Origin of the sequence: Streptomyces flavofungini, from assembly GCF_014650815.1 — a bacterium.
Classification (GTDB): Bacteria; Actinomycetota; Actinomycetes; order Streptomycetales; family Streptomycetaceae; genus Streptomyces; species Streptomyces flavofungini.
Map to the genome: position 1 here is coordinate 360709 of NZ_BMVR01000007.1, position 57671 is coordinate 418379.

49 protein-coding genes (2 of these 49 only partly in view) are annotated in these 57671 nt (G+C 71.8%); 24 read left to right on the forward strand and 25 right to left on the reverse strand.

Translation table 11 applies throughout. The features are described 5' to 3' along the window. The 4 genes from IE274_RS20725 to IE274_RS20740 form a co-directional block, all read right to left on the reverse strand. Window positions 1–865 carry the 5' portion of a B12-binding domain-containing radical SAM protein gene (locus tag IE274_RS20725; RefSeq protein WP_229909688.1) on the reverse strand. The gene continues 893 nt to the left of window position 1, outside the view, so only the first 865 of its 1758 coding nucleotides appear in the window; it begins with the start codon at window positions 863–865; its stop codon lies off the left edge, out of view. A 249-nt stretch (window positions 866–1114) separates the two neighbouring features. Further along, window positions 1115–1618, reverse strand: a complete 504-nt coding sequence (locus tag IE274_RS20730; protein ID WP_190117321.1) for a dihydrofolate reductase — start codon at window positions 1616–1618, stop codon at window positions 1115–1117. Next, window positions 1615–2412 carry a thymidylate synthase gene (locus IE274_RS20735; RefSeq protein ID WP_190117322.1) on the reverse strand — a complete coding sequence of 266 codons (798 nt, stop codon included), beginning with the start codon at window positions 2410–2412 and terminating at the stop codon, window positions 1615–1617. Before IE274_RS20735 ends, IE274_RS20730 begins: the two co-directional genes overlap by 4 nt. A gap of 75 nt (window positions 2413–2487) precedes the next feature. After that, a complete protein-coding gene (locus tag IE274_RS20740; RefSeq protein WP_190117323.1) occupies window positions 2488–3108 on the reverse strand; it encodes an L-threonylcarbamoyladenylate synthase in 621 nt (206 codons plus the stop codon). 139 nt (window positions 3109–3247) lie between these two features. On the opposite strand from IE274_RS20740, the gene IE274_RS20745 reads away from it, so the two are divergent. The 4 genes from IE274_RS20745 (at window position 3248) to IE274_RS20760 (ending at window position 9186) form a co-directional block, all read left to right on the forward strand. Further along, complete coding sequence (locus tag IE274_RS20745) at window positions 3248–4852, forward strand: amidase (RefSeq protein WP_190117324.1); 1605 nt, start codon at window positions 3248–3250, stop codon at window positions 4850–4852. Between the two features lie 760 nt (window positions 4853–5612). Continuing rightward, a complete protein-coding gene (locus tag IE274_RS20750) occupies window positions 5613–7052 on the forward strand; it encodes a family 2B encapsulin nanocompartment shell protein (RefSeq protein WP_190117325.1) in 1440 nt (479 codons plus the stop codon). 131 nt (window positions 7053–7183) lie between these two features. Further along, complete coding sequence (locus tag IE274_RS20755; protein ID WP_190117326.1) at window positions 7184–8245, forward strand: family 2 encapsulin nanocompartment cargo protein terpene cyclase; 1062 nt, start codon at window positions 7184–7186, stop codon at window positions 8243–8245. Window positions 8246–8310: 65 nt separating this feature from the next. Further along, window positions 8311–9186 carry a geranyl diphosphate 2-C-methyltransferase gene (locus IE274_RS20760; protein ID WP_190117327.1) on the forward strand — a complete coding sequence of 292 codons (876 nt, stop codon included), beginning with the start codon at window positions 8311–8313 and terminating at the stop codon, window positions 9184–9186. A gap of 92 nt (window positions 9187–9278) precedes the next feature. Here the strand turns inward: IE274_RS20760 and IE274_RS20765 are convergent, their stop codons facing one another. Then, window positions 9279–9737 carry a hypothetical protein gene (locus IE274_RS20765; protein ID WP_190117328.1) on the reverse strand — a complete coding sequence of 153 codons (459 nt, stop codon included), beginning with the start codon at window positions 9735–9737 and terminating at the stop codon, window positions 9279–9281. 306 nt (window positions 9738–10043) lie between these two features. On the opposite strand from IE274_RS20765, the gene IE274_RS20770 reads away from it, so the two are divergent. Then, complete coding sequence (locus IE274_RS20770) at window positions 10044–10427, forward strand: peptidase inhibitor family I36 protein (RefSeq protein ID WP_190117329.1); 384 nt, start codon at window positions 10044–10046, stop codon at window positions 10425–10427. 102 nt (window positions 10428–10529) lie between these two features. Here the strand turns inward: IE274_RS20770 and katG are convergent, their stop codons facing one another. Next, the gene (gene katG / locus IE274_RS20775) at window positions 10530–12746 is read right to left on the reverse strand and encodes a catalase/peroxidase HPI (RefSeq protein ID WP_190117330.1); all 2217 of its coding nucleotides are present in this window, start codon (window positions 12744–12746) and stop codon (window positions 10530–10532) included. Between the two features lie 326 nt (window positions 12747–13072). Between katG and IE274_RS20780 the strand changes: the two genes are divergently transcribed. From IE274_RS20780 to IE274_RS20820, 9 genes are all read left to right on the forward strand, one after another. Next, window positions 13073–13483 carry a Fur family transcriptional regulator gene (locus IE274_RS20780; protein ID WP_190117331.1) on the forward strand — a complete coding sequence of 137 codons (411 nt, stop codon included), beginning with the start codon at window positions 13073–13075 and terminating at the stop codon, window positions 13481–13483. 166 nt (window positions 13484–13649) lie between these two features. Then, the gene (locus IE274_RS20785; protein WP_190117332.1) at window positions 13650–13850 is read left to right on the forward strand and encodes a DUF6229 family protein; all 201 of its coding nucleotides are present in this window, start codon (window positions 13650–13652) and stop codon (window positions 13848–13850) included. Window positions 13851–13963: 113 nt separating this feature from the next. Further along, window positions 13964–16933 (forward strand): type 2 lanthipeptide synthetase LanM family protein, encoded by a 2970-nt coding sequence (locus IE274_RS20790; protein ID WP_198897836.1) that lies wholly within the window; start codon window positions 13964–13966, stop codon window positions 16931–16933. Window positions 16934–17163: 230 nt separating this feature from the next. Then, complete coding sequence (locus IE274_RS20795) at window positions 17164–18318, forward strand: ATP-grasp domain-containing protein (RefSeq protein ID WP_190117333.1); 1155 nt, start codon at window positions 17164–17166, stop codon at window positions 18316–18318. Between the two features lie 64 nt (window positions 18319–18382). Continuing rightward, window positions 18383–19543 (forward strand): ATP-grasp domain-containing protein, encoded by a 1161-nt coding sequence (locus IE274_RS20800; RefSeq protein ID WP_190117334.1) that lies wholly within the window; start codon window positions 18383–18385, stop codon window positions 19541–19543. 320 nt (window positions 19544–19863) lie between these two features. Beyond that, window positions 19864–22641, forward strand: a complete 2778-nt coding sequence (locus IE274_RS20805; protein WP_190117335.1) for a non-ribosomal peptide synthetase — start codon at window positions 19864–19866, stop codon at window positions 22639–22641. A gap of 2 nt (window positions 22642–22643) precedes the next feature. Next, window positions 22644–23600, forward strand: a complete 957-nt coding sequence (locus IE274_RS20810; protein WP_190117336.1) for an NAD-dependent epimerase/dehydratase family protein — start codon at window positions 22644–22646, stop codon at window positions 23598–23600. A gap of 4 nt (window positions 23601–23604) precedes the next feature. Next, window positions 23605–25617 (forward strand): aminotransferase class I/II-fold pyridoxal phosphate-dependent enzyme, encoded by a 2013-nt coding sequence (locus IE274_RS20815; protein WP_190117337.1) that lies wholly within the window; start codon window positions 23605–23607, stop codon window positions 25615–25617. A gap of 73 nt (window positions 25618–25690) precedes the next feature. Then, the gene (locus IE274_RS20820; protein WP_190117338.1) at window positions 25691–26131 is read left to right on the forward strand and encodes a cupin domain-containing protein; all 441 of its coding nucleotides are present in this window, start codon (window positions 25691–25693) and stop codon (window positions 26129–26131) included. 18 nt (window positions 26132–26149) lie between these two features. On the opposite strand, the gene IE274_RS20825 is transcribed toward IE274_RS20820, so the two are convergent. The 4 genes from IE274_RS20825 to IE274_RS20840 form a co-directional block, all read right to left on the reverse strand. Next, window positions 26150–26578, reverse strand: coding sequence for an ATP-binding protein (locus IE274_RS20825; RefSeq protein WP_190117478.1), 429 nt, complete (start codon window positions 26576–26578; stop codon window positions 26150–26152). A gap of 157 nt (window positions 26579–26735) precedes the next feature. Further along, complete coding sequence (locus IE274_RS20830) at window positions 26736–27707, reverse strand: TolB-like translocation protein (RefSeq protein ID WP_190117339.1); 972 nt, start codon at window positions 27705–27707, stop codon at window positions 26736–26738. Then, complete coding sequence (locus IE274_RS20835) at window positions 27704–28975, reverse strand: MFS transporter (RefSeq protein ID WP_190117340.1); 1272 nt, start codon at window positions 28973–28975, stop codon at window positions 27704–27706. Before IE274_RS20835 ends, IE274_RS20830 begins: the two co-directional genes overlap by 4 nt. 151 nt (window positions 28976–29126) lie before the next feature. Further along, window positions 29127–30083: a metallophosphoesterase family protein gene (locus IE274_RS20840; protein WP_198897837.1), complete on the reverse strand. Its 957-nt coding sequence runs from the start codon at window positions 30081–30083 to the stop codon at window positions 29127–29129. 130 nt (window positions 30084–30213) lie between these two features. On the opposite strand from IE274_RS20840, the gene IE274_RS20845 reads away from it, so the two are divergent. Then, window positions 30214–31101: a hypothetical protein gene (locus IE274_RS20845; protein WP_198897838.1), complete on the forward strand. Its 888-nt coding sequence runs from the start codon at window positions 30214–30216 to the stop codon at window positions 31099–31101. 106 nt (window positions 31102–31207) lie between these two features. Here the strand turns inward: IE274_RS20845 and IE274_RS20850 are convergent, their stop codons facing one another. Continuing rightward, window positions 31208–32185, reverse strand: a complete 978-nt coding sequence (locus IE274_RS20850; RefSeq protein ID WP_190117343.1) for a LysR family transcriptional regulator — start codon at window positions 32183–32185, stop codon at window positions 31208–31210. A 69-nt stretch (window positions 32186–32254) separates the two neighbouring features. Here IE274_RS20850 and IE274_RS20855 point away from each other — a divergent pair, with 69 nt between their 5' ends. After that, a complete protein-coding gene (locus IE274_RS20855) occupies window positions 32255–32854 on the forward strand; it encodes a short chain dehydrogenase (protein ID WP_190117344.1) in 600 nt (199 codons plus the stop codon). A 46-nt stretch (window positions 32855–32900) separates the two neighbouring features. On the opposite strand, the gene IE274_RS20860 is transcribed toward IE274_RS20855, so the two are convergent. Further along, window positions 32901–33806, reverse strand: a complete 906-nt coding sequence (locus tag IE274_RS20860; RefSeq protein ID WP_190117345.1) for an aminoglycoside phosphotransferase — start codon at window positions 33804–33806, stop codon at window positions 32901–32903. 270 nt (window positions 33807–34076) lie between these two features. Between IE274_RS20860 and IE274_RS20865 the strand changes: the two genes are divergently transcribed. Next, a complete protein-coding gene (locus tag IE274_RS20865; protein ID WP_190117479.1) occupies window positions 34077–35291 on the forward strand; it encodes a cytochrome P450 family protein in 1215 nt (404 codons plus the stop codon). 60 nt (window positions 35292–35351) lie between these two features. Here IE274_RS20865 and IE274_RS20870 read toward each other — a convergent pair whose 3' ends face one another. Next, window positions 35352–36164: a sensor histidine kinase gene (locus tag IE274_RS20870; protein ID WP_229909689.1), complete on the reverse strand. Its 813-nt coding sequence runs from the start codon at window positions 36162–36164 to the stop codon at window positions 35352–35354. Between IE274_RS20870 and IE274_RS39550 the strand changes: the two genes are divergently transcribed. From IE274_RS39550 to IE274_RS20900, 7 genes are all read left to right on the forward strand, one after another. Further along, window positions 36154–36360, forward strand: coding sequence for a hypothetical protein (locus tag IE274_RS39550; protein WP_229909708.1), 207 nt, complete (start codon window positions 36154–36156; stop codon window positions 36358–36360). The two genes, IE274_RS20870 and IE274_RS39550, sit on opposite strands and share 11 nt — an antisense overlap. A 23-nt stretch (window positions 36361–36383) precedes the next feature. After that, window positions 36384–37151, forward strand: coding sequence for an ABC transporter ATP-binding protein (locus tag IE274_RS20875; protein WP_190117346.1), 768 nt, complete (start codon window positions 36384–36386; stop codon window positions 37149–37151). Then, complete coding sequence (locus IE274_RS20880; protein ID WP_190117347.1) at window positions 37148–38383, forward strand: ABC transporter permease; 1236 nt, start codon at window positions 37148–37150, stop codon at window positions 38381–38383. Before IE274_RS20875 ends, IE274_RS20880 begins: the two co-directional genes overlap by 4 nt. Before the next feature lie 235 nt (window positions 38384–38618). Beyond that, a complete protein-coding gene (locus IE274_RS20885; RefSeq protein ID WP_229909690.1) occupies window positions 38619–40253 on the forward strand; it encodes a glycerophosphodiester phosphodiesterase family protein in 1635 nt (544 codons plus the stop codon). 60 nt (window positions 40254–40313) lie between these two features. Next, a complete protein-coding gene (locus IE274_RS20890) occupies window positions 40314–40808 on the forward strand; it encodes a cytidine deaminase family protein (RefSeq protein ID WP_198897839.1) in 495 nt (164 codons plus the stop codon). Window positions 40809–40887: 79 nt separating this feature from the next. Continuing rightward, on the forward strand, window positions 40888–41973 hold the full coding sequence (locus IE274_RS20895) for a hypothetical protein (RefSeq protein WP_190117348.1): 1086 nt from the start codon (window positions 40888–40890) through the stop codon (window positions 41971–41973). 126 nt (window positions 41974–42099) lie between these two features. Then, window positions 42100–42381 carry a peptidylprolyl isomerase gene (locus IE274_RS20900; protein ID WP_190117349.1) on the forward strand — a complete coding sequence of 94 codons (282 nt, stop codon included), beginning with the start codon at window positions 42100–42102 and terminating at the stop codon, window positions 42379–42381. On the opposite strand, the gene IE274_RS20905 is transcribed toward IE274_RS20900, so the two are convergent. The 12 genes from IE274_RS20905 to lanKC (IE274_RS20960) form a co-directional block, all read right to left on the reverse strand. Then, complete coding sequence (locus IE274_RS20905) at window positions 42378–44171, reverse strand: carbamoyltransferase family protein (protein ID WP_190117350.1); 1794 nt, start codon at window positions 44169–44171, stop codon at window positions 42378–42380. The two genes, IE274_RS20900 and IE274_RS20905, sit on opposite strands and share 4 nt — an antisense overlap. A 237-nt stretch (window positions 44172–44408) precedes the next feature. Then, on the reverse strand, window positions 44409–44762 hold the full coding sequence (locus tag IE274_RS20910) for a hypothetical protein (RefSeq protein WP_190117351.1): 354 nt from the start codon (window positions 44760–44762) through the stop codon (window positions 44409–44411). A 40-nt stretch (window positions 44763–44802) separates the two neighbouring features. Next, the gene (locus IE274_RS20915) at window positions 44803–45963 is read right to left on the reverse strand and encodes a serine hydrolase domain-containing protein (RefSeq protein ID WP_229909691.1); all 1161 of its coding nucleotides are present in this window, start codon (window positions 45961–45963) and stop codon (window positions 44803–44805) included. A gap of 133 nt (window positions 45964–46096) precedes the next feature. Further along, on the reverse strand, window positions 46097–46564 hold the full coding sequence (locus IE274_RS20920; RefSeq protein WP_190117352.1) for a GNAT family N-acetyltransferase: 468 nt from the start codon (window positions 46562–46564) through the stop codon (window positions 46097–46099). Beyond that, window positions 46561–47079: a hypothetical protein gene (locus IE274_RS20925; RefSeq protein ID WP_190117353.1), complete on the reverse strand. Its 519-nt coding sequence runs from the start codon at window positions 47077–47079 to the stop codon at window positions 46561–46563. Before IE274_RS20925 ends, IE274_RS20920 begins: the two co-directional genes overlap by 4 nt. 64 nt (window positions 47080–47143) lie before the next feature. After that, window positions 47144–47761, reverse strand: a complete 618-nt coding sequence (locus IE274_RS20930) for a hypothetical protein (protein WP_372447111.1) — start codon at window positions 47759–47761, stop codon at window positions 47144–47146. Window positions 47762–47975: 214 nt separating this feature from the next. Continuing rightward, window positions 47976–48455, reverse strand: a complete 480-nt coding sequence (locus tag IE274_RS20935; RefSeq protein WP_190117354.1) for a carboxymuconolactone decarboxylase family protein — start codon at window positions 48453–48455, stop codon at window positions 47976–47978. Continuing rightward, window positions 48452–49531 carry an NAD(P)H-dependent amine dehydrogenase family protein gene (locus IE274_RS20940; RefSeq protein ID WP_190117355.1) on the reverse strand — a complete coding sequence of 360 codons (1080 nt, stop codon included), beginning with the start codon at window positions 49529–49531 and terminating at the stop codon, window positions 48452–48454. The genes IE274_RS20935 and IE274_RS20940 overlap by 4 nt, the downstream gene beginning before the upstream one ends. Window positions 49532–49641: 110 nt before the next feature. Next, window positions 49642–50622: a GDSL-type esterase/lipase family protein gene (locus IE274_RS20945; RefSeq protein ID WP_229909692.1), complete on the reverse strand. Its 981-nt coding sequence runs from the start codon at window positions 50620–50622 to the stop codon at window positions 49642–49644. Window positions 50623–50647: 25 nt separating this feature from the next. Continuing rightward, on the reverse strand, window positions 50648–52054 hold the full coding sequence (locus tag IE274_RS20950) for an MFS transporter (protein ID WP_190117356.1): 1407 nt from the start codon (window positions 52052–52054) through the stop codon (window positions 50648–50650). Next, window positions 52051–54612 (reverse strand): class III lanthionine synthetase LanKC, encoded by a 2562-nt coding sequence (lanKC, locus tag IE274_RS20955; protein ID WP_190117357.1) that lies wholly within the window; start codon window positions 54610–54612, stop codon window positions 52051–52053. Before lanKC (IE274_RS20955) ends, IE274_RS20950 begins: the two co-directional genes overlap by 4 nt. 505 nt (window positions 54613–55117) lie before the next feature. Beyond that, window positions 55118–57671, reverse strand: partial view of a class III lanthionine synthetase LanKC gene (gene lanKC, locus IE274_RS20960; protein WP_190117358.1) — the 3' portion only. Its footprint extends 47 nt past the window's final position; only the last 2554 of its 2601 coding nucleotides appear in the window; the start codon falls outside the window, past its right edge; it ends in the stop codon at window positions 55118–55120.

Consider the following 57671-nt stretch of genomic DNA (forward strand, 5'->3'; position numbering starts at 1 on the left):
AACACTGGAGCGCGTAGATCGAGGTGCGCTTCGCCGCCTCTTTCATGGTGCGGAGCTCTTCGACGACGAGGTCGTTGTCCTTCTGTACGAGCGTCCTGCGGACGCCCATGATGTTGCGGTACGCGAACCGTGATCCGCCGCACCAGCCGCAGTCGTGGGCGCAGCCCGTGTTGGGCAACGTCATGATGAGCTTGGCGGCCGACGGCCCGCCGTCGGCCGCCTCGCGGTAGTACGACCAGTCGTTGCGCACGTTGTTGTAGTTGCTGTCCGGCGTGTGCGAGAAGCCGGTGGTCTGCACCTCGCCGTCGACCTTGTACAGCAGGTTCGGAATGGCACGGAAGTCCCTGTCGCCGCGCCGGACCCTGGTGACGAGCTCGGTGACCGGGTCGAGGGTGTCGTAACCCTGGACGACGACATCGACGCTGGGGTACGCGATCAGTTCCTCGGCGTAGTAGGTCGCCGAGATGCCGCCGAAGACGGTGAGCGCCTCGGGATGCACTTTCTTCACGAGGGCCGCGAGTTCGATCGAGCCGTGGCAGTGCGCCATCCAGTGCAGGTCGAAGCCGAAGATCGGCGCCTCGAAGCGGGCGATCAGTCGTCTGACATCCAGTTCGGGATGCAGGAGCATCAACGAGGCGACATTGACGATCTTCGTATCGAACCCGGCGTCGGCTAATCGCTGCTTTATCGAGAACCAGCCGATGGGGTAAATCTCGTAGACCGAGGTGACATTGACGCTGTCGCTGTCACTCAGATAAGCGAACAGCATGTCGTCGCGCTCGCGAAATTCAAAGACGCTCGGCGCGTGCAAAAGGAAGAGATCGGCCTCAAGCCGCGATGTCGGCGGCTGATCCGTGATGTTCATTCACGGCCTCCCCTGGCTCACTCTTCGCCAGCAAGATTCACCATGGTTTCCGCTGGCCGAAAGGTTTGTCAAGGGTCGCACGACGTGCGTCGCAATAGATCTTGATGTGCTAGTTCAAGACCTTCATCCGAGGTCGCCTTTGAAAGCGATCAGGGGCTACTGGTAAACCGAAGGACGCAATCGGAATCTGACCAGTCCATTTCAGTATCAGGGCTGGTTCCATAGTCGATCAGGGGGGTGCGCCGACTGTCAGCGGGTGTAGCCCCGAATGCGGTAGCGCAGCCCGGATGTGGAGGTCTGCCAGCCTTTGTCCTCGGTGGCTTTCCACGTCGAATCCAGCGCCGGGGCATAGGTGTCGCCGTCCACCGGGGAGTCGACTTCCGTCACCGAGAGCGTCGTGGCGTATCCCAGGGCCGCCCGGTAGATTTCCCCACCGCCGATCACCCATGCCGCAGCAGGGGCAGTCGGCCCCAAGGGCTCGGCCGCGAGTTCCAGCGCCTTCGCGAGGGAACCGGCACGATGCGCGCCGTCCGCTGCCCATTGGGGATCGCGCGTCACCACGATATTGCGCCTGCCGGGCAGCGGACGGAATCGCGGCGGCAGCGAATCCCAGGTCTTGCGCCCCATCACCACGGGCTGACCGAGGGTCGTGGCCTTGAAATGTGCCATGTCCTCGGGCAGCCGCCACGGAATCGCATTGCCCGCGCCGATCACACCGTCCAGGGTCTGCGCCCAGATCAGCCCGACGTTCATACCGCGACCGAGGCCTTGATCGCCGGGTGGTGCTGGTAGTCGACCACTTCCACGTCGGAGTAGGCGTACTCGAACAGCGAGTCGGCCTGCCGCAGCCGCAGCCCGGGGAACTCGAACGGGGTGCGCGAAAGCTGCTTGGTCACCTGCTCGACGTGGTTGTCGTAGATGTGGCAGTCGCCGCCGGTCCAGATGAAGTCACCCGGCTCCAGGCCCACCTGCTGCGCCACCATGTGCGTGAGCAGGGCGTAGCTGGCGATGTTGAACGGGACGCCGAGGAAGAGGTCCGCGCTGCGCTGGTAGAGCTGGCAGGAGAGCTTGCCGTCGGCGACGTAGAACTGGAAGAAGGCGTGACACGGCGCGAGAGCCATCTCGGGCAGCGCGGCGACGTTCCAGGCGGAAACGATCATCCGACGGGAGTCCGGGTCCCGGCGCAGCGTGTCGAGGACCTCGGTGATCTGGTCGATGTGCCGGCCGTCCGGGGCGGGCCAGGAACGCCACTGCGCGCCGTAGACCGGCCCGAGCTCGCCCTTCTCGTCGGCCCACTCGTCCCAGATGGTGACGCCGTGCTCCTGCAGCCAGCCGACGTTCGAGTCGCCGCGCAGGAACCACAGCAGCTCGTACACGATCGATTTGAGGTGCACTTTCTTGGTGGTGACCAGGGGAAATCCCTGCGACAGGTCATAGCGCAGTTGGTGCCCGAAGACACTTCGGGTGCCGGTGCCCGTCCGGTCGGCCTTGGCCGTCCCGGAGGTGAGCACCAGCTTCAACAGGTCTTCGTACTGGGTGTCCGCCACGGGCGTCGAGTCTACTGGTCACCTGCGGGTTCGCCGGACACCGGCACTCTCGGCCACCTGGAGGCGGGCTGCCCGCTACTCGAAGCGCGTCGTGTCCCCGGCCCCGCGGCGCACGATCTCGATGTCGCCGCCGGAGAAGTCGATGACCGTCGTCGGCTCCGTGCCGCAGTCACCGGAGTCGAGCACGGCGTCCACGGAGTGGTCGAGGCGTTCCTTGATCTCCCAGCCCTGCGTCATCGGCGCTTCCTCGCCGGGCAGCAGCAGGGTGCTGGACAGGAGGGGCTCGCCCAGCTCGGAGAGGAGCGCCTGAGTGATCACGTGGTCAGGGATGCGGACGCCGACCGTCTTCTTCTTGGGGTGCAGGAGCTGGCGCGGCACCTCCTTCGTCGCGGGCAGGATGAAGGTGTAACTGCCGGGCGTCGCCGCCTTGATCGCGCGGAACACGTCGTTGTCGATGTGCACGAACTCGCCGAGCTGCGCGAAGGTCTGGCACACCAGGGTGAAGTGATGACGATCGTCGAGGTTGCGGATCGAGCGGATGCGGGCGATGCCGTCGCGATTGCCCAACTGGCACCCCAGCGCGTAGCAGGAGTCCGTCGGGTACGCGATGAGGGCGCCGGACCGGATGCTGTCCGCCACGGTGGTGATGGTGCGCCGCTGCGGGTTCTCGGGGTGCACGTCGAAGTACTTGGCCATCCGCCGAGTTTAGGCGCGGGCCGGTGGGCCGGAAGGGCAGGACGTGGCCGACGGGGCAATCCCTCGATGTCCTCAAGCGGCGGGGGGTACGGTGCCGCGCTCTTGCGCCGGACGTGGCCCGTGTAGTCCGCTAGGGCGCATGGGGAAGAGGAGCACTGTCTCGCTGATCGCCGCCCTCGCCGCGGGAACCCTGCTGACGGGCACGCTGAGCCCCGGGGCGGAGGCCGCCGCGCCAGGCGCCGACGGGTCGTCCCGGGCGGACGCGGCGGGTTCCTCCGGCGTGCCGGACCGCTACCTCGACACGGTGACGATCCCTCAGCTGCAGGCCCGCATGGCGGACGGTTCGCTGACCTCGTCCGCGCTCACCCGGGCGTACCTGCGGCGGATCAAGACCGTCGACCCCAAGATCCACGCGGTCCTGCGCACCAACCCGAAGGCGCTGCGACAGGCGGCCGCCAGTGACGCCAGGCACCGGCACGGCAAGCCCCTCGGCCCGCTCGACGGCATCCCCGTGCTGCTCAAGGACAACGTGAACACCCGTGACATGCCGACGACCGCCGGCTCCCTCGCCCTGGCCGGGAGCCCGCCGGGCACCGACGCCGCCCTCGTGACCAAGCTGAAGGACGCCGGGGCGGTCATCCTGGGCAAGGCCAACCTGTCCGAATGGGCCAACTTCCGGGCGGCGAAGCCCACATCGGGGTGGTCGGCGGTCGGCGGCCAGACCCACAACCCTTTCGTGCTCGACCGGAACCCCTGTGGCTCGTCCTCCGGGTCGGCGGCCGCGCTCGCCGCCTCGCTGTCCCAGGTGGCCATCGGCACCGAGACGGACGGCTCCATCGTGTGCCCGGCCGGGATGAACGGCGTGGTCGGCCACAAGCCGAGCCTCGGCCTGGTGAGCCAGAGCGGCGTCGTCCCGATCTCCGCCGAGCAGGACACCGCGGGGCCCATGGCGCGCAACGTGGTCGACACCGCGCTCACCCTGTCGGTGCTCACCGGCGACGACACGCCGCGGCTCGACGCCGCTGTCGGCGGACCGGGCGACGGCGGGACGCTCCACGGCAGCCTGCGCGGCAAGCGCATCGGGCTGTGGCGGCTGCCCTCGCTCGGCCCCGAGGTCGACGCCGTGATGACCCGCACCGCACGGAAGCTGCGCGCCGCCGGAGCGGAGGTCGTCGAGGTGACACCCCCGTACCAGGCGCGGCTCGCCGAGCTCGAGTTCCCGGCGCTCCTCAGCGAGTTCCACCGGGACATCGACGCCTACCTCGGCACCCGGAAGGGCCCCCGCGACCTCGCCGCGCTCATCGAGTTCAACCGCACCCACCCCGCGGAGCAGACCTGCTTCGCCGGGCAGGAGCTGTTCGAGCAGGCCCTCGCCGCGCCGCCCACCACCGACCCGAAGTACCGTGCGATGCGCGCCGAGTTGAAGGACCTGTCCGGCCGCTCCCTGGACGAGACCATGGCCGCCCACGACCTCGACGCCATCGCCGCGCCCACGAACCCGCCCGCCTGGACGACCGACTGCGCCCGCGGCGACAACGACGTCATCCCGTCCTCCACCCCCGCGGCCGTCGCCGGCTACCCGTCGCTGTCCGTCCCCGCGGGCCGTGTCGGCGAACTCCCGGTCGGCCTCCTCCTGATGGCGGGCGACCGTCAGGACGCCAAGCTGCTGTCGCTGGGCGCGGCGGTGGAGCGCCGCCTGAACGCGTGGCGAGCGCCGCGGTACCTGCCGACGCTGGGGCGCTGACCTCCACTTCCCGTGCGGCGACGGCGCCTTGGTGAGGGGCGCCGTCAAGCGCCGTTCGGTTTGAGGCAACGCTCGGCTTGAAGCGGCGCTCGACGATTCAGTGCCGCTGGGACATCCCGGTGCTGCCCGGCAACTCGGCACTCAGGTGCCGCCTGGCAGTCCGGATGCCGCCCGGCAGGCGCGGCGCGCCACCTACCCGGTTCGCGGCCCCCGTACGCCCGCCTCGCCCAGCGCACTGGGTCGGCCAACCGGCGCAGGACCACACACCCCTCCGCACACGCGCCCTTCCCGGCGATCCGTACCTCCCTCTGCGTCCGGCCGCCTCCCAGGCGGGGTTCCGCGCTGCCTGCCGGGACTGTTTGGCTAGCCCATGCAGTTCGTGCAGCCCGCACAACCCTGGCGCATGTCCCGTCGCGGCGTTGTCGTCATGCCAGCGCTCTCCCCGGAACCCGTGCCCGATCACAGCCGCCCGCTGAACGCGTCGGTGTCCCCGAACTCACCCTCGTACCGCATCCGATCACCGCGGCCGGTGCCTCCGCAGCCGCTCTGAAGTCGCGCTCAAGTCGCTCCCAAGGCCCCTGGAGGACCCTGACGTGGTCCTGTGGGCGGTCAGGTGTGGCCGTGCCCGCCCGCCCGCGCCCGCCGGCCGCGGGAACCCGCGCGCGCTCGCACGCGTCCGCGCACAACGGCCCACGTCCGCGCACACCCGTATGCGTCCACGCACATCCGCTCATGTCCGTTACACGTACAGGGAGGCAATGTGACCACGTCCGAAAGCGCTGCCGGACCCAGCACCGCAGAAGGCGACGAGTCCGCAGCCGAGGCACAGCGCACCAGCCTCAGTACCCTCGCGGCACGCCAGCTCTCCACGACCACCAAGTCCGAACCGCAGATGCAGGCCATCACCTCGCGATGGCTGCTGAAGATGCTTCCGTGGACGGACGTCAGGGGCGGCACCTACCGGGTCAACCGGCGGCTCCAGCTCAAGGTCGGCCGGGGGCGTGTGCAGTTCGAGCAGAACGGCGCCGACGACATCAAGGTCATCCCCGAGACGCTCACCGAACTGCCCGTCCTGCGCGGCTACTCCGACCCCACGGTCCTCAAGAAGATCGCCTCCCGCCTGCGGGTGCGGCAGGTGCGCGTCGGCGAGGTGCTCTTCGACGCCGGCCAGCCCGTCACCGAGGCCTACCTCGTCGTGCACGGCCGCTTCACCCGCTACGCCACCGGCAAGTACGGCGAGGACGAGGTCGTCGGCGTCGTCACCGACGGCGACCAGATGGGCGACGAGGCCGTCGGCAGGGCCGACCCGCTGTGGCTCACCTCGGTGCGGGCCGAGACCCCCGGCGTCGTCCTCGTGCTTGCCTGGGACTCCCTGCAGCAGATCGTCGAGGACGCCCCCTCGCTCGCGGCGCACCTGGACGCGTACGCGCAGCAGCAGAGCAAGCCCATGAACCGCAAGGGCGAAGCCGACGTCCCCATGCAGGCCGGACATCACGGGGAGCCCACCCTCTCCGGCGGCTACGTCGACTACGAACTCGCGCCGCGCGAATACGAACTGTCGCTCACCCAGACGGTGTTGCGCATCCACACCCGGGTCGCCGACCTCTACAACAACCCGATGGACCAGACCGAGCAGCAGCTCCGCCTGACCATCGAGGAGATCCGCGAACGCCAGGAGTGGGAGCTGGTCAACAACCGCGAGTTCGGGCTGCTGCACAGCATCGACTACGGCCAGCGCATCAGCACCTACACGGGCCCGCCCACACCCGACGACCTCGACGAACTGCTCGCCATGCGCCGCAAGACCAAGCTGTTCCTGGCCCACCCGAAGGCGATCGCGGCGTTCTTCCGCCAGTGCAACAAGCGCGGCCTCGTGCCCGGCACGGCCACCGTCGACGGCCACGAAGTACCCGCGTGGCGGGGCGTGCCGCTGTTCCCCTGCGGCAAGATCCCGATCAGTGACGAGCACACCACCAGCATCATCGCGCTGCGCACCGGGGAGGCCGACCAGGGCGTCGTCGGCCTGCACCAGACGGGCATCCCCGAGGAGTACCAACCGAGCCTGAACGTGCGGTTCATGGGCATCAGCGACGCCGCGATCATGCGTTATCTGGTCACCGCCTACTACTCGCTCGCGATCCTCGTCCCCGACGCCGCCGGGATCCTGGAGAACGTGCAGATCGGTCGGAGTGCGGAGTGAGCGCACCGCCCGAATCCGGGGAACCGCCGACGCTCGCGACCGAGGCGGCAGCAGTTCTCGCGCCCGCGGCGCCAGCGATCCCGGCGGCCACGGAACCTGCGGTTCCGGCGCCCGGGGAACCAGCGGTCCACGTGCCGCAGCAACCACCCGCACGGCCCCCTTGGCGCCCACCCGGCCCCCCGAGCCCGGCCCGGTCCCTGCGCGCCACCCGCAGCGGCGGCCCCATCCCCGGCCTGCGCCACCGCCCCGCCGTGCCCGCCGACCCCGGCAAGGTCGCGGAGGTCGACCGCAGGCTGGAGGCCTGGGCGCACGAGCACGACCTGTTCCCCGCGGCGTGGAAGGGCGACTTCGCGGGCTTCCAGTTCGGCCGGGCCGTGGTGCTCCAGCATCCGGGCGCCGTCGACGTGGAGCGCCTCACCGCTGCGGGCAAGCTGCTGCTCGCCGAGAACCTCGTCGACAGCTGCTACTGCGAGGCCGAGGAGGGCAGGGGCGGCACACCGCGCGGCCTCGGCGGCCGCCTCGTCCTGGCCCAGGCGGCGATCGACCCGTTCCACGGCGCCCCCGAAGTGGAGGCGCAGTGGCGCCGGGGCGTGCGGACCGACGGGCCGCTGCGCTCGTACCACCAGGCCATGAAGGACCTCGCGGCCTTCGCCACGCCCAGCCAGACCGACCGGTTCGTGCACGACATCGCCCGGCTGCACCTCGGCTACCTCGGCGAGGCCGCCTGGGCGGAGACCCGGTACGTGCCCCAGGTGTGGGAGTACCTGGTGATGCGGCAGTTCAACAACTTCCGCCCCTGTCTGTCGATCGTCGACGCCGTCGACGGCTACGAACTGCCCGAAGCGGTGTACGCCCGACCGGAGATCCAGCGGATCACGGCGCTGGCCTGCAACGCCACGACCATCGTCAACGACCTGTACTCCTTCACCAAGGAGCTGGCCGGAGACCCCACCCACATGAACCTGCCGCAGGCCATCGCCGCCAACGAACGCTGCGGCCTCAAAGCGGCGTACCTGAAGGCCGTGGAGATCCACAACCAGGTCATGGACACCTTCGAGGAGGAGTCCGCGGTCCTGTCGGCCACGTCACCGCTGGTCGAGCGCTACGCCAGGGGCCTCGCCGCCTGGGTGTCGGGCAACCACGAGTGGCACGCCACCAACACCCACCGCTACCACCTGCCCAACTACTGGTGAACCCGTCACGGGCGGCTGCACCCGCCCGCCCGACCCACCGCCATCCGCACCACGAGGAGTCCCTGTTGACCATTGCTGACGCCCGGCCCACCGCAGTACCGGTGCCCACTCAGTCGACGTACCAGAACCGCGTCGCGGACTACTGGAACGCCGAGGAGAACCCGGTCAATCTCGAACTCGGGAAGATCGACGACCTCTACCACCACCACTACGGCATCGGAGAGGCCGACCGGTCCGTCCTCAAGGTGGCCGACCCCGCCGAGCGGCAGGAGCGCATCACCGCCGAGCTGCACCGGCTCGAACAGGCCCAGGCCGACCTGCTCGCCGCCCACCTCGGCCCCCTCACGCCCACCGACCGGGTCTTCGACGCGGGCTGCGGGCGCGGCGGCGGCTCCGTCGTGGCCCATCTGCACTACGACTGCTACGCCGACGGCGTCACGCTCTCCGAGAAACAGGCGGACTTCGCGGGCGAGCAGGCCCGCAAGCGGCACATCGACGACAAGGTGCGCTACCACCACCGGAACATGCTCGACACCGGCTTCCCGACCGGTGCGTTCGCGGCGTCGTGGAACAACGAGTCCACGATGTACGTCGAGCTGGAGCTGCTGTTCGCCGAGCACGCCCGGCTGCTGCGCCGAGGCGGCCGGTACGTGACCATCACCGGCTGCTACAACGACACCTACGGGCAGGCCTCCCGCGAGGTGTCCCTCATCAACGCCCACTACATCTGCGACATCCACCCGCGTTCGGAGTACTTCCGGGCGATGGCGCACCACCGGCTCGTACCGGTGCACGTCGAGGACCTGACGGCCGCCGCCATGCCCTATTGGGAGCTGCGGCAAGAGGCCGACCACCTGGTGACGGGAATCGAAGAAACGTTCCTGAACGCATACCGGAACGGGAGTTTCCAATACCTGCTGATCGTCGCCGACCGAGTGTGACGCGCAGTGCGATGAGCGGGTGACGCACGGAGCGGGAAGGCCGGGCCCGCGAGGGTCCGGCCTTCTGTGCGCGGTGGTGCGGTGCGCGGCGGTCAGTGGGCGGTGTGGGAGGCCCAGACCGCGCGGCTGCCGTCGTAGATGACGACGTTGCCGTCGTCCTGCACGACCAGGCGGGAGCCGGGGCGTCCGGCCGTGTGGGAGGCCCAGGCCGGCGCTCCGTTGCGGGTGTGGACGACGAAGTTGCCGTCCTCCCGCAGGCGGGCGGTCCAGCCCTTGCCGACCGTGCGCGAGGCCCATCTGGCCCGGTTGAGCTCGTCGTAGACCACGAGGTTGCCGTCGGACTGCATCACCGGTCTGGCCGTGTTGGAGCTGACGGACTCGTCGTGGTTGAGGGTGAAGGGGGCGTAGCGCACTTGGTCCGAGAGGATTCCCGCCCGCGCCGTGCCGCTGGTGGCGGCCGTGGTGTCGGTGGGAGCCGGACTCGCTTGGCCGACGAGGGGCATCGAAGCGAGTGCGGCGGTTACGAGAAACGTGCCGGCTTTCTTCCCCACGAAGGAACTCCTTGAGCCAGGCAGTTCTTTCATCGGTGCCCTGTTGGGCGCCGCATCCGGACGATGTCAGGGCTTTCGCACCGGAAGGCAAGGCTCCGGGGGAGTTGGCGGTTTGATGTCCTTTCCTGACCGGAAAATGCGGGATGGGAAATGCGCCGCTGATAGGGCGAAGAGGCCGATATTCGGCTTTCCGATATCCCATGGTTCCGACAGGATCGGCCGGGCTGGTCGGCCTTGGCGCCGAATTCCCCATTCCAAGGAGGATGCGTGCGTAAGAGAGCGTTCGTCAGTGTCGCTGCATTTGTCATGACCCTGATTACTCCGACCGTCGCGGGCGCGGCGGAAACCCAGTTCACCAAGGTCCCCGGCGTCGAGGGCCTGTACCGGGTCACCGGAACGGACGGCGACCGGGCCGCGCGCGACGCGTACAACCGGTGCGGGGAGGGGACCTGCTTCTTCCAGCACTACAACGGCGAGGGGCTGTTCTGGGTCGTCCCGAGCTGCGGCCGCCACCACCTCCCCGGCTATCTCGACGGGAAGAGCACCTCGGCCTGGAACCGGACGCCCACCACCGTCATCCTGTACGACGGCACCTACACCGGACGCCTGGGCCCGCTCCCGGGCTGGTTCAAGGGCAACCTCCACCCCGACCACGACAACAAGCTGAGCTCGGTCGACGCGGCCTGCTGAGTCACGCCTGACACACAGAACGTCCAGGTCGACCGAGTCCGGCCGACCTGGACGTTCGTTGTTTCCGGGCGACGTCAACGATCAATCGACGTCAGGGATTCCTCAGGCGAGGTCGAACCGGTCGAGGTCCATGACCTTGCTCCACGCGGCGGCGAAGTCGGTCACGAACTTCTCCTTCGCGTCGTCGCTCGCGTAGACCTCCGCGAGCGCACGCAGCTCGGAGTTGGAACCGAAGACCAGGTCGGCACGGGTGCCGGTCCACTTGACCGCGCCGCTCGCGTCGCGGGCCTCGAACTCGTCCTGCGCCGAGGACGTCGACTTCCACTCCGTGCCCAGGTCCAGCAGGTTGACGAAGAAGTCGTTGGTCAGCGTGCCCGGCTGGTCGGTGAGGACGCCGTGCTTCGACTGCCCGTGGTTGGCGCCCAGGACACGCAGACCGCCGACGAGGACGGTCAGCTCGGGGGCGCTCACCGTGAGCAGGTTCGCCTTGTCGAGCAGCAGGTACTCGGCCTGGAGGCGGTTGCCCTTGCCGATGTAGTTGCGGAAGCCGTCGGCGGCCGGCTCCAGGGCGTCGAACGACTCGACGTCCGTCTGCTCCTGCGTGGCGTCGACGCGGCCCGGCGAGAACGGCACCTGGACCTCGACGCCGCCGTCCTTGGCCGCCTTCTCGACGGCCGCGGAGCCCGCGAGGACGATCAGGTCGGCCAGCGAGACCTTCTTGCCGCCCGCGGCGTCGAAGGCCTCCTTGACGCCTTCGAGGGTGCGAAGGACCTGGGCGAGCTCGTCCGGGTTGTTGACCTCCCAGTTGCGCTGCGGCTCCAGGCGGATGCGGGCGCCGTTGGCACCGCCGCGCTTGTCGCTGCCGCGGAAGGACGAGGCAGCGGCCCACGCGGTGGAGACCAGCTGGGAGACGGTGAGGCCGGAGGCGAGGACCCGCTCCTTGAGGTGCGCGATGTCCGCGGCGTCGATGACCTCACCGGTGCGCGCGGGCAGCGGGTCCTGCCACAGGAGCTCCTCGGCGGGGACCTCCGGGCCGAGGTAGCGGACGACCGGGCCCATGTCACGGTGCGTCAGCTTGTACCAGGCGCGGGCGAAGGCGTCCGCGAACTCCTCCGGGTTCTCGTAGAAGCGGCGCGAGATCGGCTCGTAGATCGGGTCGAAGCGCAGCGAGAGGTCCGTGGTGAGCATCGTCGGCAGCTGCTTCTTCGACGAGTCGAACGCGTCCGGGATGATCGCCTCGGCGTTCTTCGCCACCCACTGGTTCGCACCGGCCGGGCTCTGGGTGAGCTCGTACTCGTACTCGAAGAGGTTCTTGAAGAAGAGGTTGCTCCACTGGGTCGGCGTCTCGGTCCAGGTGACCTCGAGTCCCGACGTGATGGCGTCCTTGCCGACGCCCGTGTTGTACGTGCTCTTCCAGCCGAGGCCCTGCTGCTCCATCGGCGCGGCCTCGGGGTCGTTGCCGACGTTGTCCGCGGGGCCCGCGCCGTGGGTCTTGCCGAAGGTGTGGCCACCGGCGATGAGGGCGACGGTCTCCTCGTCGTTCATCGCCATGCGGCGGAACGTCTCACGGATGTCGCGGGCCGCGGCGATCGGGTCCGGGTTGCCGTTGGGGCCCTCGGGGTTGACGTAGATGAGGCCCATCTGGACCGCGCCGAGCGGGTTCTCCAGCTCGCGGTCGCCGGTGTAGCGGGCGTCGCCCAGCCACTCGGTCTCGGGGCCCCAGTAGACGTCCTCCTCCGGCTCCCACACGTCCTCGCGGCCGCCGGCGAACCCGAAGGTCTTGAAGCCCATCGTCTCCAGGGCGACATTGCCGGTGAGGACCATCAGGTCGGCCCAGGAGATGTTCTTGCCGTACTTCTTCTTGACCGGCCACAGCAGTCGGCGGGCCTTGTCGAGGCTGGCGTTGTCCGGCCAGCTGTTGAGCGGCGCGAACCGCTGCTGACCGGCACCGGCGCCGCCGCGGCCGTCGCTGATGCGGTACGTGCCCGCGCTGTGCCAGGCCATCCGGATCATGAGGGGGCCGTAGTTGCCGAAGTCGGCGGGCCACCAGTCCTGCGAGGTGGTCAGCACCTCGGCGATGTCCCGTTTGACCGCGGGGAGGTCGAGGGAGTTGAACGCCTCCGCGTAGTCGAACTCCTCGCCGAGCGGGTTGGCCACGGCGGGGTTCTTGGCGAGGATCTTCAGGTTCAGCCGGTCCGACCACCACTGGCGGTTGCCGCCGCCCTGCGTGGGGTGCGGCGCACGGCCGTGGGCGACCGGGCAGCCTCCGCCCTCCTCGACCTTCGCGTCGGTGACGATTGCGTCCGGGTTCTCAGCCATGGGAAGCCTTTCGAACTGAGTGAATCGTGGTGCTGGGAGGAGTGTGCGGTGGTGCGGCCGGGGCGGGACCCCGGCGACCTCCATGACCCCGTCGGACCGGTGGCCATGGCGGTGGCGATCGAGGAACGGTGACCGCCGGACGAGGTCTGGCAGGAGGGCGGGGCGGACCGAACCGGACTGTCCCGCTCCCTTGGTCATCGTAGGAAACCGATCCTACGATGGACGCTGTCCAGGTCAAGAAGCTCAACTGATTCATATTGATTCAGAATCCGTACGGCTGCCGGTAAACTCCGCGTACGCCACCGAGCCTGAATGGGTGAACCGATATGAGTGACCTGCTGGAGCGACTGCGAGGGCGTGGCTGGCGGGTGACCTCCCAGCGGCGTGTCGTCGCGGAGGTCCTCGACGGCGACCACGTGCACCTGACGGCCGACGAGGTGCACGCCCGCGCGGCGCACCTGCTGCCGGAGATCTCCCGGGCCACCGTCTACAACACCCTGGGCGAGATGGTCTCCCTCGGCGAGGTCATGGAGGTCTCCACCGACGGCCGCGCCAAGCGGTACGACCCCAACGCCCACCACCCCCACCAGCACCTGGTGTGCTCCAACTGCGGCGCCATCCGCGATGTCCACCCGACGGGTGACCCGCTGGCCGACCTGCCGCAGGAACAGCGCTTCGGTTTCGCCGTGTCGCAGGCCGAGGTCACCTACCGTGGCCTCTGCCCCACCTGCGCCTAGCTCCGCACCATCCGGCCGGGCGGCCCGACGGACGCCTCATGGACAGCGACGTGTCCCAGAAGCACCGCCGCAGTGTGGCCGGAATGGTCGTCTGACGAGGGTTCAATTCCGGCTGATACTCAGGGCTGGGCGATCCGTCCCGCATTCCCATGTCCGGAGGCCGCTGATGCACCAGACCAGTGTTCCGACCAACGCCGTGCTCACCGCCTGGCTGTCGGGTGCCGAGAGCGCGTACGGCCAGCCGAACCCCGCCGGGCCGCTGTACGTCGGCGGTACCGCCGCTGAGGCCGCGCTCACCGATCCGAGTGACTCCCTGTACGGCTTCTGCTCCAGCCCGAGCGGCTCGCACGGCAGTTGGTGCTGCTGACCGAGCGGCGGGCGTGGGGGACCGCGGGTGACGGCGCGCGTCCCGGCCGGTCGTGCGGTGCCCCACGCCCCGTTGTCGTTTAGGCGGGCGTCGTACAGGGGGGGCGGTGGACGGTGAGCGGATCGGCGCCGGGAGACGGAGCTGAGCGGCGGCACGAGGCGGACTGGTTCGCCCGTCCCGTACGGAGCATCGCCCGCCCCTGGCGCGACGAGCTGGCCCGCCGCCTCACCGCCGTGGCCGCGCTGGGCCGCGATGAACGGGACGTGCTCCTGGAGGCGGGCCACACCGCCCTGACCAGGTCCTTGCACGCGAAGCTGTCCCGGCTCCTCCTGATCGAGCTGCACGCGCTGCGCCTGACGGCCGGTGGTGGGCGGGTCGGCACGAGTCATGGGTCCGGAGACTCACCTGGAGCAGCGTCCGGCAGCCCGTCCGCGACAGTGTCCACCACAGCGCCCGGAGCCGAGTCCGCAGCAGCGTCCGGAGCCGAGTCCGCATCCGACACGGCGACCTGGGCCGCGTTCGTCGAGCAGGCGTGCGAGGACGGCTACGTCGACCGCCTCGCCGAGCGCTACCCGACCCTCGGCGCGCGGATCGCGGCGGTCGCGCGGCTCTCGGTGGCCGCGACGGCGAGCTTCGCCGAACGGCTCGCCGCCGACCGCGAGCTGCTGCGGCCGCTCCTCGGCGCACCCGCGGGGGAGTTACGGGCCGTCGTGTTCGGCGCGGGCGACAGCCACCGGGGCGGACTGACCGTCAGCCGGGTCGACTGCGCCGCCGGCAGCATCATGTACAAGCCGCGCCCGTCCGGCACCGACGTCGCCCTCGGCGCCCTGCTGGACGAGCTGTTCACCGACTTCCCCGACGCCCCGGCGCCGGACCGCCGCATCCGGGTGCCGCGCACCCTGGCACGCGACGGCTACGGCTGGGCCGAGTTCATCCGCCACCGCTACTGCGCCGACGACGCCGAACTCGCCGCGTTCTACCGGAACGTCGGCCACTGGCTGGCCGTCCTGCGCTTCACCGGCGGCACCGACATGCACGCCGAGAACATGATCGCCGCGGGCCCGGTGCCGGTCATCGTGGACGGCGAGACACTGTTCGACGCCCCCGCTCCGTTCCCGCCCAGCGGTCAGGGCGACGCCGTCGACGTGGCCGCGGCGGCGATCCGCCGCACCGTCCTGCGCACCGGACTGCTGCCCGTACGCGGCACCGGCTTCGCGCTCGCCGGGGTGGACATCTCCGGGGTCGGGGCGCTGCTCGGCCAGCAGCCGCTCATCCCGAACCCGGTGATCGCCGACGGCGGCACCGCGGCGGCCCGCTTCGAGGTGGACCTGGTGGCCATGCCCACCGCGGGCAACCACCCCAGCCCCACGCCGGTACTGAGCGCGTACTGGGACCGGATCCTGGCCGGATTCCGGGAGATGACCGCCCATCTGCACCGGCCCGGGACCGACCCGCAGCGGCTGCTGCGCCGCTTCGAGGGCGCCCGGGCGCGCCGCATCCTGCGGCCCACGCAGGCCTACGTCGACATCGGCCGGATGCTGTGGCACCCGGCCTCCCTGCACGACGAGGCGGCCGCCGTCGAGCGCGCCCGGGACATCCTGCGCCGCAACGCCGAGGTGCTGCCCGGCGCGCCGACGGACCGCGCGGCGATCGACGCCGAGATCGCCGACCTGCTCGTCGGGGACGTACCGATGTTCGGCTTCACCGTGGACCCGGCCGCCGTCCGGGCCACCGTCGAGGACTGGCGCACGGCCGATCTGGCGCTGGAGGAGTCGGTGATCCAGGACGCGCTGGTGGGCGCGTACCTCAATGAGCGTTCGCTGCCCGAGCGGGTGCAGGCCGCCGCCCGTGATCCGCACGCCCGGGACCGGGAGCGGCGCCGCCGCGGGCTGGCCGCGCAGATGGTGCGGCGGCTGTGCGACGGGGCGGTGCGCGGCGAGGACGGCACGGTCACCTGGATCAGCCCCGTCTTCACGCCCGCGGGATGGTCGATCAGGGTGCTGCCCGCCGACCTCTACACCGGGCAGGGCGGGGTGGCGCTGACGCTCGCGGAGTACGTGCGTGAGGTGCGGGCCGGGCGGGCGGATCCGGTGCCGGGAGTCGCCGAGACGTTCGAGGGGGCGCTGCGGGTCCTGGTCGGCACGGAGGACCGGACGGCCACGCCGTCGCCGGGGGCGTTCAGCGGGGCGGCGTCGCAGGTCTGGACGTGGCTCGCGCTGCACCGGGTCCTTGGGGACGACTGGCTCCTTGAGCGGGCTGCGGCACGGGCCCAACTGCTCGCTCCGCGGGGGCGGCTGGTCGAGGACGACGTCGAGGTGGACCTGCTCAACGGGGCCGCGGGCGCGGTCGTGCCGCTGCTCAACCTGGCCGCGGCGACGGGGCAGGACCGCTGGCTCGGCGCCGCCGCCCACATCGGCCGCCGCCTGGAGGGACTGGCCACGATCGAGGGGAGCGGCGCGCGCTGGACGACGCGGCTCAACCCCGAGGGCATCGGCGGCTTCGCGCACGGCGCCACGGGCATCGGCTGGGCGCTGACCAGGCTCGCCCTCAGCGGCGCGGGCACGGCGGCCGACCGGCGTGGCTGGACCCGGCTCGCCGAGCGGGCCTTCGCCTATCAGGAGTCCCTGTACCGGCCCGAGGACGGGAACTGGCTCGACGTGCGGGTCGGCGCCGAGGAGGACTTCTTCACCAGCTGGTGCCACGGCAGCGCGGGAGTCGGAATCGGCATGCTGGATCTGCACCGGCGTACGGGCGATCCGGTGCACCTGGACATGGCACGCCGGGCGGCGCGTGCCTGCGCGGCAGAGGGCTTCGGCTGGAGCCATACGCTGTGCCACGGCGATCTGGGCCTCTGGGAATTCCTCACGTCCCCGGACTTCGGCAGTGCGTCCGACGTGGACTTCGGTCGTGCGTCCGACCTCGACGGGGAAATCCTCACCGGCCTCGAACAGCGCGGGCCGGTCGGCGGTTTGGCACGAGAAGCGTTCTCGCCGAGCCTCATGTCGGGTCTCTCGGGTGTCTTGCACACACTGTTGCGTATGCACCACGGGGTGACGTTGCCGAACCCCCTTCTCCTGGACTGACCTCACGGTTACCGGCCTTACTGGGGAAAGATTTGACTTGTGATCCATGTCACATCTTGCCTGTAAAAGATCTTGGTCCGGCATATCCACACAGCTGTTTGGGTGTGGCACGATGCCATCGGATTGCCCTTGGCCCAAGTAACCGATCGCGAAGCTTTTGACGTAGGTCTTGTCTTACTGAGAACGACTTGTTGATGGTGTTGGCTAGACGTAATTCGGGGGATGCAAGCGTGCCATCGCTTATTGTTATCGGATACCGGGACGATCTCGACCGTGCGGTGCGGCGTCGAGGTTTGGACCCCTACTACCTTGTGCAGGCGCCGATGAGCCCGCCGCCGGGGCAGAGGTTCACGAGTGTCGCCGACATGGAGAACGCTCAGGAGCTGCTGCGGGCGGTGCTTGCCGCACGCATTGACGATGTGGCAGGCGTGCTGAGCGTGCATGAGATGGGTGTGTTCGGGGCGGCATATCTGCGGCAGCAGTTGAGCCTTCCCGGGAACACGGATTCAAAGACGGTGCTGTCCTTCCGGGACAAGTATCTGCAGAAGAGCAAGCTGCCGGACGACGTCAGGCGAGCCCGCTGCCGATACGTCACGGAGGGGACTTCTTTCGCCGAACTCGCCGCCGATCTGGGCGAGGTCTTCGTCGTCAAACCGGCGACCGGAGCGGGTTCGCTGCGTACGGAAATCGTGCGTTCTCCGGAAGAGTACGAACGAGCCCTGCAGCAGCTGCCGAGCCAGTCGGATGTGGGCGTCGTCGCCGAATCCTTCATCGACGCGCCGGAAGTCTATACGGACGGCATCTGGGAGGGCGGCGCTCTCCGCTGGTCCTCGATGAGCAGCAACCACATCTCACCGCTCAGTGCCGTGAAGGGCGGTGTCCTCGCCGCACACATTCTCGACAGGAGACGGCATGCGGATCTGTTCCGGCAGGCGGAGGAACTCGCCGGGCGGGTGCTCACCGGCCTGGGTGCGCCGGATTGCGTCTTTCACATGGAGACGTTCGTCGAGGAGTCGGGGCTGACGCTGGGCGAGTGCGCCATCCGGCTCCCGGGGGCGCTGTCCCCGAACGTCAACCAACTGACGTACGGAGTCGACCTCTTCGACGCCGAGATCAGCCTGGCGCTCGGGGAGCCGATCGCCCAGGAGCTGGGCGGCGGAACACCCGACCGCTTCTACGGCTACATCCTGCTGCGCCGCTCGCAGGCTCTGACACAAGAGGACTTCGAGCGCGCCTTCGACTTCGACGAGATCGTCTACCACTCGTCGCCGGATGCGCCGGTCGGCCCGTACGGCCGCGTCGGGCAGGCCGTCGTGTCCGATGAGGACGAGCTGCAACTGCAGAAAACGATCGAGGACATCGTGCGCTTCAACGAGCTCGGCTGAGCCTGACCGTTCCGTCAGGACCGGCCGACGGAAGCATCGTGGGCCGCATTCGGGGGAGACAAGAATGCCGACAATGATCGTCATCGGGTACCGGGAGGATCTGGACCGGGCGCTGCGGCGCCGAGGCCTGGATGCCCACTACGTCGTGCAGGCACCGGCGAGCCCGCCGCCGGGGCGCAGGTTCACGCGTGTCGCCGACATGGAGAACGTGCAGGAAGTTCTGCGTGCCGTGCTGGCCGCGGGCATCGACGATGCGGCGGGCGCGCTGAGCGTGCACGAGATGGGTGTGTTCGGGGCGGCCTATCTGCGGCAGCAGCTGAACCTGCCGGGAAACACGGACTCGAAGACAGCCCTCTGCTTCCGCGACAAGTACCTGCAGAAGAGCAAGCTGCCGCCGGGGATCAAGCGGGCCCGCTGCCGGTATGTCACACGGGACACTTCCTTCACGGACCTCGTCGACGATCTGGGTGAGGTTTTCGTCGTCAAACCGGCGACCGGTGCCGGTTCCCAGCGCACGAACGTCGTGCGTTCCCCGGAAGAACTCACGCGCGCCGTGGAGGTTTTCCCGGACGCATCGGATGTACAGATCGTCGCTGAATCCTTCATCGATGCGCCGGAAGTCTATATGGACGGCATCTGGAGCGGCGGCGATCTCCTGTGGTCATCGATGACCCGCTATCACCTCTCGCCGCTGAGCGCGGCACACGGCAGCATCCTGGCCGCCCACATCCTCGACAAAGTGCGGCATGAGGAGCTTTTCCGGCGAACGGAGGACATCGCCAGACAGACGCTCACCACACTGAGTGCGCCCGACTGCGTCTTCCACCTGGAAGTGTTCGCGGAAGAATCAGGGCTCACTTTCGGCGAGTGCGCCATCCGGCTCCCGGGGGCGCTGTCGCCGAACGTCAACAAGCTGACGTACGGAGTCGACCTCTTCGATGTCGAGATCAGCCTCGCGCTCGGAGAAAGGATAAAGAAGCCTCTGGAGGACCGTGCGCCGGACCGTTTTTATGGCTACATCCTGCTGCGTCGCCCTGCTGGAAACACCTTGAGTCAAGAGGACTTCGAGCGGAATTTCATCTTCGACGAGATCCACTACTCGTCGTCGCCCGACACCCCGCTCGGTCCGTACGGCCTCGTCGGCACGGCGATCGTATCCGACCCGGATGAGCTGAAACTGCAGCAGAAGATCGAGGACATCGTGCGATTCAACGAGCTCGGCTGATCGATGAGATCGATGAAGCCCGGCTCACGGCTGCCCGCCCGCCGCGGCCACAAAGCCGTTCATGCCCACGCGCGCCGACCGGAATCAGCCGTCGGCCCTCGATTATGCGTGCGCGTCGTGATGCCTTCTCGCACCGGCCGATAGTCGGCGGGAATCCGGGCGACGCACACGCCCTTTTATTGATACCGAAGCGCGGGGACGCGGAGCACCATCAGTGACTTCGTCATCTCCCCGTTCGGCTTCGCCATCCATAAAACACCCCCATCGCGATGGAATTCAGGGCCGTTTTCCGACCCTTCTGATCGGAGGTCTTCGCCCCTATGCCGGACCACATACCCGCCTCGACGCTTCCGCGACTGCTGGAGAGCGCGGCACGCGACACCACCCGAGGCATCACCTTCATCGGCGGCTCGTTCCTGTCCTACGCCGAACTGCGGGACAGCGCCTCCCGCATCACCCAAGGGCTGCACGGCCAGGGCGCCACCCCGGGCGACCGCGTCCTCATCGCCGCCCACGACCCCGAGACCTTCTTCCGCGCCTTCTGGGGCTGCGTCCTCGGCGGCCTCGTACCCTGCCCCGTCGCACCCCCGGCCGACCCCTCCCGGTGGCAGCCGCAACTGGAGCACCTGCGCGCCCTCCTGGACGACCCGCTGGTCGTCGTCTCCAAGGCCGGCTACGGCGACCTGCCCGACATCGGCCTGCGGACCGTCACCGTCGAGGAGTTGAACCACGCCGCGCCCGACCTCGCCCAAGCCCACACGCCCGACCCGGACGACCTCACCCTCCTGATGCTGACCTCCGGGTCCACCGGATCGAGCAAGGCCGTCCGGCTCACCCACGCCAACCTCCTCGCCGCGCAGGCGGGCAAGGCCGGAGCACTGGAACTCGGGCCCGCCGACACCTCGTTGAACTGGATCTCCACCGACCACATCGCCGCCATCGAGGCGCACCTGCTGCCGATGTTCAACGGCGCCGACCAGGTCATGGCCACCCCGGCGACGGTGCTGGCGGACCCGGTGGAATTCCTCCGGCTGCTCGCGGCCCACCGGGTGCGCGTCACCTTCACGCCGAACTTCCTGTTCGGGCAGATCAACCAGGCCCTCGCCCAACGGCCGCCCGCGCCGGACGAGGTGGACCTGTCGCAGGTGCGGCACATCATCTCCGGCGGCGAGGCCACCGTCACCGCCACCGTGCGGGACTTCCTGGCCGCCCTGGCCCCGTACGGGCTGCGCCAGGACGTCATCGTGCCCGCGTTCGGGATGACCGAGACGTGCGCGGGCAGCGTGTTCAACCGCGCCTTCGCCTCCCACGACCTGCGCACGGAGTTCCCGCCGCTGGGACGGCCGGTGCGGGGCCTGCGCATCCGCATCACCGACGGCGACGGGAGCGTCCTCTCGGCCACCGACGACCTGGGGTCGGCCGAGCCGGGGGAGGTGCATCTGCACGGCCCGATGGTCACCGACGGCTACTTCGGCAACGACGAGGCCACCGCGCTGGCCTTCACGCCCGACGGCTGGTTCCGCACCGGCGACCTCGGATACCTGGACGCCGACGGCCGGTTGACGCTGGTCGGCCGGACCAAGGACTCCATCATCGTCAACGGCGTCAACTACTACAGCCACGACCTGGAAGCAGCCCTCGACGAGTTGGACGACGTGAAACGGGGACAGGTCGCGGCCTTCCCGATCCGGCCCGACGGAGCCGACTCCGAACAGCTCGCCGTCGCGTTCGTCCCGGCGGGCGACCCGTCCGACGACACGGCGGTGTACCGGGCGATCGTCGCGATCCGCAGCTCCACGGTGATGCACTGGGGATTCCGGCCCCAGCTCGTCCTCCCCGTCACCGAGGCACAGATACCCCGCAGCAACCTCGGGAAGATCCAGCGCTCCCGGCTGCGCACGGCCGTCGAAGCGGGCGGCCTCGACGCGGCGGCCCGCCGGGCGAGCGAGGTGAGCACCCGGTTCCTCGGCGCGCACGTGCCGCCCGAGGGAGTCGCCGAGACCGCGCTGGCCGACATCTACGCCCGCGTCCTGAACGTCACGTCGGTGCCGGTCACCGCGAGCTTCTTCGACCTGGGCGGCACCTCCCTGGACGTGCTGCGGCTCAAGCTGGAGATCCAGACGGAGTTCGGCATCGACGACGTACCGATGTCGACGCTCCTACAGGCCCCGACCGTCCGCGCCCTGGCCGGGCGCCTCACCGGCGGGCAGCGCCCCGAAGGCGACCCCGGCTACGACCCGCTGGTGCCCCTGCAGGTCACCGGGGACGGAACGCCGTTGTTCTGCGTGCACCCCGGCCTCGGGGAGGTGCTGGTGTTCGTCAACCTCGCCAAGTACTTCACCGGCGAGCGGCCGTTCTACGCGTTGCGGGCACGGGGGTTCGGGCAGGGCGAGAGCCACTTCGCCTCGTTCGACGAGATGGTCTCCACGTACGTCGAGGCGATGCGGAAGGTGCAGCCCAGCGGGCCGTACGCCGTCGCGGGCTACTCCTACGGCGCGGCGGTCGCCTTCGAGATGGCCAAGCGCCTGGAGGCCGACGGCGACGAGGTCAGGTTCGTCGGCGTCTTCAACCTGCCGCCGAGCATCTCCGGCCGCATGAACGAGATCACCTTCACCGACGGCGCCATCAACCTCGCCCTGTTCCTCGAACTGATCGGCGCCGCCGACATCGAAGGCCTCACCACCCGGCTCCGCGGCCTCCCCGAAGCCGACCAGCTGGCCCACCTGATCGAGCACGCGCCGCACCGCCGCCTCACCGAACTCGACCTCACCGTGGAGCGGTTCAGCGCCTGGGTGCACCTCGCCCAGAGCATGGTGCACCTCGGCCGCACCTACGAACCGGCCGGATCGGTCGCGCGGACGCACGTCTTCTACTGCACCCCGCTGCGCGGCACCAAGGAGGAGTGGCTGAACAACCAGCTCCGCCACTGGGACGACTTCACCCGCACCACCAACCGGTACATCGAAGTCGACGGCGAGCACTACACCCTCATGAGCCCGCAGCACGTACAGACCTTCCAGGCGACCCTGCGGCGCGAACTGGGCCAAGCGCTCGGGGGACCGACCGACGCCACCGCCGACACGACCAGGAGCCACTGACCATGCACGGCAAGAAGATCCTCATCACCGGCGGGACCGGCCAGGTCGCACGGCCCGTCGCCGAAGCGCTCGCCCCCGACAACGAGGTGTGGTGCCTGGGCCGCTTCGGCGACCTGACCGCCCGCAAGGCCCTGGAGGAACGGGGCGCCCGCACCTTCACCTGGGACATGGCCGACGGCGACCTGCAGGACCTGCCGCACGACTTCACCCACGTACTGCACTCCGCGGTGCACCGCGGCACCAGGGACGACTTCGAGGAGACCGCACGCATCAACGCCGTCGGCACGGCACAGCTCATGACGCACTGCGCCACGGCGGAGGCGTTCCTGTACGTGTCGTCCGGCGTGGTCTACCACCGCGCCGACCGCACCCACCGCTACCGGGAGGGCGATCCTCTCGGCGGCACGGCCCCCTGGCTGCCGACGTACCCCATCGCCAAGCTCTCCGCCGAAGGAGTCGTGCGGGGCCTGGCCGAGGCGCTCGGGCTGCCCTCGGTGATCGCCCGGCTCAACATCGCCTACGGCCCGTACGGCCACGGCGGCGTCCCCATGATCCTCTTCAACGAGATGCGCCGGGGTGAGCCCTGCGCGGTGCCGCGCGAGGGGCAGAACTACTGCAACCTCCTGCACACCGACGACGTCGTCCGCCAGGTACCCCTCCTGTGGGAGGCGGCACAGACCCCCGCGCGGGTCGTGAACTGGGGCGGCGACGAGGAGGTCGGCGTCACCGACCTCCTGGAGTACATGTCCGCGCTCACCGGCGTACCGGTCCGACTGGACCGCAACGACTACAGCCGTGAGACAGCGATCTTCGACCACAGCACGCGGCGGAGCCTGATCGGCGACTGCTCGGTCGCGTGGAAGACCGGCATCGCCCGCACCTTGGCGGAGCTGTTCGAGGAGTACCAGGAACGCATCGGCGAGTACTTCGACACCGGGCTCGACAAGGAACGGAGCTAGCACCATGCGCAGGCCCACAGATCTCGACGCGCTCCAGCAGGTGCTCCGCGCCGCCCTCGGCACCGCCGAACCCGTGTCCCGCCTGGCCGAACTGGGCCAGGACGCCGAGGCGTTCGCCGCCCTCGACCCCGCGGTGCGCGAACGCCCCACCCTCATCGGCGGCGGCTCCCTGTACAGCCCGACCAGCCCCGTCCCCACCCCCCAGGCCCTCGCGGACCTGGCCCGCCGCTCCGACGCGCTGGACGTCCACCAGATCCTCGTCCCCGGCGTGCGCCGCACCGACGACACCGGCGCCCTGCGCGCGGCGGGCCTCGCGCCGGTCGCCGCCGAGCCCGAGTGCGTCGTACGGCTCACGGGCGAGGTGGACGACGTGCTGCGCACGCGCCTCGGCGCCGACCGGCTCCGGGATGTCCGGCGCCGCCACCACGCGGTGTCCCAGGAGGCCACGTGGGAGCGGATCCGGCTGAGCGACCTCGACGCGAAGCCGTGGGCGCGCGCGGCCTTCGTGGAACTCCACCAGCGCCAGGCTGAGCGGAAGCAGCGGGCGGCGGACCAGCCCCAGGCGGCGGACCAGCACGAGTGCGGTGGCCGCCTCGACCCGTACAACGCCGACGCTCTCGACGCCCTGGCCCAGGGCGCGCTGGCCGATCGCGCCGAACTGGTCGTCCGCCGCCGCGACGACGCCGTCGTCCAGGCCGGCCTGACGATCACGTCGCACAACGGCCGGGGCGTCTACTGCCTCACGCAGGCCATCGACCACGACGACCCGGCCGTCCGGGACGACCTCTACAAGGCCACCCTGTACCAGCTGTACGTCGACGCCCGGACCTCCGGCCTGGAGTGGGTCCACCTCGGCCGGGGGGCGGCGGAGCGCATGCGGTGCCTGGGGGCCGATCTGTTCGTCCCCCTCGACCACTGGCTCCGGGCCGAGGGCGGCCCGCCCCCGGCGGACGGGCAGGCGGAACCGGCGCTGTCCCGGTTCACGGCGCCGCCCGTCACGACGGTGCCGGTCCCGGGCCCGGCCCGCTTCCGTCGGCAGCCGCGGTTCGACACGGTCGACCTGACGAGCAACACCAACCCGTTCCTGGGCCCGGAGAGCCAGTACCCCCACCTCGACACGACGGAGCTCGCCCACACCTACCTGAGCACCATCGCGGCGCTCCCCGGCCACGCGGGCGTGGACGCGCTCAGCACCGACCACCTGCTGTTCACCAGCGGCGCGGTGGACGGCGTCATGCTGCTCCTCGCGGCGCTCGCCTCGCCCGGCGAGAGCGTCTGCGTCACGCCCCCGACGTTCCCGCTGTACACCCACTTCGCCCGCGTCCTGCGCCTGCCCCTGGTGGAGGTGCCGCTGCGCGGCGACGACCTCTCCGAGCTGGACACCGCACAGATCCTCGTGGCGGACCCCCGCGTCACCATCCTGTGCGACCCGAACAACCCCGTCGGGACCAGGCTCGATCCGGAGCAGGTGCACACCCTCATCACCGGCACCCACGGCATCGTGGTCATCGACGAGGCGTACGTGGAGTTCAGCGAGAACCCCTCGTACGCCGCGCTCGTCGCCCGGCACGACAACCTCATCGTGCTCAGAACCCTCTCCAAGGCCTGGGGCCTCGCGGGCGCCCGCTGCGGTGTCGCCCTGGCGCAGCCCGGCATCATCGAGGCCCTGCGACGGCTGCAGGTGCCGTTCGGATTCACCGACGCCTCCCAGCGCGCCGTCCGGGACCGGCTGACCGACTCGGGCCCGGTCCTCGCCGGCATCGAGCTCATCCGCGCCGAGCGGAAACGGCTGGCCGCGGCCCTGGCCGAGCACCCCGCCGTGGACCGGGTGTTCCCCTCGCAGACCAACTTCCTGCTGGTCCGCCTGCACAAGCACGACCTGGTGATGGAGCAGCTCCATGACGCGGGGATCGCCGTCGCCGACACCGGGCACGTCATCCCCGCCACGTGCCGCATCTCCATCGGCACCCGGCGCGCGAACGACACCCTGCTGGCGGCGCTGTCCTCCGCCCGGTGAGCCGACCCGCGGACCAGCCCGTGAGCCAGTCACCCCCGCAGCCACCCCGATTTCCCCGGAAAGGACCCGACTCGTGGGCAACGCGTCACACCCCGCCCCCTCTCACCCGCCCCTGACCAGCACGGTCGTGGCCAAGAACTTCGACCGCTGGAGCCCTCCGCTGCTGACGGAGTTCGACGAGAACGACCACAACGCCTGTATCGGCCAGACCCTGCTCAAGGAGACCGCGATGCTGCGGGTCTGGGAGACGACGCTCCAGCCGGGCGAGCGCGTCCCCGTCCACCGGCACGTCCTGGACTACACGTGGATCGCCCTCACGGACGGCCGGGCCCGCCAGCACTCCAGCGACGGCGCCTCACGCGAAATCACCTACGTACGCGGACAGACCCTCCACTTTCACTTCGAGGTGGGGCAATACCACCTGCACGACCTCAGGAACATAGGCGAGGACGTCCTGTCGTTCCTGGTCGTGGAGACGAAGGACGGCGCGAACGAGCCCGGCCGGCTCCCGTAGGCCGGGCGCGGCCGGTCGTCACAGTCGGCGGCCGGCCACGCCCCCGCCGGGATCGTCGGCCAGCGCGATCGTCGTGGTGATCCGCTTGCCGACGGGCTCCCGACGCACGTGCAGGCTCTGGCACACGGCCATGACGATCTCCAGGCCGTGCTGACCGACCCGGCCCGGATCGGCGGGCAGGACCGCGGGCAGTGCGGGCTCGCTGTCCCACACCGTCACGTTGACGGCTCCGTCCTGGGCCTCCAGCGTCAGCAGGCACGGCCCCGGCGCGTACTTGCGGGCGTTGGTGACCAGCTCGCTGACCACGAGCTGCACGGTGGCCAGCACGCGCACGGAGACCGGAAGGCCGTGCACGGCTTGAATGTCGGTGAGGAAGGACCGGGCCAGATCCCGGGCGGCGGCTATCTCCTCACTGCCCGCGAACGCCCGGGAAACCGACGGGTACATGCTGACCAGGGCCCATGGGTCGCTGTCCGCCGCGATCTGGTGCGTCTGGTCGATCCCGCCCGCTACGAAGCCGTGTCTCACAGAGACGCCTCTACCCCGAAACCATGAGTGAACGCGGCCGGATTTCGCTGATCGGCCCGAGGGGAGCAAGCGGCGCTCAGCCCGTCGGCGCCGTGGGCGATGAGCCCCGCATGAGGCGGTGCGGGGCGCCCGAGCCGTCCGCCGGGACGGTGAAGAGGGCGGGCTTGCCGTGGCGAGGGCGGGCGTACGCGATGGTGTCGGCGTTCAGCCAGGAGGGCTGGTCGTCCACGTGGGCGGTTTCGGCGAGCGGGATGTCCTTCCGGGGGGAGGAGTCCTTGCCGAGGCGGAGTACGTGGAGGCGCCAGCGTCCCGGTGCCGTGCGCTTCTTGTACGCCAGGCGCTTGCCGTCCGGGGACAGGGACGGGCACTCGACGTTGGTGCGCACCGCGGTGAGGGTGCGGCGGGTGAGGTCGCCGCGCATCAGCCACGTGCGGCCCTTGGACGCCATGGTCGCGTAGAAGGTGCGGTCGTCGGGGGCGAAGGTGATGCCCCAGAAGTTGACGTCCTCGGCGCGGTAGCGGGCGCCGCGCACGTACGGCTTGAAGTCCTCCAGGGAGCCGTAGTGGTGGCCGTCGCGCAGGTCGTAGACGCCCGCGGTGGTGGAGAAGCGGCCGGGTACGGCGTACGAGTCGCCGGTGCGGAAGACGGTCCAGGTGACGAGGTGCCCGGAGGGGGAGACGCGGGCCCGGCTGGGGGCGCCCCAGACGGGCAGCGTGACCTTGGCCTGGCGGCGGCCGTCGGTGTACACGCGGACCTGGGAGGACTGCGCGGACAGCGGGCCGGGGCGGGCGCGCAGGCAGATCAGGGTCGAGGCGGCGGTGGCCGCGCGCTGGCAGGTGGGGCCGTCGGCCACCGGTGCGCCCCGCCGCGTGACTTGGCGGACGCGGTCGCGGTCGACGTACACGATCGTGTCGTGCCGGTCGAGGCGGAGGTTCAGGCTGTCCCGCTCGGCCGCCGCCGCGCCGTGGCGCCACACGACGTACCCGATGGCCGTCGTCAGCAGGGCCCCGATCAGCAGCGTGGCCAGGAGCGTCCGTGTGCGCGTCATCGTGTCCTCCTCGGTGCGTGCGCGGCGGCCGCTCCCGCCACGAGGACCAGCAGGGCCGCCGCGAACGCGGTGAACGCGGCCGTGAGGCCCACGCCCGCCGCCACCGCGCCGAAGGCCAGCGCACCGCCCGCCCTGGCCAGTGCCTGGGAGGTCTGGACGACCGCCAGGCCCGTCGTGCGCACCCGGGTCGGCAGGACCGGGCCGACGTGCGCTATCAGGACGCCGTCCGTCGCGGCGTAGAAGAGCCCGTGCAGGAGCAGGACGATGCCCGCCGGAACCCAGCCGCCGGGGGCCGCGGCCACCCCCACGTAGGCGCAGAGCAGCAGCAGGTGTCCGGCGAGGAAGAGACGCCAGCGGCCGACGCGGTCCGCCAGGCGTCCCACGGGCGCGGCCGCCGCCATGAACACCAGCGCCGTCCCGACCGGCAGCAGCGGGAGCACGTGGTGCGGCAGGTCCAGCTGCCGCTGCAGGGCCACGTACAAGAACATGTCACCGGCCGTGACGAGGCCGAGGAGCCCGGCCGCCACCACCACCCGGAGCGCGTCCCGGTCATGGAGGGCCCGCAGATAGGGGCGCAGGCACCCGGTCCGCTCGGCGGCGGACGGCGTCGTGTCCGGTCGTACGCAGACCGCGAGCAGCACGACTCCGGCCGCGGCCAGAAGGAAGCTCACCATGAACACCGCGTCGTAGTCGCCCGGTACGGCGAGCAGCACGGCGAAGGCGAGCAGCGGGCCCAGGAGGGCGCCGGTCGCGTCCAGTGCCCGGTGCACGCCGAACGCGCGGCCCAGGTGCTCCTCCGGGGCGGCGAACGTGATGAGCGCGTCCCGCGGCGCCGTGCGGATGCCCTTGCCGGTGCGGTCGGCGGCGACCAGCAGGCCGACGCTCCCGGCCGACGTACCGAGCCACGGCAGGCCCAGCTTGGTGAGCGCGGACAGGCCGTATCCGGTCGCAGCCACGGCCTTCGGGCGGCCGAGCCGGTCCGCCGCGTACCCGCCGCCGAGGCGCAGCAGGGCGGTGGCGCCGGTGTACAGGCCGTCCAGGGCGCCGAGTTGGAGGTAGCCGACGCCGAGGCCGTACATCAGGTACAGGGGCAGGACGGCGGTCACCATCTCGGCCGAGGCGTCCGTGACGAGACTGACGGCGCCGAGGGTCAGGACGGTGGCGGGCACCCGGGTCCGGGCGCCGTCGGCGCGGGAGCCGGCGGTCACGGTGGCGGTGCCGCCGCTGGTGCGGGCGCTGTCGGCCGCCCGGGTCTGCGAGAGGTACATCGTCACACTCCAAGTGGGCCGCGGGGGAGCAGGGACGGGCGGGGAGGAGGGGTGCGGTGGTGTGGGGTTCACCGCACCCCTCCCGTCCGTGGGGGCGGACGTCGGTGGAGGCGGACCCCGGCGGCGGCGTGACCCCCGGCCGAGGCGGATCTCAGTTCCCCTGCCGCGCCCCCGGCTTGGAGTGGCACGTGCCGGACACGGAGTCCGTGAAGGTGCGGCCGTCGACCGGGCGGAACGTGAACTTGTAGCCGGTCGCCGACAGATCGAAGCGGCCCACGCCGAACGTGCGGTTGTGGAAGACCTCCGACGGGCCCTTGGAGGACGTGGTCTTCGAGTAGAGGGTGCGGCCGCCGGTCCCGATGACGAACTGCCGCAGCCCGTTCGCCTCGTCCTTCCTGCCGTCGGCCATGGCGGGCGCGAAGCGTTCGTAGTGGTGGTCGTGGCCGGCCACCACCACGTCCGCCCGGTGGTCGGTGAGGATCTTGTAGTGGCTGGACATGGTGGTCTGGTCGCCGTGGTCGCCGGACGAGAACCGGGGGTGGTGCCAGTAGGCCATCGTGCAGGGCTTGGTGCTCGCCCCGAGGTCCTTGGCCAGCCACTCCCGCTGCGTCTTGTCCGCGGTCGAGCCGAGGTTGGAGTTGAGCGCGACCAGGTGCCAGTCGCCGACGTCGAAGCTGTAGTAGCCCTTGCCGCGCTCGCCGACGTGGACGCCCTTGCCGCCGAAGTAGTCGAAGTAGCCCTTGGCGCCGCTGGTCCGGTACTCGTGATTGCCCGGGCTCGGGTGCACGACCTTGCTGAACTGGCCCCAGTACGGGTCGTACTTGTCCCGGAACTCCGAGGCCGACCCCGAGTCGTACGCGTTGTCGCCCGCCGTGAGCACCGCCTGCGGGTCCATGCTCTTGACCACCGGCGCCGTCTGGTTGCAGGCGGAGCCGCAGATGTCGCCTGCGACCGCCACCGTGACGGTCGCGGCCGCGGCCCGCGCGGCGTCCCGGTCGTCCTGCGTGAGCGGGGCCGACACGGCGAGGCCGCCGCCGAGCCCGGCCACCGTGACCACGCCGAGCACCGTGCCCCAGACGACTCGTCGGACGGGTTTCGCTTGGTTCATGAGAGGTCCTTCCGTCGCGGCTGCGAAGACGTTGCTGTGCGCCAAGGAACCACGGGCGGGGAAATGCGCACAGGAAACCTCCGCACGGGACTGGATAACTCCGGACGGACTGCCGTTACGATGCGGCGCCATGGAATTCAGCCGGATTCTGGGACGCGCCCTTGCCCTGCGAGGAATCAGTCTGGACCAGATAGCCCGGGAATTACGCAGCAGAGGCACACCGGTCAGTACAAGTACCCTCAGCGCGTGGCAGACCGGTCTGAGTCGCCCCGAAAGGGCCAGCTCACTCGACGCGGTCGCGGCCCTGGAGGACATCCTCTCCCTGGCCCCGGGGCAGTTGCGTGCCGCCCTGCCCCCGCGCCGCCCCCGCGGGCGCCGCCCCGTAGCCGCCGAGACCGCCGCCGTCCTGCGCACACAGTGGGGCCACGACGCCGAGGCCGTCCTGCGCACCCTCGCCAAGCTCGACGCCGACTGGAGTGATCTGGCCCTGCCCCGGCCGCTGTCCTACCGCGTACGGGTACGCGTCGGCGCGCACGGCCAGGAGCTGGTGATGCACGTCAGCCGGGTGCTGACCGGCGGGCCCGGCGGTGCCACCCGCATGATCCACGTGACGCGCTACGCCCGGCTGCCGCAGGCCCCGTTGGTGCGCATGGCCCGCGGCTGCCGCCTGGCCCGGTTCCGGGGCGACCGGGAATCCGGGGTGGCCGCGTTCGAGTTCCTGCTCGACCCGCCGCTGCGTGCGGGGGGCATGGCGCTCGCGGAGTTCAGCATCACCTTTCCTCCCCGGCAGACCGACAAGTTCACCAGCATTCGGATTCACGCGGGGACACGGGACGTGGTTCTCGAAGCCGTCTTCGAGGACGGCTTCACACCCGCGCTGTGCCAGGCGTTCTTCCAGCAATCCAGAGTGCTGCCGAGGAAGGTCCTCCGCGAGCTGCCCGGAGCCGAGGCGCACGGTCACTTCCAGTACATCGATTTCAATCCGCCGCCGGGAATCTACGGAATTCGCTGGGCATAGGGTGCGGCGGTGCCGGGAGGTCGGCGGACGGGCGCCGTCGCCCCGGTACGTCGCCGGGCGTGCCGCACACCGTCTCGCGGGGCGGGCGACACGTCGCGTCGCCGGATCAGGGCCGTCCCGCCCGCGTGGCCTCGGCGAGGAGCACCCTGATGTGGTCAAGGAACTCCGTCGTGGCGGGGTGCCGCGGCACGCGCGGATGGACCAGGTGGACGGTCACGGAGGGCGCGTCGGCGAGCGGGACGTAGCGGACGGCGGGGTGCGGGTGGCTGTGGCCCGCGCTCTCCGCGGTGACGCCGACCGCCTCGCCGGTGGCGATGGTGGTGAGCCATTCGTCCACGCCCGGCACTTCGAAGGTGTGCGGGCGCCGTCCGGTCGGCCACAGGTGCGCCGCGGTCGTGGCGGCCGTGGAGCAGATCACCACCGGCTCGTCCGCCAACTCCTCCAGACGGACGGCCTCGTGGTCGGCGAGGGCGTGATCGGCGGCCAGGGCGGCGACGCGGCGCTCCCGCAGCAGCGGTACGCACACCAGGTCGCCGTCCGGTACGGGTTCCGTGCGGACGAGCGCCAGGTCGACCTCGCCCCGGCGCAGCGCCGCCTCCGGGTCGTCGCGGCGCAGGACTTGGGCCGCCGTGTCGGGGCGGTTCGCGCGCCAGGCGCGCAGCAGCGGCACCGTGTACCGGCCGAGCGCGGACCAGGCGAAGCCGATGCGCAGGGGGCGCCCGTCGGCCGCCGTCTCGGCCAGCGCGTCGTCGACCAGGCGCAGGATGCGGTGGGCATGTTCGACCAGGCGCCGTCCGGCGGCCGTGAGGGCCACGTGCCGGGTCGTGCGGTCGACGAGACGGGTGCTCAGTCGGCTCTCCATCTGGTGCAGGGTGCGCGACAGCGCGGGCTGGCTGACGCCGAGGGCGATCGCGGCGTCGGTGAAGGTGCCTTCGGCGTCGATCGCGACGAGGGCGCGCAGATGCCGCAGCTCGACGTCTTGTCCGTCCCCGCGCCCGGCCTTCACGGCTCCCGCGGACGTGGCCTTCACCGCTCCCGAAGCCCCGGTGTTCAGGGCTCCCGCAGCCCCGCTTCCAGCATTCATAACCAGGAAGCATAAGCACTGCGTGGCGAACATTTCCGGAGGGCTCCGGGCGGTCCTAAGGTCCGAGCCATGAAGATCCTCCTGATCGGGGCCACCGGAAAGCTCGGCGCCGCCGTCCACCAGACCCTGGCCGCGCGCGGCCACCAGCTCATCACCGTCGGCCGCACCAGCGGCGACCTGCGCCACGACATCGCCGACCCGGCGGGCACGGCTGCCCTGTACGCGGCGGCCGGTCCCGTGGACGCCGTGGTCAGCGCCGCCGGCGACACCCCGTTCAAGCCCGTCGCGGAGATCGCACCCGCGGACTACGAGGCCGCGTTCCGCGGCAAGGTGCTCAGCCAGATCGAGCTGGTCCGCCAGGGCGTCGGGCACGTCGCCGAACGCGGGTCGTTCACGCTGATCTCCGGCGTCCTGGCCGACGAGCCCATCCCCACCGGGAGCGCCGCGTCCATGGCCAACGGCGCGATCGAGGCCTTCGTCCGGGCGGCCGCCATCGAGATCGCCCCGCAGCGCGTCAACGCGGTCAGCCCGACCGTCTTCACCGAGAGCCTCGACGACTACGGCTCCTACTTCCCCGGCATGCCGTCCGTCGACCTCGCCCGCGTCACCGAGGCGTACGTCCGCTCCGTCGAGGGCGCGCAGACGGGTCAGGTCTACGCCGTGCGCTGAGCCGCACACGGCGCCCACCCGCCGCCGGCCGCCCGGCAAGCGGCGGTCAGCGGAAGGCGGCGAGGAGCTCCACGGCACGCCGGTAACGGCGGATCTCGGTGGCCGTGGCGCTCCCACCGGCCGCCTCGTCCGCCCCGCTCCCACCGGTCGCCTCGTCCGCCCTGACCGCCTGGTCCAGCCTGTTCGCCCCGTGGGGCAGCGCGCGCAGCTGCTCGCTCGCCGTGACGAGCCGAAAGGTCACCGCACGGGCGACATGGCCCACGAACCCGGACCCGAACCCGGGCGCCGCCGCACGCAGCAGCTCCGCCCCGGCGCCGTGCCAGATCAGGGCGTCGCCCACCACGACCGCCGCACCGAACCCCGGCGGCCGCCAGTACGGCGAGAAGTCGATGACCGCCGGGGCCAGCCCCGGGGCGAACAGCACGTTGCCCGTCAGATCACCGTGGACGAGCTGGGCCCGGCCCCGCGGCACCGGACCGGACAGCGCCACCAACTCCTCGTAGGGCCCGCGCAGTCCGGGCAGCAGGTCGGCCTCGCCCTCCTGCCACGCGACCCGGTCGCCCAGCGCCCACCAGTCGTCGCGGCGGTCCAGGAAGGCGGGGCGCGGTACGTCGGCCAGCGCGCGGTGAAAGGCACGGCCCGCGGCGATGATGTCCAGCCAGCGGGGCGCGGCCACATGGTCGGGCTCGGCGCCGGGGACGAAGCGGGAGGCGGTCCACCCGGCGTACGTCCACAGGCCGGTGCGCGCACGCAGCGGCCGTCCGACGCGGAAGCCGTCCTCAGGCAGCGCGGCCAGCACGTCGGCCAGCCACTCCGCGAACTCGACGTCCGGGCCGGTGGGCTTGAGTACCGCATCGGCGACCCGGACACTGCGGCCCTCCCCGCCCGCCAGGCGAACAGGGCTTCCGGCCAGCCCGAAGGCATCGAGTACTTCGCGTCCAGGGACAGTCATCAGAGCTCTTCGCCAGAGGGTGGCCGGCCGGGAGGAAGCAGTCGGTCCGGAGGGGGCGGTCGGCAGGGGCTGGTGGTCGGCAGGGGAGGGCGGCCGATGGGCACGGCCCGCCCGACGCCACGGTATCGATCACGGGCACAGCCGTAGCCCCGGGGGTGCGACAGGTGGAGGCTCACCTTGGACACACGTCGACGCAAGTGGACACAAGGCGAGTCACCCCTGGCCCCCGGGAGGGATCACTTGAACACGTCACGTCGTACGCCGTACCGGATGGACCCGGCCGGTGGCTGCCCGCACGCGGACAACGCCCGGCTGCTCGTGGCGGGCGCCGTGGCCGAGGTCGTACTCCCCGGCGATGTGCCGGGCGCAGCCGTGCTGGGGCACGAGGCGCTGAAGGAGTTCCTCGCCCATCCCGAAGTCGCCAAGGACGCCGCGCACTTCACCGCGTTGCGGGAGGGCGGGATACCCGACGGCTGGCCGCTGCTGACCTTCGCCACCGTCCACGGCATGACCACCGCGGACGGCGACGACCACCGGCGGCTGCGCGCGCTGGTCGGCAAGGCGTTCTCCGTCCGCCGGGTGGAGACGCTGCGGCCGCGGATCGAGTCGGTGACCGCCGAGCTCCTCGACAGGCTGGCCGAGGCGGCCGACGGCGGCGGGATCGCCGACCTGCGCGCCTCCTTCGCCCTGCCGCTGCCGCTGGGCGTGATCTGCGAACTGCTCGGCGTGGACGCGGCACACCGCGGCCGCCTGCACCACCTGTCGAACCAGGTGGTGAGCACGGCCATCGGGCCCGAGGAGGCGACAGCCGCCAACCGCGAGCTGGCGGCGGTGCTCGCCGCCGTCGTCGCCGACCGGACCGCGCACCCCGGCGACGACCTGACCAGCGCGCTGATCGCGGCCCGCGACGAGGACGGCGACCGGCTCAGCCCGCAGGAGCTGATCGGCACCCAGCTGCTGATGATCGTCGCCGGTCACGAGACGACGCTGAACCTGATCACCAACGCGGTCCGCGCGCTGTGCGCCCACCGCGACCAACTGCTCCTGGTCCGCTCCGGCAAGGCCGACTGGTCGGACGTGGTCGAGGAGACCCTGCGCTGGGACAGCCCGGTCAGCTACTTCCCGTTCCGCTACCCGACCCGCGACCTCACCCTGGACGGCACCCGCATCCCCCAGGGCACCCCGGTCCTCGCCGGTTACTCCGCCGCCGGGCGCGACCCGGCGACGTGGGGCCCGGACGCCCACCTCTTCGACGTCACCAGGCCCGCCCGGACCACCGGCCCCGGCCGCCACCTCTCGCTGGGGCACGGCGCGCACTACTGCCTGGGCGCGCCCCTCGCCAGGATGGAGGCGACGATCGCCCTGGAGCGACTGTTCACCCGCTTCCCCGCACTGGACCTCGCCGTCCCCGAGACCGAACTCGCCCGGCACGCGGGCTTCGTGGGCAACAGCGTGCGGGAACTGCCGGTGCGCCCGACGCCCTGAGCGGTGCTGGGGCGGCGGTCCGGGCGAGGACGCGTATGTCCGTTCCGGCCCCGCCCGCCGTCACTCGCCGCCCGCCCGTTCCAGGACCCTCGCCGCCGGGCCGAACGTGACCGTGATGTCGAGCCCGCCCTCGGACCCGGGCCGCGCGCTCACCGGCGCGCTGTGGGCCTCGGCCACGGCGGCGACGATCGACATGCCCAGGCCGTGGCCGTGCGGAGTCCCGGCGCGCGTCTCGAAGCGCTGGAAGGGCTGGAAGAGCGCCTCGACGCGCTCGTGCGGGATGACCGGCCCGCTGTTCGTCACCCGCAGCACCGGCCGGCCGTCCCGCACCTCGGTGCGCACCCGCGCCCAGCCGCCGGGGACGTTGTGGCGCACCGCGTTGCCGACGAGGTTCGTCACCAGGCTCTCCAGGAGCCGTGGATCGCCGACCGTGGGCGCCGGGGCCAGCGACAGGTCGATCCGTACCGCCGCCGCCTGCTCCGCCAGGACCGTCGCCGCGATCGCCGCCAGATCCGCGGGCTCGCGGCGCTGCAGGCCGCGCTGACTGCGGGCCAGCGTGAGGAGCGCCGCGATCAGATGCTCCTGCCGCTCGCCCGTGGCAAGGAGGCGCTCGCACACCGTCCGCAACGACTCCGCGTCCGCCGCCGGATTGGCGAGCGCCACCTCGATCATCGCCCGTTGCAGCGTGAGCGGGGTGCGCAGTTCGTGCGAGGCGTTGGCGACGAAGCGCTTCTGCGTGGTGAAGGCGGTGTCGAGGCGCCCGAGCAGACCGTCGAAGGTGTCACCGAGGTCCTTCAACTCGTCGTCGGGCCCGTTGACCGCCAGGCGTTCGTGCAGATTCAGCTCGGAGATGCGGCGCGCCTTGTCGGCCATCGTAGGGACCGGGCGCAGGGCACGGCCCGCCATCAGCCAGCCGAGCGCCACCGACACGGCCGACATCAGGGCGAGCGCGATCCCGGACTGCGTCAGCAGCTGCCGGCCGGTGGAGCTGGGCCTGTTCGCGAACGGCATGGTCGAGGTGTCCGGCGACGGCATCACCGAGGGCTTGAAGGTGGCGGTGCCGAAGTGAGGGCGAACAGAGGAGAGCCCTTGATGGGGCCGCGCGTGGGGGAGTCGCAGCCCGTGGGGGAGCCGTGGCCCGAAGTGCGGCCACCCGTCGTCGAGTTGGAAGGCGTCTCGAAGACATACGGGGACGTGGTCGCGCTCGCCGGAGCCGGGATCGTCGTCCGGCGCGGGGAGATGCTGGCGATCGTCGGGCCGTCCGGCTCCGGCAAGTCCACGATGCTCAACATCATGGGGACGCTGGACCGCCCGTCCGCCGGAACGGTCCGCGTCGACGGCCACACCGTCGACGCCCTGTCGGACCGTCAGCTGTCCGCGCTGCGCGCCCGCACCATCGGCTTCGTCTTCCAGGCCTTCCACCTGGCGGCGGGCGTACCGGCCCTGGACGCGGTCGCGGACGGACTGCTCTACAGCGGACTCCCACGGGGCGAGCGGCGCGGCCTCGCGGAACGCGCGCTGCGCGGAGTGGGGCTCGGGCAGCGCCTCCACAACGAACCGCACCAGCTCTCCGGCGGCGAGAGACAACGCGTGGCGATCGCGCGCGCCGTGCTCGGCGACCCGCCGCTGCTCCTCGCGGACGAGCCGACGGGCGCACTCGACTCGCACTCCGGCGAGGTCGTCATGGAGCTCCTGCGCACACTGCACCGGGCGGGCACGACGGTCGTCGTCATCACGCACGACCGGGACATCGCGGCGTCGCTGCCACGGGAGGTACGCATCAAGGACGGCCGGATCGCGTACGACTCCGCGGCAGGGGAGGCCGCCGCGGCAGCCGTCACGGAACGGGTGGGCGCATGAGTACGGCCACACCGCCGCGCCCACGACCGTGCCCGGCGCCGCAGCCGAGTCCGGCCCGCCTGAGCCCGGCGGACGTCGTCCGGACCGGCGGCTCGGGCCTGCGCTCACGCCCCATGCGCGTCTTCCTCTCCGCCCTCGGCATCGCGATCGGCATCGCCGCGATGATCGGCGTCGTCGGCATCTCCACCTCCAGCCAGGAGGAGCTGGACCGCAAGCTGGCGGCGCTCGGCACCAACCTGCTGACGGCGGCGCCCGGCCAGTCCTTCAGCGGCGGCGCGGCCAGGCTGCCGGACGGGGCCGTCGAGATGGTCGGCGCGATCGACGGGGTGGAGTCGGTCTCGGCGATCGGCAAGACCGACGCGAAGGTGTACCGCAATGACCACGTCCCCAAGGAAGTGACCGGCGGCATCGGCGTCTACGCGGCCCGCACCGACCTGCCGGGGACGGTCGGCGTGGACGTCGCCGACGGCCGCTGGCTCACCGCGGCCACGCACCGCTACCCGGCCGTCGTCCTCGGCGCGAAGGCCGCCGCGCAGCTCGGCGTGTACGAGGCGGGCCCGGACGCCCAGGTGTGGCTCGGCGGCCGGTGGTTCACGGTCGTCGGCCTGCTCGGGCCGAACGAACTCGCCCCCGAACTCGACTCGGCCGCGCTCGTCGGCTGGCCCGCCGCCGAGCAGGAGCTGGACTTCGATGGCTTCGCGACCACCGTGTACGCGCGCGCCGAGGGCGCCGCGGTGAGCGACGTTCAGCAGGTCATCGGCGCGACGGCCAATCCGGAGAACCCCAACGAGGTCAACGTCTCCCGCCCCTCCGACGCGCTCGCGGCGAAGCAGGCCACGGACGACGCGCTGTCCGGGCTCCTCCTCGGCCTCGGCGCGGTGGCGCTCCTCGTGGGCGGGGTCGGCGTGGCCAACACGATGGTCATCTCGGTCCTGGAGCGGCGGGCGGAAATCGGCCTGCGGCGCTCCCTGGGGGCGACCCGAGGGCAGATCCGGACCCAATTCCTGTGCGAGTCCCAGCTGTTGTCGGCGCTCGGCGGCCTGGGTGGCGTAGCCCTGGGGATCGCCGTGACGGCGGGCTATGCGGGGTACCAGGGGTGGCCGACGGTGGTTCCGTTGTGGGCGATGGCCGGCGGGGTGGGGGCGACGCTCCTCATCGGCGGGCTTGCGGGCTTCTACCCGGCCGTCCGGGCGGCCCGCCTGCCGCCGACGGAGGCGCTGGCGGCGGCCTGACGCGCAGTGCGGTGATGACGGGCCCTCACCCTGCGGCCGGGGTGGGGGTTCGTCATCGCCGCTGACCTTGAGTGCTGCTGGGATGAGTGCTGCTGGGGGTCGCGTGGCCCGTGGCCCCGCCGAATCGGGTGCTGCGGGTCAGGAACGGTCCAGCCGTGGGGGCGAGCGGCTGAGGCGGGCGACAGGCCGGGGCGGGTCGTGGACCGGGGGCCCGCGCGGCCCGATGCTCTCACCCATGCCCCCGCTCATGATCTCGCGCCGCGTCGACAGACCCTCCTCGGGCCGCACCGGTCTCCCGCCGGGCTGCACCGGTCTCCCGCCGGGCCGCACCGCCCCCTCACATAGCAGCACCGCCCCCTTCCTGAGCCGCAGCCCACGCCCCGCACCCACCCCGACCCGCCGTCTCGTCCTCCTGGCCACCGTCACCGTGTGCGCGACGGCACTCGGCGCCACCCCGGCCGCGAGCACGACCGAGAGCCAAGCCGCTCCGGCTGCCACCGCTCAGGACACGTACCGCCCGTCCCGCACGGTCCCCGCCCCCACGCACCCCCGAGCCCCCACCGACACCCCCGCCGACCGCGCCTACCGCGACTTCCTCGACCACGGCCCCGGCATCGCCGTCATGACCGCCGCCCACCGCGGCCAGTGGCGCGAGGCCCCCGAGAACAGCCTCGCCGCGCTGCGTGCGGCCTTCGCCGACGGCGCCGAGATCGTCGAGGCGGACATCCGGCTGACCAAGGACGGCGTCCCCGTCCTGATGCACGACGCGACCGTGGACCGGACCACCGACGGAACGGGCCGCGTCGCCGACCTCACCCACGCCCAACTGCGCGCCCTGCGCCTGCGCGAAGGACTCGGCGGTCGGCAGGCGGCGCCGACCGGCCACCGGATCCCCACGCTCGCCGAGGCCATGCGGGCCGCCCGGACGAGCGGGCTCGTCAACCTCGATCAGGCCTGGAAGGACCGGGAGGCCGTCTGGCGGGTGCTCGCGGAGACCGGCACCGTACGCAACGGCCTGTTCAAGTCCGGCGCGCCCGTGCCCGAGGTGCGGGCGTTCCGCGCCCGCCACCCCGACGCGCTCTACATGCACCTCGTCGACGACACCAACGCCGCCTCCGCCGCGGAGTTCGGGACGGACCGGCCGCCCGCGTTCGAGGTCGTCTTCGACGACGTCGGCGACGCGGTGGCCGACGCCGCCTTCCTGCGGGGGCTGCGCTCGACCGGCCGCGTATGGATCAACAGCATGCGGGACGCCCTTGCCGCCCGGTACACCGACGAGGCCTCGCTGATCGCGCCCGCACGCGGCTGGGCCACGCTCATCGGCGGGTACGGGGCGTCGGTGCTGCAGACCGACAACGTCGAGGCGTTGGAGGCCTACCTCGCCACGGGGGTGGCGGGTGCGGTGCCCTCCGGCGCGGTACGTGTGCAGGCGGAGGAGTACGCGTCGGGCGGCGAGGGGGTGGCGTACCACGACGTCGACGCCGGGAACCGGGGCGACGGCCCCGGCCGCTCCGGTGCGGGCGTCGACGTGTGCGACCTGGACGGCGCGGTGGCCGTGTGCTGGATGCGCGGCTCGGAGTGGCTCAGCTACGAGGTGGACGTGCCGCGGTCCGGCCGCTACACGCTCAAGGCCCGCGTGTCGTCACCGCACGCACCCGCCGGTACCTACCGTGTCGCCGTCGACGGCGGCGCCCCCGGCGCGGCCGTACCCGTCGCCAACACGACGGGCCACCAGGCCTTCGTGCTCCAGGACAGCGGCCAGACACGGCAGTTGACCAAGGGGCGGCACACCCTGCGCCTTTCCCTGGACGTCGGCGCGCACCAGAACTGGAACCTCGACTACCTCCAGTGGGAGCCGGTCGGCCCCTGAGCGCCCGACCCGAGGGAATGTCGTTGGTCATCCGACGTCGGTTCTTCATAGCCTGCGGCCATGCACACGCACCTCCCGACGCGGGACCTCACCGCCGCCGACCAGGAACTCATCGACCTCGCCCGGTCCGTCGTCGACGCGCACACCGACGGCGAGGACGGAATCCACACCATGGGCGCCGCCGTCCGGGCCGCCGACGGCACGACGCACGCCGGAATCAACGTCTACCACTTCACCGGCGGACCCTGCGCCGAACTCGTCGCCCTCGGCAACGCCCGTGCCTCCGGCGCCCGCGAGCTCACCACGATCGTCGCCGTGGGGAACAGGGGCCGCGGCGTCGTCGGCCCGTGCGGCAGGGACCGGCAGATCCTCCTCGACTACCACCCGGACATCCGGGTCATCCTCCCCACCGCCCAGGGCGTGCGCAGCGTCCGCATCAAGGACCTCATGCCGTACGCCACCGAGTGGAGCCCCGATGAGGGCTCGATCGCGTACCGGCCGGACCCGTCGGAGCCGGACCTGCCGGAGGAGCACGCTCCTGGGACGAACCTGTGAAACGCAGGTCGCGAGGCGTACACACAGCGCGTGCGAAAATGCGTTCTTCATGACGTCGAGGAAATGACGGGGGAGACGCATGAACCAGGTGATCTACGCCGAGCAGTCCCGGAACCCTTTCGCCCAGCTCGTCCAGCTGACCGAGGAAGGGCTGAAGGCCAACTACCGCACCACGCCGCTGAGCGAACTGCACCTCGCCGCGATGGCCGACGCCTACCGGCGCGGGCGCTGGCTGGGCGGCGGCGGCTCGGAACGCGGCCTTGAGGAACTGCCGGAGGGGCAGGGCATCGTGCCGGTCACCCGTGTCACCGGCACCACCAAGCCGATCAAGGTCCGCAGGGCGGCCGAGTTCGCACACCACCTCGGGGAGCTGGCGCTCCGGCACAGCGGCGGTGCCGCGCGGGTGGCGGCGCTGGCCACGCAGGCGGACGTGGAGGGCGTGCCCCTGTGGCTCGCCCGGCGGTCCGCCCCCGGCCCCGCGGGCCCGGTGACGGTGGCCGTCGACCGCCGCCTCATCCGGGTGGACGTATGGGGTCCGTACGCGCCCGCCGTACGGATCCGCGCGCCGTACGGTCTGGTCACCACCGACACGTCACCGGGCCGCGGACTCGTCCTGACCGTGGGCGATGCCCACGTCTCCCTCCTCCTCACCAAGGTCTGGCGCAAGTCCCGGAGCTTCGTGCGCGCGCAGAGCCCGCAGGGCCACTGGGAACTGCGGCGCGTCACCTCCTTCTCCTCGGAGCTGCTGCGCGACGGGCGGCGGGTCGCCCTCCTCACCCGCCCCGAGCGCCGCCGTCGCCCCGTGCCGGGCACGGTCCTGCTGCCGCTCACCGAGATAGACCACGACACCCCCGACCCCCTCGACGCCGTCATGGCGCACGCCTTCGCCGTCACCTTCGGTCTGGGCGACACCACCGGCGCCTACCGCTTCCGCGCCCAGAAGCCGCGGCACGCCCGCAGCGGCGAGCCGGTGGCCGTCGAATGGGGCGACCCCTGGTTCAGCAACCTCGGCTGGGGCAGCGACGACAACGACTCCGGCGGCGGTGACGGCTGGGGCTCGGACGGCGGGGACGGCGGCGACGGCGGCGGTGGGGACGGCGGCGGCGACGGAGGTGGCGGCGACGGCGGCGGTGGCGGCGACGGCGGCGGTGGCGGCGGGGACTGACCGCGCCGCGGTCGGCGGCCTGCCCGCCGCCCGCCACCGTGCTTCCGGGGCGGCGCGCCGACCCCAGCCGTGATCAGTAAAATGCCGAGTAGCTCATTTCCTGAACCCCACTCGAAAGGCAACACCATGCCCCGCGCGTCCGCCCGTCACATCCTGGTCAAGACCGAGACCGAAGCGCTGCAGCTGAAGGAGCAGATCGAAGGGGGCGCCGACTTCGCCGAACTCGCGAAGAAGCACTCCTCGTGCCCCTCCGCCCGCAACGGCGGCGACCTCGGCTCGTTCGGACCGGGACAGATGGTCGCCGAGTTCGACCAGGTCGTCTTCAGCGCCCCGGTCGGCGCGGTTCAGGGCCCGGTGCAGACCCAGTTCGGCATGCACCTCGTCGAGGTCACCAGCCGCGAGGACTAAGGCGTGTCCGACGGGTGCTTCTTCGTCACCACGAACCGGTCGATGACCAGATAGTCGATCTCCGTGGCGAGGAAGCACTCCAGCGCGTCCCGCGGTGAGCAGACGATGGGCTCCCCGGCCACGTTGAAGGACGTGTTCAGCAGACAGGGCACCTCCGTGCGCTCGGTGAAGGCGCGCAACAGCCCCGCCAGTGCGGGGTTCTGCCGCTCGTTGACCGTCTGGACGCGGGCCGTGCCGTCCACATGGCAAGCACCGGGGATCCGCTCCTGGTACTCCTCGCGCACCGGGAAGACGAACGTCATGTACGGCGACGCCGTCTTCTTGCCCATCGCGAAGACACGCGGAGCCTCCGACTCCAGGACGACCGGAGCGAACGGCCGGAACGGCTCCCGGTGCTTCACCCGGACGTTGATGATGTCCTTGATGTCGGGGAACGCCGGGTTGGCGAGGATGCTGCGGCTCCCCAGGGCACGCGGCCCGAACTCGGTGCGCCCCTGGAACCAGCCCACGACGTTCTTCTCGGCCAGCAGCTCCGCCGTCCGGTCGGAGACCGCGGCGACGTCGGCCTCCTCCTGCCAGTCGACGCGGTCCGCGTACGCGGCCAGCGCGTCCAGGACGTGCCGCTCGTCGAACGAGGGACCCAGGTAAGGGGTGGTGACGGCCTCGGCGGGCCGGTTCCTGAGACCCGCCGTGTACACGGCCGCGCCGATCGCGACACCCGGGTCGCTGGCCCCGAAGCTGACCTCCATGCCGGTGAACGAGGACCGCTCCAGCATCTTCGAGTTGGCGACGCAGTTCAGCGCGAGACCGCCCTCGAACAGCAGGTTGTCCAGGCCGGAGGCCGCGGTCAGCGTCCGCACCTGATGCGCGGTGATGGCCTCGACCATGTGCTGGGCAAGACCGGCGACCTTCACCCGGAAGTCGAACTCCTCACGCTTCACGCTGTCGCCGTCGAAGAGGTCGTCGAACAGCGCGTAGTACGCCTGCTGGTCCCGGGGAATGGAGATCGTGTACGAGCCGTTCTCGTGCAGCCGCACCACGCGCTCGAGCAGGGGGTTGTGCCGCGGCGGCGCGCCGTACGCGGCCAGGCCCATCACCTTGTACTCGTCGTTGTTCGGCACGAACCCCAGATAGCGGGTGATCCTCCCGTACGCCACGCCGAGGGAGCTGGTCATCTCCACGGAACTCTCGTCGAAGACCCGGACCACGCCGTTCCGCAGCTCGCCCATGACGGCGGACAGGATCTCCGCCCGGCCGTCGCTGACCAGGAAGGCGGCGTCGCCCCCACCGGCCAGATAGGCCCCGCACATGAGATGGGCCAGGTGGTGCGGCACCAGGGCGAGCTTGTTCGGGTCGAGGTCGTGGCCGGTGCGCCGCACGAAGTCCCCGTACACCGCCTCACGGCTCAGCATGTCCGTGTACAACTCGCCCGTGCGCCGCAGCGAGTCGAACTTCGCCGGAACCGACAGGTCGGTCCCGCATATCTGGGCGATCATCTGCTCGCCCACCGTCTCCGAGAAGCGCCACGGGAACGCGAACATGTCGACCTCGCCGAGCTCGACACCGGCGGAGTCCAAGCACCACCGGATCGCCTGCTCCGGAAAGTCGGAAGTCTTCTTGACCCGGCTCAGCCGCTCCTCCTCGACCGCGGCGACCACCTCCCCGTCGATCACCAGCGCCGCCGCGGCGTCATGGCCCACCAAGAGGTTGCGGTCGATCCCCGTCGCCCCGTAGAGCCGCCCGAAGAGCTCCGCTCCCTTGGTGAATCCGTTGTAACCGAGCACGATCACTGGCCCTCAGCCTCCCCAGCACGACATCAACAGCGGCGGGAAGGCACGCTACTCGGCCGTATACGGGAGGGATAGATGTGACGCATGAGCAGCATGGTTCCGCTTTTGCGGAGGTCAGGGCCTTGGTCGGAATCCGGGCCCCGGGGCACCCCCGGCCTCAGCCGGGCCGTGCGGAGAGCACGGCCTCGGCGGCGGACGTGCGGGCGTACAGGACGGAGCGCCCGGCCCGGTGCGCGCTCAGCGCGCCAGGTGCTTGATCTTCTCGAACGGGTACCCGGCGACGGCCACGACGACCAGGCCGTAGGCCGCGACGATCAGCATCCCGATGGTGCCGATCGCCCGGTCGCCGTCGGACAGCAGGACGCTGCCGAGCGGCACCAGCGGGGCGACGCTGAGGATCGCCGCGCCGGTGCACCAGTGCGCGACCAGGTGGTTGGCCCGGGAGCGCAGCTCCGGGTCGCGCTTGACCTCGTCCGGTACGTCGTAGCCGACACCCCGCTCGCCCACCTCGCCGCGGTGCCCGACGCGGGCGGCCAGCAGGGAGACCACCGTCATCAGGACGAAGCAGCAGAGGATGAAGACGTACGCCATGAGAGTGCGGGCCCCGGAGTCTGGTGGAGTTATGTGCTGATCAACAGTACTCGGCTTCCATGATGGTCTTGAGGGAAGCGCTCTCCCAGTCCCCGTTGTAGTTGAACGCGAGCTGGTGGCGGCCGTCCTCGCTGGTGACGGCCAGGGACAGCCAGCCGATCATGCCCCCGCCGTGGCCCCAGACGGTGGTGCCGCAGCTCGTCTTGAACCGCTGCAGGCCGAGCCCGTAGGCGGTGCTCGGGTCGTTGGGGTTGCTGACGGTGGTCTTCATCGCCTTGAGCTGCTTCGGGGGCAGCAGCTTCCCGCGTAGCAGGGCGCTGTAGAACCGGGTGAGGTCACCGGCGGAGGAGATGATGTCGCCGTCGCCCCAGCCCTGGGAGCCGTTCATCTCGGTGATGTCGTCGATCCGGTCGGGTTGTGACCGGAACAGCTTGGAGTAGCCGCGGCTGCTCGGCTGCGGCAGGTGGATGCTGTTGCCGGGGTTGGTGGTCTCCTTCAGGCCCAGGGGCTTGATGATGCGGTCGCGGACCTCGTCCTCGTACGGCCGCTTGCCGAGCTTCTCGACGATCAGCCCGGCCAGGATGTAGTTGGTGTTGGAGTACGAGTGCTTGGCGCCCGGCTTGAACAGCGGGCGGTGGGAGAGGGCGATCCTGACGTGCTTCTTCGGCGGCAGGGTGTCGTAGCGGTGCTTGAGGTAGCCGTCGCCCTCCATGTACGTCTCGCTGTACTTCTTGTCGGCGAGGTAGTCGAACAGGCCGCTGGTGTGGCTGAGGAGGTGCCGGACGGTGATCTTGCGGCCGTCGTTGCCGTTGCCGCGCACCAGGCCCGGCAGATGGTGGTCCACGGTGTCGTCGAGGCGGAGTCTCCCCTCCGCCTCCATCTGGAGGAGCACCGTCGCCATGAACGTCTTGGTGATGCTGCCGACGCGGAACCGGTCGTCCTTGCCGCGCGGCTCGCCCGTCCTCATGTCGCCCACGCCCGCCGCCGCCTTCCACACGCCGCGGCCGTCGCGGGCCTGGGCCGTGACGCCGGGGATGCCCGCCTTGACGGCCGCGTCCATCGCGCGCTGCGTCGCCCCGTGACCGGACGCTGCGGCGGCGGGCTCCGGTGCCGCCTGAGCGGGTGCGGCGAAGGCGGTGGCCGCCACCGCGGCCACCGCCAGACCCGCCATGCCGATCCTGGAACTCTTCCGTAACGTCATCCCGTTCTCCTCACCGTCGCTCCACTGGTTCGTCCGGGTAGCAAGACCTCAAACGGTGACGGAGTGGTTGAGAAGGACCTGAACGTTCCGTTCCTGTACGGGTGGTGGGCTCGCGCGGTGCCGGCCTGAGGGGTCAGGCCGGCACCGGCAGGGAGTAGCGGAGTTTCTCCTTGGCCCGCGCGCCGAGGCGGTCGTAGAAGCGGATCGCGCCCTCGTTCCACGCCGGGGTCTGCCACTGCACCTCGTCGAGACCGAGCGCGCGCGCCTCGGCCACGACGGCGTCCATCAGCGCCGCGCCGAGGCCCGAGCCGCGGTTGCCCGAGCGGAGGAACAGGCAGTCCATGTGGAGGTATTCGCGGCCGTCCCACGTCGAGACCTCGGGCGCGCAGGTGGCGTACCCAATGACCTCGCCGTCGTCCGCCTCCGCTACGAGGCAGCGCAAGCGGGGTGCGGGGGTGCCGAAGAGCAGGGCGCCGAGGCGCTCCGCGAGGTCGGGTACGGGTGGTGCCGCCTTCTCGTACACGGCGTGTTCCGCGGCCAGTTCCGCGACCCGTGGCAGATCGGCGGGGCGTGCGTGCCGCACGGGCCGGGCGGCCGTCATCGGACCTCTCCCGACATGACGTCCTTGCTCCACGCCACCACCCGGTCCGCGATCCGGGCGTCGCCGTCCAGGATGTGCCGTGTGAACGCGTCACGCTCATGGGCGAGGACCGCCGCCTCCCACACGCAGGGGGCGAGGCCGACCCGCCCCGGCCGCAGCTGCTCGGGCTGTCCGGCCGGGCTGACGAAGACCGCGAGGTCCGACATGTAGCCCTCGATCCACGTGGAGATGAGGACGTAGTCGCCGTCGCCGCCCGCGTGCACGATCAGCACCGCGAGGCCCAGCGAACCGCGGGCGCGCCCCAGTTCGAGATGCGCCCTCGCCAGCCGCAGCGCGGCCGCCTCGTCCCGCTCCGTGACCGTACGGCCCGGCGCCTCCAGCGCGTACACCTTCACGGCGTGACCACCGGCCTCGCGCACGGCGCAGGCGCGGGCGGTGCGGCCGTGGTGCCCGTCGGACAGGGCCAGCAGCGCTTCCGTGTCGAGCCCGTACGGCATCTCTCTGAGATCACTCATCCCGACATGATGCCCTGGCCCGGCCGACGGGTGGCCGGGACCAGGGCACCGGGTGCGGGGACCGTCAGTACAGCTTCTTCACGGCCGTGGCCGTCGTGGCCTTGAAGGCGGACACCGGGGCGTCGGAGAAGTCGCCCATCTGCCCCCAGTGCACGAGGGTCACCGTCCTGCCGTCACGGCCGACCGCGTACATGTTGATGTCGGAGGCACCCCAACTGGCCTCGGTGTGCACGCCGTAGACGTGCGCCCCCTCCTCGGCGTCGACCTTGCCGTAGTACTTCTGCGCCGCGGTGACGTCGGGGTACTGCGCCATCACCTTCTTCGCACAGCCCGCGAGGTCCTTGCGGAGCAGCTCGGCGAAGGCCTTGGCCCGCTGCACGTCCCGCTCGACCACCGTGACCTGCAGGGCGCCGGTGTCCAGGTCCGTGCGGTACGCGCGGTGCACGGACGTCGACGGCAGCGCCTCGCCGCCGCACATCGGCAGCGGGTCCGGCTGGCCGGCGGTGACCGGGCCCGCGTGCCAGGCCGACGACGCGTGCGGCGGCAGCTCGGACGCCGAGAGGAACCGGGGCGTGCCCTCGGCGGCAGCGGCCGGAACGGTCCCCACCGCGACACCCGAGGCGGCCACCACGGCGGCCGTCGCCAGCAGCTTCACATTCACACGCACACTCATCATCGTCATCTCCCCAAGTCGGATGCGTCGGCCCGCTGTTCCGGGCCGATCTGATCGCCCCCGTGCACGGCGACCCACTACGCCCCATACGACCCGCGGCCCCCCGCACCCGTTGCCCCCGCGCATGTCACGGCTCTGTCCGTCATGTCACCGAACGGCAACAGCCGTACAGGGCACGGAAGTCAGCGTGGGCGAAGGTCAACGCGTCCGGCGGTCGGGGGAGTCAGTGCGTGGGGAGGACGCACACGCTGTCGATGCCGAGCACATGGTTGAGCCTGCCGAACGCGAGCCACGAGCCGATGCTCATGCTCAGCTCCACGATCTCCACCTGGCTGTAGTGGGCCTTCATCCGCGCCCAGAACGCCTCGTCGAGACCGTGGTGGTCCAGGGCGTACCGCTCGGCGTACTCGGCGGCGAGCCGGGTGCGGTCGTCGAAGGCGTCGGTCGTGCGCCACGCGGTGACCGCGTCGTCGAAGCCGTCCTCGACCTTCTCCCCGGCGCGTTCGGTGCGCCAGTCGAGACAGAGCGCGCAGCCGTTGATCTGCGCGGTCCGCAGCCGCGCGGCCTCGAACTCGCGCAGCCCGAGCGTGCTGTGCTCGTACACCGCGAGGGAGAAGTTCGCAGCGGCCGCGCCGATGCCCGGGACCATGCCGCCCCAGACGTAGCCGATCGGTTCCTGGCCTTCGGGAATGTCGATGATCATGGCAACTTCCTTCCCAGGGTGCCCACCGCGGGCCGCAGCGGGACGTCGAGGGCGTCGTAGAGGCCGGGCTCCGCCGCCGCGAGCCAGTCGATGGCGCCCACCAGGCGGCCGACCGCGGTGGCGTTGCCGCCCGCCGACCGGTTCTCGCCCTCGTCGGTGGCCTCGACCGTGACCGCGATGCGCGGCCGGCCCTCGATCACCACCCGGTGCGCGCCGTCGCCGTCCGGGGGAGTGGGCCAGTCCGAGGCGCACGACGGGTGGATGCGCGTGACGTGCTCGATGACGATGCGGGGGGCGCCCGCGACGATGCCCTGCACCTCGAACCGCACGGCGCCCTGCGTACCCGCCTCGAACCGTCCCATCGTCCGCGTGGTCACCGTCGTCGCGAGCGGGCGGCGTTCCACCGTCTCGCGGATCTCCTCCAGTTCGACGCCGAGGGCGCGGCACATCAGGCGTATCTGCCCGCCCCACACCATGGTCGGCACCGACTCCGCGAGCATCAGCGGCTCGTACGCCATCGGGTGGCCCATGCCGATCAGATCGCGGACCGCCGACTCCTGGTCGTACGTCGAGTAGTCGAAGATCTCCTGGCAGCGGATCACGTCCATGGTGGAGCCGAGCCCGCTGATCAGCAGCGGCAGCACATCGTTGGCCCAGCCCGGGTCGACGCCGGAGACGAACAGCGAGCCACCGCCGTCCGCGACCGCGGCGAGCACCGGATCCCGCAGCTCGGGCGGGGCGCCCACCTTGTCGTAGAACGCGTACAGCGAGGGCGTCACGACGACGGCCCCCATGCCGATCGCCCTGATGACGTCGGCCATCGCGTCGTCCGGGCGGACGTCACCGGACGCCGCGTACACCACCGCCCGCGGGCGGGCGGCGAGCACCGCCGCCACGTCGTCGGTGACCGCTATCCCGAGCTCACGACCGAGCCCGCCGAGCTCCCCGGCGTCACGGCCGACCTTGCCGCGGTCGTGCACCACCACGGCCGCCAACTCCAGTGCCGGGTGGGCGTCGACAGCGCGGATGGCCGCGCGCCCCACATTGCCTGTGCCCCAGACCACCGTGGAAATCATGCGCGGAGGGTAGCTACCGGGACCCGCACTTCCTAGGGGCATGACCGCACCTTGTGCGGGGACGGCGGTGCGGGGGAGCGGCCGCCGGCCCGCCTGCGGCTCGGGGAAGGTCAGCGGCTGAGCGCGTGCAGGTGCTGGTGCAGCGCCTGGTGTCCGGCGGGCGTGGGGTGCAGGCCGTCGACGAGGAGTCCGGCGTTGTCGCGCAGCGGCTCCCACACGTCGAGGAAGTCGACGTGGTGCTCGGCGCACCAGTTGCGCAGGAACGCGCGCAGGGCGAGGGCCCGGTCCCGGGTGAAGCGCAGGCCTTCGTGGTCGCGGGTCCGGGCTTCGTCGAGCCACGTCGGTCCCGCGACGACGAGGCGCGCGTTGTGGCTCATGGCGGTGGCGGCCAGCGAGTCGAGGCTGGTGGCGATGTCCGTGAGCCAGTCCTCGCGGGTCTCGGGGCCGGTGCGGGGCAGTGCGGAGCCGTGGTCGGCCGCGGTGCTCGTGGCCGAGTCGTTGATACCGGCGGCGACGAGGAGCGTGTCCGGCAGGCGGGGCGCCAGGAGCGCGGGCGTCTGCGCGCTGACGTCGGTCAGGGTGCTGCCGGGTATGGCGAGGTTGAAGACCCGGTGCTCGCTCTCGTTCGCGGCGATGTGGGAGGCCGCGAGACGGCCCGCCCAGCCGCCGTCCGGATCACAGCGGCCGTACGCGATGCTGTCGCCCACGATCACGATGCGGGCCGCCGGGCGCAGGGGCTTCGCGTCCAGGTAGGCCCAGGCGGTCTCGCCGGAGGACAGCAGGACCCGGCGGCGTACGTAATCGTCGACTTCGTAGGCGTCGGCTGCGGCGAGGTCCTCGTCGGTGAGGTGGAGGACGGCGCCCTCGACGACGGAGCCGTGCCGCCGCGCCAGGGTCAGGTGGACGTCGAGGCCGCTGGTGGCGATCACGGTCGGGTCGGTGATCGGGAGCGGCCTGGTGGTGTGGCCCACCAGCGACGTCGGGGAGCTGGGGACGGCCCGGCCGAAGAGGGAGAGCTGGACCCGCTCGTCCAACAGCGTGCCGAACGAGAACAGGGTATGGGGGCGGAGCGGGGTCACCTCGGGCGCCAAGGCCTTTCTTCCGGGGAGCGGAAGGTCATCCTATGTGCGCGTCACCAGGGCTTTTCGGGCGGGGCGCGGCCGCTGGCGGAGGCGCGGGCGACCGGGGCCGGCCCCCGTCCCCGTCATGCTGTCGGCCTCCGCCCGCCGCCTCTCGGCTGCCGTCCTCCCTGTGCTCCTGTGCCCCCTCCTCGTCGTCCGCGGACCGCGACGCCCCCTCGAACCGGAACGTCCCCTCACCCGGCGACAGAGCCGCGAGCACCGCAAGCAGCCCCCCGAAGAACAGAAAGACCGCGGGCCCCGGCAGCCCCTCCAGCATCACCCCGGCCAGCGTCGCCCCCAGCGGCGGCGTCGCCATGAACAACAGCCCGATCGTGCTGTTCGTACGGCCCTGCAGATGCCCCGGGGTGTGCCGCAGACGCGCGAGGGTCATGACCGAACCCGACACGGCCACCGCGAGGGCGCACCCCGCGAGCAGCGCGGCGAGCGCCGCCGCTGTCGAGGGCAGGGCCATCGCGCCGACCAGGACCGCGCACACGGCACCGGTGCTGAGCAGGAGCGTGGACGGCCGCAGCCGCCTGCCCGCGAGCGGCGCCAGCATCACCCCGGCCATCGCCCCGGCCGCCGACGTCGCCGTGACCACCCCGACGGACAGCGCCGACACCCCCTGCCGTGCGGTGGTCACCACGATCGCCAGGTACACCCCGTCGAAGACGAAGTTCTGCGCGGAGGCCACCAAGGTCAGCCGCCGCAGCAGGCGTTGCCGCCACAGGAAGCGCAGCCCCGTGGTGAAGGACGGCCACCAGCCCTCGCGCGCCCCCGGCGGCGTGCCCGGCCGCACCCGGAGCGCGAGGACGCAGCACACCGAGATCGTGTACGAGGCGCAGTCCAGCCAGAACGGCCAGCTCGCGTCCACGCTGAACAGGGCGCCGCCGACCACCGGACCCAGCAGGTAGGCGGCCTGTCCGCGCACCTGGTTGACGGCGAGCGCCGTGGCCAGCTTGGACTCGGGAACCACCTCCCGCACCAGCGGCAGCACCGCCGCGTTGAACGGCGCGGTGAGGAACCCGAGGACCGCTCCCGCGACCAGCAGCACCGGCAGCGAAGCCAGCCCGGCGAGGACCGCCGCCGCGAGCGCCGCGCTCGCCACCGCCCGGCCCGCCTCGCACAGCAGCAGCACCGCGCGCCGGTCGAACCGGTCCGCGATCGGCCCCGCGGGCAGGCACGCGAGCGCGAGCGACCCCGTCCACACCGCCTCCACCAGGCCGACGTGCAGGGCCGAGCCGGTGGACTGCAGGACAAGCAGCGGCAGCGCGATGGCGGACGCGCCCGAGCCGAGCAGGGACAACCCCTGCCCGGCGCACAGGAGTTGGAAGTCCCGGTTGCGGCGGAGGCTGTCCGGCGAGGAGGCCCCGCGCCGCACGGCGGCACCCCCGTGCCTCACGTCGGCACCCCCACCGGCACCCGCGCCTCCAGGAACGGCAGCGCCGCGTACCGCGAGTCCGCCGGAGGGCCGTTCAGCGCGCCGTGCACGGCCAGGAGGACCCCGGCCGTACCGGTGGCGAGGTCCATCGACAGGCGCAGCAGGCCGTCGAGGGCGAAGGCCCGCCGCCCTTGGTGGCGCACGCAGTGGAGGCCCAGGCCGCGCAGGTGCGGAGCCAGTGCGGAGCCTGGGCCGGCAAGGTGGGCGGTGGCGTGCAGGAGCCCCGCCTGACCGTCCAGGAGGCCGGGGGAGAGGAGGAGTTCCGTCCCCAGGCCGTCGCGGATGCGGTCGCGTACGCGTGCGAAGTACGGGTCGTCGGTGCGCCGGACGTACGCGTCGAGGACGAGGCCGATCCCGGCGCTGCCGCGGTCCAGCGTCGACAGCCACCGCTGGCCGTCCCTGACCTGCACGCGGCCCTCGCGCGGTGCCCCGCAGCGGCCGAGGTCACGGGCCAGCGCGGTCTCCGCGAGGCGCAGCCACCGGTCGTTGTCCGTCGCCGCGTGCAGGTGGGTGAAGAGCAGGGCCGGGCCCGACCAGCCGTGGGTGAGCCCCACGGCGTCCGCCGGGCCCGGCAGCCGCCCCCCGCCGGTGACGACCCGCGCGAGGCGCTCCCCCAGTGCCTGCGCCGCGTCCACGTCACCGAAGTGCAGCCGGGCCAGACCGATGCCCGCGAGGCCGCCGAACAGGCCCGCGCCGCACTGCTCGAGGCCGATGCCGTCGATCCGGTCGAGGGCCGCGCGCGCCTCCGCCGTCCGGCCCAGTTCGGCCAGGACGTACGCGACGCCCGCGAGCCCGTCGTACAGCCCCGGCCGCGGCCAGCGGGTGCGCTCGGCCGACCGCGCCAGCCAGTCGACGTACCCCTCGAAAGCGGGGTCGTCGGCGTACCCGCTGATGAGCAGCGCGTGCAGGACGCCCGCCGCGCCGAACGCCAGCGACGCGCCCTGGTGGTCGAACTGCCGCACGTCGCCCGGGAAGAGGCGGTCCTCGCGCTCCGGCGTCGCGCTGAGCCGGATCGCCTCGGCCAGCGAGTCCAGCGCGGCCCGCCCGTCGGCGCCGGGCTCCTGCGGCCAGCGCGAGGCGTCGGGCGGGGTGTCGTCGTCGGCCCGGGGCCAGTGCGGGGGCGGGGCCAGCTGCTCGCGCAGGCGCGCGGTGAACTCGGGCGGCACCGGGAAGCGCCGCCGCGTCCAGTCCGTCAACTGGGCGTACTTGTCCCGGTCGAAGCGGAGCAGCGGTGTCAGCGGACAGAACAGCGCGAGGCTCACCGCCGCGAGCCCGTACGTGTCCACGGACCGGCCGGACCTGGCCCAGCGGGCGGTGAAACCGGGCGTGCCCAGCGAGGGCCGGTGGTCCTCGGCGTCCTCGAACGCCGTCTCGAAGTCGACCAGGCACACGCTGTCGTCCGGGCGCACCATGATGTTGCCGGGCTGCAGGTCCCCGAACACGACGCCCCGCGCGTGCAGTTCGGCCACCGCCTCCTCGACGCGGCCGATGACGCCCTGGGCCCAGAGCGTGTACGCGGCGAGGTCCGCCTCGTCCGCGCCGTCCCGGAACAGCGGGTGCCGTCGGCCGACCGCCTCCTGCAGCGTCTCCCCCTCGATCAGCTCCTCCACCAGGAAGTGGTGCTCCCAGTGCCGGACGTGCGCGTACAGCGCGGGGACGCAGTCGAGCCCGGCGAGGCGCTCCAACATGCCCTGCTCGTGGGCGAGGCGGGCCACGGCGTCCGCGTCCCGGTCGTCGAGTCCGGCGTGCGGCCGTGCCTCGCGCAGCACCACGCGGCGGCCGGTGCTCTTCTCGACGGCGCGGTAGACCCCGCCGCCGTTGGAGAAGTGCAGCGCCTTCTCCACCCGGTAGGGGAAGCCGCCCGGCGCGGCCGCCTTGGACGCCTCGATGCGCGCCGCGAGGAAGCCGGGCGGCTCCACCCACGGCGGCACCCGGAACGACGTGCCCCGCACGTCGGGCAGCAGGACGCCGTCGGGGCCCTCGATCGCCGGGACGTACGCGCCGTCCGGCGCGAAGCAGTAGGCCAGGTGGAAGCCGCCGTAGCGCACGTACAGCGGGCCGTCCTCCCATCGCAGGTCGCTCAGGACGTACGGTCCCTCGATGCCGCCGAGGAGTTCCGTGAGGCCGGTCAGCGTCCGCTCCAGCTCCTGTTCGTCGGCCGGGTAGATCGTGACGAGCTTGCCGCTGGCCGAGCGCGGTGCCTGCTTGCTGTTCATGTGGTGCAGGAGAACGGTGCTGCGCAGGAACTTGAAGCTGACGGAGCGCCGGGTGCAGTAGTCCCAGACGGTGTCGACGACGTGCTCGGCGCGGTCCGCCGTGGCCGAGGCGTGGATCTTCCAGCCCTGGCGGGGCAGCGGGACGTCGTCGGGGTGCAGCGCGACCCAGCCGCCGCGCTCCGTCCGCACCCACCCCGAGGGCGTCGGACTGCCGGTGCGTGCGAAGCGCTGCCCGGTGTCGTCGATGCGGTCGAGCGCGTCCACGAAGCAGTCGTCGGCGATGAGGTGGGCCTGAGCGAGCATGGTGCGTGCTCCTTTCCGGAGTCAGGGGGGCCGGTGATCCGAGGCCCGAGGCCGGGGGTTCCGAAGCCCGGAGCCGGGAGTGCGGAAGCCCGAAGCCGGGGGTGCGGAAGCCCGAAGCGGTGAAGCCCGGGGCTCCTGAACCCGGGAGAAGGCCAGGAGCCCCGGCCGCCGGTGGGCGGCGCCGATCGCCCGCCGGCCGTGAGGGGCCACGGTCGGCAGGCGTCGGCTCGGCGGGCGGTACGTCAGGCGACGCCGCGCGCGCTCTCGAAACTGTTGGCGCAGGGCCACAGGGAGGTCGTCTCCTCCTCCAGCTCCTGCAGTTCCAGGATCTCCGCCATGTGTGTCACCCCCCTCGGGACGGTTCGCTGTGGTGGTGGGCGGGACGCGTCATGGTGCGGGGCGCGTCAGCCCATGCCGAGGCTGCTGTGCGAGCTGTTGGCGCACGGCCACAGGGAGGGGGTCTCCTCCTCCAGCTCCTGCAGGTCCAAGATCTCCGACATCCGAATCACCTCCTCCCGTCGGCTCGTGGGAACGTCGGCCGCGGGTCGAGGTAGGGCAGGACGGGCCCGCCTCCCCCGAACGCGGAGTCCAGGGCGAGCAGCACACCGGCGGCGCCGGTGGCGAGGTCCGCGGACAGGCGCAGCATCCGGAATCCCGGGAACGCGAGCTGCCCGCGGTAGGAGTGCGCGTACCAGGCCATGCGGCGCACCTGGGTGCGCACGGCCTCCCGGTCGCCGGGGCCGTCCATGGCGGTGAGCACCGCGATGGCACCCGCGCGGCCGCGCAGCAGCCCGGAGTTGCGCACGTACAGGGCGCGGCAGGTGTGCCGCACGGCGGCCAGTGCGGAGCTCCGGCCCGGGGCGGGCCGGTGCCGCAGCAGCGCCCGCAGCGGGAAGGCGAGCCCGCCGCTGCCGCCGTGCAGGTACGGCAGGTGATGGGTGCCGTCGAAGAGCGTGAGGGCGCCGTCGGGTCCGGTCGTGCAGCGGGCGATGTCGAACCCGAGCGCGCGGTCGGCGAGCTCCAGGAACCGGGCCCCGCCGCCCTGTTCGTACAGGTGCAGGAAGAGCAGGGCGATCCCGGCCGGGCCGTGCAGCAGGCCGTAGGGCGGGGGAGTGCCGGCCCGGGGGACGGGCGGACCGTCCACGACGAGCGCGGCGAGGTCGTCGGCGATGTGCAGGGCGCCGTCGTGGAGCGCGGTGTCCCCGGTGAGGCGCGCGAACCGCAGCAGGTTCAGGGCGATCCCGGCCTGCCCGCCCGCCAGGTCCGGGCGGACCACGCGGGCGTCGAGCGGACGGGAGCGTTCGAGGACACCGAGGGCCCGGTCGCGGTGGCCGAGCAGGTCCAGGGTGAGGGCTACGCCGTGCAGTCCGTCGTAGAGGCCGGGGCGGGGGTCGGGATCGCGTGTCGCCGCGTCCGCGAGCCAGTCGGCGTACTCCCCGGGGACCGGCTCGCCCACCTGGTGCAGCGCGTAGAGGACCCCGGCCGCGCCGTGGCCGAACGACGTCCCGCCGAGGCCTGCCGGGCCGAACGGCGTGCCCGGGAAGAGACGGTCCGTGCGTTCGGGCGTGGCCATGGCGTGCAGCCCGGCCACCAGCCGCGCGCGCAGGGCGGGCCAGTCGGGGCGCTCCGCGGCGAGGGCGCCGGCGTCGTCAGCGGCCTCGGTGCCCTTGGCGCCTGCCCCCTGGCGCAGGCGCGACAGCAGGGTGGCGCCGAACTCCGGCGGGACGGGGTAGAGCTCGTCGACGGTCTCCGTGAGGACACGCAGCGTCGCGGGGTCGCGGTGCGGCACGGGCAGCAGCAGCCACAGCCGCAGCGTGTCGAGCAGATGCGTGTGGGCGGCGCCGCCGCGCAGGCCGACCGGGGCGGTGAAGCCTTCCTCGCCGACGCTCGGGGGCCGGTCGTCCTTCAGGTCCGTCGCGGAGCGGAGGCGGGTGAGGACGACGCTGCCGTCGGGGCGCAGGACGATGTGCTCCGGATGGAGCTCGCCGAGGCGGACGCCGCGCCGCTTGAGGGAGTCCAGGGCGTCGCCGACACGGTCGGCGACGTCGAGGGCCCACTTCGTGTAGTCCGCGGCCTCGTGCTGCGCGCGGTCCTCCGTCGTCAGCGGGAAGGCGGCGGCCGCCGCTTCGGCGAGACTGCGGCCCTCGGGGTCCTCGACGGCGAGGAAGTGGTGGCCCGCGCGGATGTGGTGGCCGACGATGCCCGGCACGCAGTCCAGGTGCGCGAGGCGTTCCAGGAGCGCGCGTTCGCGGGTGAGGCGGGTGACGGCGTCGTCGCCGCGCACGTCCAGACCGGCGTGGGGGCGTGCCTCGTGCAGGACGACGGGCCGGTCCGTGGCCGAGTCGGTGGCGCGGTACGTGCCGTCGCCGGTGGTCAGCGACACGGCGCGCACACTGCGGTAGGGGAACGGGGACCGCGGCGGTGCGAGCAGCGCCTCCAGGTCGGCGCGCAGGACCTCGGGCAGGGCCACCCAGTCCGGGAGGCGGAAGACCGGGCGCCGGTCCTCGGGCACGAGCGTGCCGTCGGGCCGCTCCAGGGCGGGCACCAGGTCGTGCTCGTCGCCGGGGGCGCTCGGGTGGCCACCGGCGGGACATCGCCGGTTCTCCGCGGCGGCATGACGTACGTACAGGGGGCCCGAGCCGTGGCGCAGCGCGCCCGGGACGTAGGGGCCGGGCAGCGGTGCGAGGAGGGCCGTCAAGTCACGGAGGGCCGCGGCGAGTTCGGTCTCGTCGGCCGGGTAGAGGACCATCAGGTCGGCGCTGGTGAGGCGGTCGGCGCGGACGTCGGCGAGGGCGCGGGCGGCGGTCACGCTCCGGACCAGGTCGCAGCCGATGCCCCGGTGCACGCAGTACTCCCGGACGACCTCCGCTGTCCGCTCCAGGTGGGGCAGCGTCACCGAGACGTGGATCCGCCAGCCCTGGCCGGGCGGTCGCGCGGCGGGCGGCCGCAGCCGCACCCACCATCCGGCCTCCGTGCGCCGCCAACCGCGCGGCGGCTCGCGCAGGACGGCGGACAGCCGGTCCGAGGAGGCGTCGGCCAGCCGCTCCGGGAATTCGAAG

What these genes read in the sequence shown, in the direction of transcription:
- IE274_RS20745 (WP_190117324.1), top strand. Translation starts at nt 3,248, where the DNA reads ATGGGGAAGAGGAGCACTGTCTCGCTGATCGCCGCCCTCGCCGCGGGA.
- IE274_RS20835 (WP_190117340.1), bottom strand. Translation starts at nt 28,975, where the DNA reads ATGTACCTCTCGCAGACCCGGGCGGCCGACAGCGCCCGCACCAGCGGC.
- IE274_RS20920 (WP_190117352.1), bottom strand. Translation starts at nt 46,564, where the DNA reads ATGACGGCCGCCCGGCCCGTGCGGCACGCACGCCCCGCCGATCTGCCA.
- IE274_RS20845 (WP_198897838.1), top strand. Translation starts at nt 30,214, where the DNA reads ATGGAATTCAGCCGGATTCTGGGACGCGCCCTTGCCCTGCGAGGAATC.
- lanKC (WP_190117357.1), bottom strand. Translation starts at nt 54,612, where the DNA reads ATGCTCGCTCAGGCCCACCTCATCGCCGACGACTGCTTCGTGGACGCG.
- IE274_RS20780 (WP_190117331.1), top strand. Translation starts at nt 13,073, where the DNA reads ATGAGTGACCTGCTGGAGCGACTGCGAGGGCGTGGCTGGCGGGTGACC.
- IE274_RS20875 (WP_190117346.1), top strand. Translation starts at nt 36,384, where the DNA reads ATGGGGCCGCGCGTGGGGGAGTCGCAGCCCGTGGGGGAGCCGTGGCCC.
- IE274_RS20940 (WP_190117355.1), bottom strand. Translation starts at nt 49,531, where the DNA reads ATGATTTCCACGGTGGTCTGGGGCACAGGCAATGTGGGGCGCGCGGCC.
- IE274_RS20840 (WP_198897837.1), bottom strand. Translation starts at nt 30,083, where the DNA reads ATGAACCAAGCGAAACCCGTCCGACGAGTCGTCTGGGGCACGGTGCTC.
- IE274_RS20730 (WP_190117321.1), bottom strand. Translation starts at nt 1,618, where the DNA reads ATGAACGTCGGGCTGATCTGGGCGCAGACCCTGGACGGTGTGATCGGC.
- IE274_RS20880 (WP_190117347.1), top strand. Translation starts at nt 37,148, where the DNA reads ATGAGTACGGCCACACCGCCGCGCCCACGACCGTGCCCGGCGCCGCAG.
- IE274_RS20805 (WP_190117335.1), top strand. Translation starts at nt 19,864, where the DNA reads ATGCCGGACCACATACCCGCCTCGACGCTTCCGCGACTGCTGGAGAGC.
- IE274_RS20890 (WP_198897839.1), top strand. Translation starts at nt 40,314, where the DNA reads ATGCACACGCACCTCCCGACGCGGGACCTCACCGCCGCCGACCAGGAA.
- IE274_RS20910 (WP_190117351.1), bottom strand. Translation starts at nt 44,762, where the DNA reads ATGGCGTACGTCTTCATCCTCTGCTGCTTCGTCCTGATGACGGTGGTC.
- IE274_RS20860 (WP_190117345.1), bottom strand. Translation starts at nt 33,806, where the DNA reads ATGACTGTCCCTGGACGCGAAGTACTCGATGCCTTCGGGCTGGCCGGA.
- IE274_RS20810 (WP_190117336.1), top strand. Translation starts at nt 22,644, where the DNA reads ATGCACGGCAAGAAGATCCTCATCACCGGCGGGACCGGCCAGGTCGCA.
- IE274_RS20855 (WP_190117344.1), top strand. Translation starts at nt 32,255, where the DNA reads ATGAAGATCCTCCTGATCGGGGCCACCGGAAAGCTCGGCGCCGCCGTC.
- IE274_RS20800 (WP_190117334.1), top strand. Translation starts at nt 18,383, where the DNA reads ATGCCGACAATGATCGTCATCGGGTACCGGGAGGATCTGGACCGGGCG.
- IE274_RS20915 (WP_229909691.1), bottom strand. Translation starts at nt 45,963, where the DNA reads ATGACGTTACGGAAGAGTTCCAGGATCGGCATGGCGGGTCTGGCGGTG.
- IE274_RS20865 (WP_190117479.1), top strand. Translation starts at nt 34,077, where the DNA reads ATGGACCCGGCCGGTGGCTGCCCGCACGCGGACAACGCCCGGCTGCTC.
- IE274_RS20770 (WP_190117329.1), top strand. Translation starts at nt 10,044, where the DNA reads ATGACCCTGATTACTCCGACCGTCGCGGGCGCGGCGGAAACCCAGTTC.
- katG (WP_190117330.1), bottom strand. Translation starts at nt 12,746, where the DNA reads ATGGCTGAGAACCCGGACGCAATCGTCACCGACGCGAAGGTCGAGGAG.
- IE274_RS20895 (WP_190117348.1), top strand. Translation starts at nt 40,888, where the DNA reads ATGAACCAGGTGATCTACGCCGAGCAGTCCCGGAACCCTTTCGCCCAG.
- IE274_RS20870 (WP_229909689.1), bottom strand. Translation starts at nt 36,164, where the DNA reads ATGGCCGACAAGGCGCGCCGCATCTCCGAGCTGAATCTGCACGAACGC.
- IE274_RS20885 (WP_229909690.1), top strand. Translation starts at nt 38,619, where the DNA reads ATGCCCCCGCTCATGATCTCGCGCCGCGTCGACAGACCCTCCTCGGGC.
- IE274_RS20925 (WP_190117353.1), bottom strand. Translation starts at nt 47,079, where the DNA reads ATGAGTGATCTCAGAGAGATGCCGTACGGGCTCGACACGGAAGCGCTG.
- IE274_RS20900 (WP_190117349.1), top strand. Translation starts at nt 42,100, where the DNA reads ATGCCCCGCGCGTCCGCCCGTCACATCCTGGTCAAGACCGAGACCGAA.
- IE274_RS20825 (WP_190117478.1), bottom strand. Translation starts at nt 26,578, where the DNA reads ATGTACCCGTCGGTTTCCCGGGCGTTCGCGGGCAGTGAGGAGATAGCC.
- IE274_RS20815 (WP_190117337.1), top strand. Translation starts at nt 23,605, where the DNA reads ATGCGCAGGCCCACAGATCTCGACGCGCTCCAGCAGGTGCTCCGCGCC.
- IE274_RS20935 (WP_190117354.1), bottom strand. Translation starts at nt 48,455, where the DNA reads ATGATCATCGACATTCCCGAAGGCCAGGAACCGATCGGCTACGTCTGG.
- IE274_RS20740 (WP_190117323.1), bottom strand. Translation starts at nt 3,108, where the DNA reads ATGGCCAAGTACTTCGACGTGCACCCCGAGAACCCGCAGCGGCGCACC.
- IE274_RS20850 (WP_190117343.1), bottom strand. Translation starts at nt 32,185, where the DNA reads ATGAATGCTGGAAGCGGGGCTGCGGGAGCCCTGAACACCGGGGCTTCG.
- IE274_RS20830 (WP_190117339.1), bottom strand. Translation starts at nt 27,707, where the DNA reads ATGACGCGCACACGGACGCTCCTGGCCACGCTGCTGATCGGGGCCCTG.
- IE274_RS20930 (WP_372447111.1), bottom strand. Translation starts at nt 47,761, where the DNA reads ATGACGATGATGAGTGTGCGTGTGAATGTGAAGCTGCTGGCGACGGCC.
- IE274_RS20785 (WP_190117332.1), top strand. Translation starts at nt 13,650, where the DNA reads ATGCACCAGACCAGTGTTCCGACCAACGCCGTGCTCACCGCCTGGCTG.